This window comes from Burkholderia sp. MSMB1078WGS, from assembly GCF_001528895.1.
Taxonomy (GTDB): Bacteria; Pseudomonadota; Gammaproteobacteria; order Burkholderiales; family Burkholderiaceae; genus Burkholderia.
On sequence record NZ_LPDI01000037.1, the window covers coordinates 1 to 55529 of the forward strand.

Sequence of the window (55529 nt, forward strand, 5' to 3'; positions counted from 1 at the left end):
GCGCCTGCCTTGGCCAGCTCCAGCGCGATTTCCTTGCCGATGCCGCTCGCGGCGCCCGTGACGACTGCGGTCTTGCCATTCAGGTTGCTCATGTTCGAATTCCCGTAGTGAAAGGATTGACAGGGAGAAGGACTGCGGACGGGTTACTGGGCTAGGTAATCGTAGACGACTTCGCCGAGGCCCAGCGTCAAATCCGCGACGAGGTGGCGCGCTTCGACGATCTCGAGCACGGGCAGATCGGCCACCGGCGCGAGCGCGTGCGGCGCCAGCTCGAGCGATGCGGGGCCCGTCCACGCGCCCTTCATCTTGATGTCCTGCATGTAATAGCGCACCAGTTCGCAGACGCGCGCGGTGCCGTCGACGTGCGGGATGATCTTCAGCAGGAAATTGGGGCCGGCGAGCCGCTTCGTCTGCTCGTCGATGTCGAGCTCCTTGTGCTTGTAGCCCATCGTGCCGGTCGCGACGCGCACCTTGCCGTAGTCGAGCGTGCCCAGGATGTGATCGGTGTTCACGTGCAGCGTGGGCGACGCGAGCTTCTTCGGGAAGCCCCACAGCTCGCGGCCGCCGGCGATCGGCGGGTGATCGTCGAGATACATCGCCAGCGTATAGCCGCCCGGCTGGCCGTTGTATTCGACGGGAATCACCTGGCCGCTTTCGGTGTAATCGCCGAAGCCGGTCGAATCGGCCATGCGGATGAATTCGTAATGCACGAGCGGCTCGGTGACCTGCAGCGGCTCGGGGACGATTTCGCGGAGACGGTCCGGATCGGTGCGGTACGTGATGATCAGAAACTCACGATCGACGAAACGGTACGGGCCCATCGGGAACGCAGGGCTGGTCAACGGCATCGCAAACGCTTTCGATCGGACATCGCTGGGTTTCATGCGGACTCCTTGTTGTTGATCGCTTCGTGGATGAGTGGTCGTAATCGTATGCCTGTGCGTTGCCGTTGTGCGATGCCGCATCTGGAATTAATTGTTGCCGATTTCGAATAATTCGACGCGTAAATATTGAGATGAACGATGCAAACGACCTGATGGCACGCCGGCCGGGCGATGGTGGCACGTGTCGGTGACGCCGTCATGTGAAAAAGGTGAGCCTTTACGGGAGGTGTGGTGAGCTTTTACGGGGACGTTCGCGCGGCAATATGACAATTGTGTGAACTTGTGTTGCAGTGCGGGCTCTAAGTGCGTTCGCCGCACGGCCTTGTTCGGCGACTGTCGCATTAAGCACCGCTTAAGCGGCCGCGCCCTAGCATTCGTTCGCATCCGGCCGGGCAACCGGCCGATCTTTTACGCGCCACGCAACCGGATTCATGCAGAACCTCAATTTCGCCCTCTTTTCCGCCGTCAATGCCGGGGGTGCACCGCACCCGAGCGTTGCCCGCCTCGCGATCTTCGCCGCCGACTGGCTCGTCTATGCGCTACCCGCGATGCTGCTGCTGACCTGGATCGTCGGCGCGCGCGCCGCGCGGCGCCAGGCGATCGAAACCGGCGTGGGCGTATGCGTGGCGCTCGTGCTCGCGCAGGTGCTCGGGCATGTGTGGTTCTCGCCGCGCCCGTTCATGGCCGGCGTCGGCACGCAGCTGATTCCGCACGCGCCGGACAGCTCGTTTCCGAGCGATCACATGACGTTCGCGTGGAGCATGGCGGTCGGGCTGCTGCTCGGCGGCACGACGCGGGTCACCGGTTTCGTGATGGCCGCGATGGCCATCGCGATCGCATGGGGGCGCGTCTATGCGGGCGTGCACTGGCCGTTCGACATGGCGGGCGGCGTACTGGTCGGCACGGCGGGCGCGCTGGCCGCGCACCTGTACGGGCAACGCGCGACCGCGCTGCTCGAACGGCTCGGCGATTCGGTGCAGGCGGCCGTGATGGGGCGCCGGCAGGCGCCGTAAGCGGAAGGAAGCGGCAGGACGCCGTCAGCCGGACGAGCCGGCGGTGCGGGCCGATTCGGCCGAGGCGGACGGTCCGCCGCCCGCATCGTGCAGTTCGGGCGTATCGGCCGGATGTCGCGCGGCATCGCGGTCGCGGGCGCTTTCCGTCAGGATCGCGCACATCGCGACGAACAGCGCGAGAACGACTGCGGCAAGGCCGCAATAACCGGCGATCTTCAGGTGGCGAAGGAAAGGCGAAGCGTGGCTTTCTTTTGTCATGACCGGGCGCTCCTGGGCGGGCTGCGGCGGCTGTCGCCCGACAGCGGCGTCGCACACGTACATATATACCAGCCGCGATGCCGATGCCAAGCCCGCCGCTGCGCCGGCGCCACGATTGTTTCAGCGGCCCGGCAGCCGGGCGCCCATCCTCCGGTCAGTCTTCCAGCGTTTCGTGCACGGCCGCCGCGCCGCGCTTCCAGTAGGCCGCCGCGCGGATACGCGACTTGTCGACGCCGCGGTCGCCCGTCAGGTGCTGACGCACCGCGCGCATCGACAGCGCTTCGCCGGCCGCCCATACGTAGCCGTCGCCAGACGACGGCAGCGGCAGGTCGCGCACGGCATTCAGCAGCGCGTCGCCGTTCGCCGCGTCGGCTTCGGCGCGAAAGCGCCAGATTTCATGCACGTCGGCGCGCGTATCGAACGAGATTTGCGCGGTGCGATCCGCGACTTCCAGCACGACCGCCGCGCGCGCACCGGCCGGCAATTCCCCGAGACGCCGCGCGACGGCCGGCAGCGCCGTATCGTCGCCGATCAGCAGATGCCAGTCGAAATCGGTCGGGACGACGAACGAACCGCGCGGGCCGCCGATGCCGAGCCATTGGCCGACGCGTGCCTGTGCGGCCCATTGCGAGGCAGGGCCCGGATGGTTCAACACGAATTCCAGATCGAGTTCGCAGGCGGCGCGGTCGAAGCGGCGCGGCGTGAAGTCGCGCGCGACCGGCTTGGGTTCGCCTTCCGGAAACTCGGGGCCGTTCGCGCCGAGCGTCGGCAGTGCGGGCCGCTCCGCGCCCGGCGGCGGGAAAAAGACCTTCACGTGATCGTCGAACGACGCGGATTCGAAATCGGCGAGGTCGGGGCCGCCGAGCGTGACGCGCAGCAGATGAGGCGTCACGGTATGCACGCGCAGCACCTGCAGCAGGCGGAACTTGAGTGTGTGGCGCACGCGGGTGACGGTGCGCTCGGACGTGTTCTGCATCGATCCGTTCTCCTTGAGTGGTGGCGGGGCGGCGCGGATCACGCGCCGCCGCCTTCGATTTCGGCCGTCGCGCGGCGCATGATGGCCGCGATGCGGCGCTGTTCGTCGGCATCGGCGGCGCTCTTGTGCAGCAGCGCGCGCTTGAGGGCGAGACGCGCCTCGACGAATTCCGGCAGCCAGCCGGCCTGCGACTCGTCCTGCGCTTCGCTGCCCGCCGATTCGCCGGCGAACGCGCGGCGCATGAATTCCATTTTGCGAGCGAGGTGCGTGAGGCGAGCGAACAGTGTGTCGACGCGCTCGCGCTGCGCGTCGAGATGCGCGCGGCCTGCGTCGGTCAGCGCATAGCGCTTGCGGTTGCCTTCCGCTTGCGACGCGACGAAGCCGACTTCCTCGAGATACGTGAGCGCCGGATACACCATGCCGGGGCTCGGGCTGTAAAAGCCGTTCGAGCGCGTGTCGAGCGCCTTGATCAGTTCGTAGCCGTGGCTCGGCTGCTCGGCCACCAGCGCGAGCAGCAGCAGCTGGAGATCGTCGGAGCTGAACTGGCGGCCGCGCGGCATGCCGTCGTCGCCGAAATCGCCAAAGCCGCCGCGCCCGCCCCGGCCGCCGAACGGGCCGCCACCGAACGCATCGTGGCCGCGACGGTGGCGGCCGATCGCGTACCAGAGACCGGCGAACCAGTCGGGGCGGGCATGCGCACCATGACCGTCGCATCGGGCATGGCCGCGGAAGTGGTTGTGTCGCATGATCGTGTCCTATATGTCGTAAAACATATCTAAAGATATATATCGAAAGATAGAGCGTCAAGGGGAATTATTGGGGCGGGATGGGGTGTGGGCGGTGTCGATTGGCGGGTCGTAGGGCCTCAATACCCAAACGGAATCCGAAGTCAATTCGAAGCCGGTTACGGCCACGCGCTATCCCGCGATGCAAGCGTACGAGTGAGAAGGAGGGCGATCTGCCCAACGCGCCGGGCTTGGCGACGTAGCGGTAGCGCCGAGGCGCGCGCCTCGAACGCTTGCAAACGGACGACACGGGCTCGATGCGATGGCCATGTGCGTGGTACGGAGCGATCCGCAACTTCCCGTGGACGCTGCTCACACGCGTCGGCAGCGTGCTTGCCGACTCAACCGCTCCTTTCCACAGACAGCGGGTCGATATTCGCGTTCAGGCGCTCGGCACCGTGCCAGGTTCGGCTGTCGACGATTTCGCCGACCATCCCGACGATCATCCGTTTCCCTTCGAGCACCGCTTGCGAATGCGAGCGCGCCGTATTTTCACAGAGCGCCCAGGTGATGTAGGCGCCCCGGATCGGACTCCACGAGATCGACTCTTCCCAGAACGCATTGCCGCTGACCGCGCAACATGGCGTGACGGTGTCGGCGATGCCGCGCCGGGCGAGTTCCATCGAGAGATGCATCGCATCGAGTTCGAACAGGATGTCGAGTTCGACGTTGCGACGGAGCATCGCGTGCTCGATGGTCGAGCGGATGACGTTCTGTTTTCCCGCCAGCGCGAGTTTGCGATCGCCGAGACGCGACAGCGGCACCGCCTTGTCGGGCCTCAAGCCGGTGTCCCTGGCGCTCACGAGAACGAGGGGCTCACGAACGAGTGGTGTATGGACATAGCCCTGCGGCGGCGACGCTTCGAACGGGACGATAGCGAGGTCCAGCATGCCGGAATGCATGACATCGCGCAGCTCGTGGCTCACGCCCTCGTGAACACGAAGCCTCACGCGCGGATAGTCGGCGACCAGCCGCGCCACGAAGTTCGATGTGAAGAGGTTGCGCCAGGACGGCGCAACGCCTATCGCCAACTGGCCCGCGGCGCGGTCGCCGACCTGCTCGACCAAGGAGGTCAACTGACGAAGAATGGGTCTTGCTCGCTCCACCAGCAGCATGCCGGCCTCGGTCGGCTGAACGCCGCCCCGCGTTCGCGTTAAAAGCTTCGCGCGAAGTTGATGCTCGAGCAGCGCGATGTGGCGCGACAGCGCCGGCTGGGAGAGCCGCAAGTCGATGGCGGCCTTGTTGATACTGCCGAGTTCGGCCACACGCAAGAAGTACTCGATAAGACGGGAGTCCACTGGCGCCTCCGTGAGTTCCGGCTCGATCCATTGCAGCAGTAAAGCAGGCGTAACGCCGTTATTCAATAGATGGATAACGGCGATAGAAACTCCACATTATCGGGATAACGAAGCGCTCGCTAGCATTGAGGCAATCGCATACGAGGTCATCGACAGAAACAGTCCCATGGCAGCCCCTTATATCGAGCATTTCAGGAGCCCGTGCCTCCGCAGCAAGGACGCGACGATCGCCGCATTCGGCAGGCAGAAGGGCAGCCCGTGACGGCCGCAACCACGACCCATGCCAGTTGGAGCGCACGTCGCGGCTGGGTCGCCCTCGCTGTTGGCTATCAATGGTTCTACAACGGAGCCAATTTCCTGGCTTTCAAGGTCGCCGGGAACGCGTTGCATCCGCTGATGGTGGCGACATTGCGCTTCTCGCTTGCGGCGCTGGTCGTTCTGCCTTTCGCGCTGGCTCGCTGGCACCGTTCGCCTGCGTCGGTCCGCGAGACGGGGGGGGCGGCGTTGATCGGCGTCACCATGCTGGTGGCCAGTCAGGCGCTCGCAATCTGGGGCACGCATTTTCTGCCGGCAGGGGTGGCCGCGATATTCGGCTCGTCTTCGCCGCTCTTTCTGGCGTTGTTCGCATGGGCGGTGTTTCATCGGCCGCTGAGCGGCCGTCAGGTCGCCGGGGTCGCCATCGGCTTTGCCGGTCTCGCGCTGATGGGCTGGACCTCTGCTACCGGCGGCGACTTCCGGCCGATGGGCGCCGCACTTGCGCTTGCCGGGACGGCCGCGTGGGCAGCCGGGTCGCTACTTGCGCCGCGACTGGCGTTGCCTCGCGACCCCGTCATCGGCCTGGCGATACAGCTGATATCGGCCGGTGCGGTGCTCGGCGCGATCGTCGCCGTGTCGGGGATCGCTGCGACGACGCACCTTGCGCGCGTATCGCCGGCAGCATGGGCTGCACTCGCGTTTCTCGTCGTGGCGAGCACGCTGATCGGTTACGCCGTGTTCCTGACGCTCAACGCCCAGGTCTCGACGACGCTCGCCAACACCTTCAACTATGCGGCGCCGGTGATCGCGCTGGGTCTCTCGGCGCTCTTGCTGCACGAGCCGTTGACGCGCGTGAAGCTGATTGCCGGCGGCATCGCGTTGGTTGGGGTGGCGCTGATGATCGATCGCAAGTAGCTCGGCGAACGGCAGCCCTTTCACCTTCGGCAAACCGCTGAAATCAACCGGAGCCTCGGATCATGACGGAGACATCTCGACACTCGCTGGTATCGCGCACGCTCGACATGACGGGTCGGCCGACGCACTATCTCGAGAGTGGGCCGGCCGACGGGCCGCCGATATTTTTTCTGCACGGCTGGCCGAGCTTGAGCTTGATGTGGCGCGCCCAGATGGAAGCCTTTGCCGCCGACGGCTGGCACTGCGTCGCGCCGGACCTGCGCGGCTACGGCGGCTCTTTTGCGCCTGAAGCCAACGACGCCTATACCATCGAGGCCGTTGTGACGGACATGACCGAACTCCACGATCATCTCGGCGGCGAGCCCGCGATCTGGGTGGGGCACGACTGGGGTAGCGTCGTGGCCGCCGAGTTGTCCGCACATGAGCGCGAGCGCAGCCGTGGCGTCGTGCTGACGTCGCTGGCATATCAACCCGACGGGCACGCGCTGAGCACCGTCGTTCCACTGATCGACCGGACGATTTATCCTGCCGACGCGTATCCCGATGGCCAGTGGGACTACTACCGCTACTACACGACGCATTTCGACGCGGCGGTGGCCGACCTGGATGCGGACCGGGCAGCATCGCTGGCATCGATTTTTCGACCGGGCGACCCTGACTGCATCGGCAAGGTGTCGCCGAATGCGGGCGTCACGCGCAATGGAGGGCGTTTCGGTGCCGCGCATCGTGCGCCGCCGACTCCCCCCGATCCGGCTCTGTGGCCGCCGGCGGACTTTGAAGCGCTGGTAGCGTCGTTCGATACGCATGGCTTCCGTCCCGCCTGCGCGTGGTATCTGAACGATGAGGCCAACCTCGCTTACGCACGCAGCGCGCCGGATGGCGGCCGTCTGTCGCAGCCGGTGCTGTTCGTCAACGGCGAATTCGATCAGATTTGCAGCATCACCGGAAATCGCCAGGGCGACCCCATGCGTGCGGCATGCGCGGACCTGACCGTGACGACGATGCCGGCCGGGCATTGGTTACCGCTGGAATGCAAGGCCCGCCACATCGAAGCGATCCGCGCCTGGCTTCGGAGCAAAAACCTTTGATGCAGCGAGACATCGCTCGGACCGCGAACCGTAAAATGTCGGGGTGAGCACCGGCCGCTACGGCGGCGTCAGATATGGTCAGCGACACATGGATCCGAAGATGGGCTGGATTGATCGAATCAACGCACGACTGACCCGCTTCGCCCGCCGCCATGAGCCATCCAGGTACATCGAGACCGACGGCGTGCGGCTGGTTTCCCCGAACGGCACGGAAAAGCGGCTGCCCTTCGCTGCGCTCGTCGGCGCGCGGGCCGAACTGCGCGACATCTTCGTGGGCGACATCGTTGTCCTGATGCTGCGCTTCGACGACGGCACGTGCGTCGAGTTCGGGCAGGACGATCCGAACTGGTGGGCGCTGATGGAAGGGCTCGACCGCTCCGGCCGCATCGCCAGGCCCTCCGCCGAATGGCAGCTCGAGGTGATCGCCGCCTCGGGCGATTCTGCCGCCATCGACTTGATGTAGCGAACCTGGCGATATCGGCGTGCTCTGCGCCAACGCGGAGCGCGCCGAGATGGCCGTTCACCGACCGTCATGGACGCACCATTCCCGCCGGCGGCGCGGGATCGAGGCCCTGGGCCTTCAGATGCACCCATACCTTCACCTTGAAAGGATAGACCGGGCTGTCGGGCAAGGTGGCGCCCGGGATCCTGAATGTCTCGACCAGGCCGGCCGCTGCCTTGGGCGTATCGGTACGGGCGCCGAGCTCGATCAGCCGCCATACGACATCCCAGTCCGCGCCCCACGCAGCATCCACCACCATCGGCTGTCCGTCGACCTCTGCATCGATATCAGCGCCGCGCGCGTGCAGATAGGTGATCGCGTCGAGGTTGCGATCGTTGAGGAAACGTACGATCACCGGATCGCCATCCGGGCGCACCGCATTGGGATTGCCGCCGCCATCGAGCACCATCGCGAGCAGCGATGGATCGCGCCGATAGGCATTGACCGCGAGCGAAACCGCGCTGTCCCCGTCGGCATCACGCAGGTTCGGATCGGCATGGTGCGCGATCAGCGCCGCGGCTGCCTTTTTGCGATGGGTAGCGACGGCGAATTCGAGCGGCGTGACGTTGCGGGCGCCGCGCGCATTGACCGAGGCCCCGCCGGCGATCGCGCGCGCGACGGCGGCGGGATCGTCGGCCTCGATCGCTTGCTCCAGCGGGATGTCGGGTCCGCTGAATTGCATGTCCGCACTGCTCGCTGACACGGGAGCGTAACCGGCGACGATCGACAGCGCCAGCAGCCACGCGCGCCACCTTGCCCCGCCGATGCGCTTCAACCGTACATCTGCCAAAACGCCTGCATCTCCGTGCGGATGCGCGTCCCTGGCGGTGATCATCTGGTCGACGGTGTTCATGACGTCCTGGCGCTCGGCTGAAAGGCGATTTTTCCTGGCTGGTATTGCCGATGCTTTCGTACGGTGGCGAATGGCGGCCACGCACGTGGCATCGGCCACGGGTGCCTGCCGGCGGCGGCGAGCAAGCGTGTGACGATCCGCTGGAAACGGATCGCGACGCTTCGTCTTTGCGGCTACCGGTCGGGCCATCCGAGCGTCTGTGCCCGGTCGAGCGAGGCTCGCACGACGAGGCGATGGAAAGGCGCGATCACGCCGAGATAGGCGCGGCCCAGCAAACGATTGTAGAAGACGAGCGTCGTGAGTATCAGTTGCCGGGGCCGATCCTCGGCGGCAGGCTGCACGAGAACCGACACGCGGAAATCGAGATGGGCGTCGTCCTCGCCCAGAATGATCTCGTCTTCGTGCCGTTCGAACACGCGGAAAATACTGAGCCGGTCGTCCTTCGCGGCTTTCAGGTCGATCGTCGTTTTAAGGCCGAAGGGCCGGACGGCCATGTCGCGAACTCCCTGCAGCATGGCGATCCACTGGGGTTGTCCTGCAAAGATGTATCGCGCGAGAGACTCTGCGTCGTTGCAGGCCGTCGCCGGCAACTCCACCGAAAACGCGTCGACAAAATCGGCGGTACCGTACGACCGGCTCAGCCTCGAGGTCGCCGGCGGGCCGACCTGCTTGGCCTTTTTCGGTTGCTTCTGCATGCCCACTCTCCATGCATTCAAGTTGTCCGGCTGCCTCGGTGCGCCCCGAATGCACGCAGTCGAGAGAATGCGCGACGTGTTCCTGCTCGAGCCGAAGCAAACCGATCGTGGTGGTCCGGCAACGAGCATCGGACCGGATCACCGCTCCGGAGCGGCCCACCTTTGGACGCTGACCTCTGCCAGCGCTTCGAATACAGCCGGCGTGCGTTCAAGGCGGGCGATCGTTCGTGCGCCTTCGAGGGCGGCCACCAATGCGGCCGCGGCGGAGGATGCGCGCGCGGGAGTGAAACCGCACCCCCTGAAATGCTCGGCAATAATCGCGGTCGATTCGGCAAATCCACGCGCCACGCGTTGGGTCAGCTCGGCGTCGAGCGCGGGCAGCTCGTTCGCGAGATTCTGCATCAGACATCCATACTGGAAATCGGAGGCGACCATTTCGGCCGCGAACGCGCTGAAAATTCGATGAACGAAATTCAGCGCATTGCCCGCCGTACTCGCCGAGATATCCCGTAATACAGCCATTCGCTTCGCAACATAATTATCGATTGCTTCTTCTGCGAGTTGCGCCTTGCCCCGCGGGAAATGAAAGTAGAACGACCCTTTAGGCGCGCCGCTTTCTTCGAGTATCTGGGTCAAGCCGGTCGCAGTGTAGCCCTGGATGCGGAATAGTCGCTCTGCCGTGGCAATGGCGCGAGCGCGCGCGTCAGTCTTGCGTGTCATGCCGACAACCTACCACGTTCCGCTTGACGCCGCTATGGCGATCACCATAGTATGGTGATCGCCATATATCGGAGATGACCGATGTCCCGTAACTCGATCAAGCCATCGGCATCCCGACGAGCGATGTTGGCGATGGGCGCGGCCGGCCTGGTTGCGGCGTTACTTCGACCGGCCCGCGCAACCCCTCAGGGAGGAACTGATTTGGCCACGTCGACATATGGCGAAGGAACGCTTCCCGGCGGGGTTCGCTCACGCATGATCCATGGGGTCAACGGCCTCGATGTCCATATTCTCGAGGCCGGTTACGAAAGTCCCGGCCGGCCGCTCGCGCTGCTTCTGCACGGCTTTCCGGATCTGGCTTACGGTTGGCGACACCTTCTCCCGATCCTGGCTGACGCCGGATATCACGTCGTTGCGCCCGATCAGCGGGGTTTCGGGCGCACCACCGGTTGGGTGAACGACTATGACGCCCCGCTGGAGCCATTCGGTTTTTCCTGAATATGACGCGCGATGCCCTCGGGCTGGTTTCAGCGTTGGGATATCGGCGCACGACGATGCTCGTCGGGCACGACCTCGGCTCGCCGGTCGCGGCCTATTGCGCGCTGGCGCGACCGGACGTCTTTCCGTCGGTGGTGCTGATGAGCGCACCGTTTCCCGGTCCGCCGGCCTTTCCGTTCGACACCGCGCAAAACGACGCATCGTCGGCTCGTCCGAACACCGAGAACCAGAAGCTGGCGGCCGCGCTGGCATCGCTCGACCCGCCGCGGGAGTATTACCAGCAATACCTGAGCACACGGCAGGCGAACGACGACATGTGGCACCCGCCTCAAGGCCTGCACGCCTTTCTTCGTGCGTTCTTCCATGTCAAGAGCGCGGACTGGCCGGGAAACCAGCCGTATCGGTTGAAGGCGCGGACCGCCACGGAGTTTGCACGAATGCCCACCTATTACGTCATGGATCTCGGCAAGACGATGCCCCAGACCGTCGCGCCATTCCAGCCGTCCGCCGCCGAGGTCCGGGCCTGCAAATGGCTCACCGAACCGGAACTCGCGGTGTACACGGCGGAGTATGGCCGCACGGGATTTCAAGGCGCCCTGCAGGCTTATCGCGTCTTTTCCGATCCTGATCTGAACGCCGAGTTGCGCCTGTTTTCGGGCAAGACGATCGATGTCCCATCGCTCTTTATTGGCGGAAAGAGCGATTGGGGTACTTATTCGGCACCGGGCGCGCTCGAATTGATGAGGACGAAGGCGACGACGAGAATGAGTCGCATCGAGCTGATCGATGGCGCCGGGCACTGGATTCAGCAGGAGCAACCGGGTCGGCTCGGCGAGCTGCTGCTCGCCTTCGCCAAGGATGTCGATGCGGCGGAGCGTGCCGGCGATTAGTTCGAGAGCGGCCGCCGTCATGGCATCGGCTTCCGGCCCCGCGGCCTTCGATCGCCGAGTGAAACGTGAAGGACAACGGACGAACGCAGCGGCCGAACCGGCGGCGCGCATTCGTCCCGGGCCGCGCCGGATGCCGGAACGCCGGCGGCCCGCGCCGGATCAGAACCGCGTACTGAATCCGATCCGCGCGATCGACTGCAATGCGCCGCTCGACGCGCCGTTCGCGTCCATCACGCCGTTGATCTGCGCGTGGCTGCCGCGGCTTGCGCGTTGATGCACGCCCGCGACGTACACCATCGTGCGCTTGGACAGCCAGTACTGCACGGCAGCGAGCAACTGGTGCGCGTGCGCGTTGTCGAGCGTGTCGTTGCCTTTCATGTACGTGTAGCTCGCGCCGATCACCCATATCGGCGATGGCCGCCACGTGGCGCCGGCTTCTGCCGACCACGCGCCCGCGCCATTCTGCGCGTTGTGCACGGTCGTGAAGAGCGCCTTCCCGGTGACCGTGCCGACCGTGTAGTGCACGCCCGCGCCCCAGTTGCGCACGCTGGTGGGCGGCAGTCCGCCGGCCGCGCCGTATTTCTGGTTCGTATAGGCGGCGCCCGCGCCGAACGGGCCGTTGTCGTAGCTGGCGCCCGCGCTGACCGTGTTGTTCGCGCCGATCGATCCCGCGATGTTGCCGAAGCCGTACAGCGCGCCGACGGTCAGGCCCGACAGCGACGGGCTCGTGTACTTGACCGAATTCGCGACGCGATTGCTGCCGGCGACGCGGTCCCAGTCGAATGCGCCGGTCGGGTTGTTCGGCAGCGCGAGCCGGTCGAACGGCCCGTTGCGAAAGCCGTACAGGCCGACGAGGTCCTGCGCGATCTCGTTGCCGCCGGCAGCCAGCGAATCGACCATGAACTCGTACTGGTTGCCGAGTGTCAGCGTGCCGTATCGGTCGTTCTGCAACCCGACATAGGCCGTGCGCGCGAACAGCCCGCCGCCGATGATCGAGCCGTTGCCGAGCGAATACTGGTTGACGAGCCGGAAGATCGCACGCGTGCCCGCGCCGAGATCCTCCTTGCCTTCGAAGCCGAGCAGGTTCGGAAAGAAGATGTTGTCGTCGAATTTCGCGGCGCCGTGGCCGCCTTGATTGCCGACGTAGCTGAGGCCGGCATCCATCAGCCCGAACATCGTCACGCTGCTTTGAGCGAGCGCAGCGGCCGGAAGCGTGCAGGCCGCGAGTGCCAGAAAGGTCTTTTTCGTCATCTCCAGATGCTCCTCACATGGTCCGATCGAGTCGGATATTTTTTGTCGGACTACTGATTGATATGAAGAAAACCGAACCGAGCACCCGGTTCGGCGACAGTCGAAGAGCGCCGCGCAACGTGCATCGGCAGGTTGCTTCGATCCGCCGATGCGCCGCGCGCGGGCGCGCTAGACCGTCGAATACCCGCCGTCCACCGGTACGATCGCGCCGGTGACGAACGACGCGGCGGGCGAGCACAGGAACAGGATGACTTCCGCGACTTCGTCGGCCGTGCCCCAGCGCCCGAGCGGCGTGCGCTCGAGGATGCGGCGCGACGCCTGCGTGTCGGCCATCAGAGCGCTGCTGAGCGGCGTGTCGATCCAGCCGGGTGCGACCGCGTTCACGCGGATGCCGCGATCGGCCCACGCTTGCGCGAGCGAGCGCGTGAGTTGCGCGATGCCGCCCTTGCTCGCGCTGTATGCGGGCCGGTCCTTGCTGCCGAAGTACGTGTACATCGACGCGATATTGACGATGCTGCCGCCGTTCGCCGCCAGCGCGGGCCGCGCGGCGTCGGATGCGCGCATGACCGACGTCAGGTTCACGTTCAGCACGTGCTCGAACTGGTCCAACCGGTACTCGTCCGCGTGGCGGCTGATGCCGACGCCGTTGACGAGCACGTCGAGCAGCGGCAGCGCGGCGATCGTGCGCGTCAGGGCGGCGCCGTCGGCCACGTCGAGTTCGACGCAGCGGATGCCGGCATGCACGGGCGCATGCGGGCCGGCCGCGCCGAGCCCCAGCGCGACGACCGATGCGCCGGCCTGGGCGAAGCGCAGCGCGGTGCGCGCGCCGATGCCCGATGTGCCGCCCGTCACGACGACCGACTGCCCGTCAAACGCCCACTGACGATTCATGCTCGACACTCCCGGTGGTGGAGGCGCGACGGGCCGGCCGCTGCGCGGGTGAAACGAGGATCTTGATCTGTGTGCGGTCGGCGAGCAGTGCGTCGAAGCCGTCGGCGACGGCATTCTCGAGCGAGACGGTGCGCGTGACGATCGACGTGAGGTCGAGCGCGCCCGACGCGACGATGCGCAGGAGGTCTTCGTACGCATGCCGATAGCCGACGCTCGCGGTGAAGGTCAGCTCGTCGTTGACCGCGCGAAACGCGTCGAAACCCGCGTGCGGCATCAGGCCGACCATCACGACGCGACCGCCCTTGCGCAGTGCCCGCATCGCCGATTCGAACGTGGCCTGCAATCCGGCCGCTTCGAAACTCGTATCGACGCCGAGCCCGCCCGTGGCCGTGCGAATCGCGTCCTGCAACGCGGACGCATCGAGCCCGCGCGCATCGAACGCATGCGTCGCACCGAAGCGGGTGGCGGCCGCGAGCCGTTCGGGCGACACGTCGACGGCGACGATCGTCGTCGCGCCCTGCAGCTTCGCGAGCATGATCAGCAGCAGGCCGATCGGCCCGAGCCCGAACACCGCGCAGGTCTCGCCGAGGCGCAGCTCGCCGCGCCGCAGCGCGTGCAGCGCCACGGCGGCCGGCTCCATCACCGCGGCCTGTTCGAGGCTCACGCCGTCGGGCAGGCGGTGCAGCATGTAGGCCGGCACGACCGCGAAGTCGGCCATCCCGCCGTCGCCCATCAGTCCGGCAAAGCCCATCGACACGCACAGGTTGTACGAACCCGAGCGGCAGTACGCGCACTGGCTGCAGCGATACTCGGGCTCGACCGCGACGCGGTCGCCCGTGCGCAGCGTCGTCACGCCTTCGCCGATTTCGACGACGGTGCCGCAGAACTCGTGGCCGAGCGTCAGCGGCGCGGTGCGGCGCGACAGCGGATGCGGCGTGTCGACCGGAATCGCGTGCGGGCCGTCCGCATATTCGTGCAGGTCGCTGCCGCAGATGCCGCAATACGCGACCGCGATGCGCACGTCGCCGGGGCCGACGCGCGGCGTGTCGATTTCCACGAGACGGACGTCGCGCGGGCCATGCCATTGAAGTGCGCGCATGTCAGCGTCCTCCGAGGTTCTGCGCATCGAGGCGGCCGGCGGCGGCGCCTGCGAGCGCGCGCTTGCGCAGCACGGCCGGCGCGGTTTCGACGAGGCCGAACGACAGCACGCACGCGAGGATCGCGCCGGCGGACGACGTCCACATCGCGAACTGCAGGCCGTACCTGTCCGCCGCGAAGCCGGCGACGGTGGGCGCGACGAAGCCGCCAATCAGCTCGCCGGCGCCCATGATCAACCCGAGCGCGCTCGCAATTGCGTGCGGCGGCACCGTTTCGGCCGGGATCGTCGCCATGAACAGCGTGAAGCAGCCGAGGCCCGTGTATGTGACGAACACGAGCGCGCCGAGCGCCCAGACCGAGCCGACGTGGATCAGCACGACGGGGCACACGGCCGCGATCAGCGCGAACACGATCATCGTCGGCTTGCGGCCGATCCGGTCGGAGATTGCCGGCACCGCGAAGCCCCAGAACACCCACGCGGCGCCGAGGCAGGTCATCACGACGCCCATGTCGGACGGCGACAGACGGCGGCTTTCCACGAGGAACACCGGCGCGAACGAGATGATCACGACGAACCACGTGAGGAAGAAGCAACTGATCAGCACGCACAGCAGGATGTTGCGTTCCTTCAGCAGCGCCCAGCGGCTGACCGCCGCGCCGCCGGCGGCCGGTGCCGCGGCGATATCGGCCTGCGCGCGGCGCACGCCGCCCGGCGGTACTTCGCGCACCCAGCGCCAGATGCAGAACGCGATCAGGAAGCCCGGAATGCACGACACGTAGAACGCCTCGCGCCAGCCGTATGCGGTGGCGATGCCGATCACGACTGGCGGGCCAATCATCGCGCCGAGCAGGCCGGCGGCCGAGCCTTGCAGCAGGCCCATGTTCAGCCCGCGGCGAGTCGGCGTCGAACTCTCGACCATCAGCGATTGCGACAACGGCAGCACGGGGCCTTCGGCGATGCCCATCAGCGCGCGAAACGCGATCAGGCTCGCGAAGCCGCCGACGAGGCCCGACAGCGCCGAGCACACGGAAAAGCCGAGCACGGCCGCGATCAGCAGTGGCTTGCGCGTGCCGCGCGCGTCGGACCATGCGCCGGTGGCGGCGCCCGACAGCGCCCACGTGAGCGCCAGCGCGGACGACACCATGCCGAGCTGCGTGTTCGTCAGGTGCAGCTCGGCCGACATGAACGGAAACAGGAACGACAGCGCGAGGCGGTCGAAGAACACGAAGCCGAACGTCATGAACAGGATGAGCAGCAGCCTGTTCTCGTACGTCCATGCGGGGCGGGAGGAGGACGGGGAAATCATCGCGAGCCTCGCTGCGCGTCAACGGAACAGCTTCTCGATCGCTTGCGCGCCGAGGCCGACCTTCTCGTAATGCGCCTTGCACATCGCGATGTACGAATGCACGTCGAAGTAGCCGTCGGGATTGCCGGCGTCGTCGAGCCAGATCAGCGGGCCCTTGACGATGAAGAACGCGCGCATCGGCTCGGGGTGATCGAACGCGACGAGCGTGTGGCCTTCGCCCGGCGTCTCGTACACGAAATCGCCGCGCGTCGCGGTCCATTCGTGTTCGAGGTAGCCCCATTTCCCCGACAGCGTGTACGCGAACACCTCGTGCGGGTGATAGTGCCGGTTCACGAGCCCGGCTTCCTTCGCCATCAGGATGTCGCACCATTTGTTCTGCGACGGCGAGATCCACAGCGGCCGCGACGAAACCGTTTCGGTGAACGGAACGTAATAGCGTTCGTCGTCGGTGGCCGCGTTCGGGACGTAGGCTTCGGGCAGCGCATCGGGCTTGAACGGATTGGCAATCGCAGGGATGTTTTGCCAGAATTCGGATACGGCTTTGTCGACCACGGTGTGTCTCCTGGTGTATGGGTGTCGTGGGCTCGACTTTAGCCAGCCGGTGCGCGCCGCTCTTGACTGGGCTGGACGAATTGCTTGACCGCGCCGGACATTGCATCGCACCAAAAACCAGACGGACCATCCCCCAATCCGTGCCGCTGCGCACGACAGGCGCCAGCAGGAGGCGACGTGACGAATTCGACCGTTTTTTCCCGCACGCGAGGCTCGACGGCCGACGTGCCGGCGCGCGACAGGATGGCGTACTGGGATGCGTTCAACGCGGCGACGCTGGTCGGCCTGCGCTGCTCGTCGCTGTCGCCGGCCGGGCTCGACGTCGAGAAGACCGACATCGCGCTGCCGGGCCTCGGCATTGCCGACATCAGCGGGCAGGATCACGTGATCGAGCGCAGCCCCGCGCTGGTGCGCCAGTTGCCGAAGGAGTCGCTGTTCGCGTGCCAGATCGTGAGCGGGCGCGCATATTTCATCCAGCGCGATCGATGCCTCCTGGCGGAAGCCGGCGATGTCGTCGTCTACGACACGCGCGTGCCGTATCTGTTCGGATTCCTGACGCCGATGCGGCAACTGCTGATCGATATCCCGATCGCGACATTCGACGACCGGCTCGATGCGGAACTCGCCGCGCTGCCGCTGCGGATCGCGCCGAAGCCGGGCGCGGGCGCGATGCTCGGCGCGACGTTGCGCGCGAGCGTCGAGCGATTCATGAAGACGCCGGTCGAGCGCGACGCCGAGCGGTTCGCCGAGCACACGCGCACGCTGATCGCGGAGCTCATCGACGCCGAAGTGAACGGTGCGGGCGCCTCGCGCGCGTCGCTGTCGTATCTGCTGACCGCGAAGCAGTACATCGCGACGCATCTCGGCGAGCCGGAACTTGCGCCGCAGGCCGTCGCCGATGCGGTCGGGCTGTCGCTGCGGCATCTGGGCCGCCTCTTCGCGGCCGAAGGCGAGTCGATCACGCAGCACATCTGGTCGGAACGGCTGTCGCACGCGCATCGCGAGCTGACGGATGCGCGGCTGCGCAAGACGCGCATCGGCGAGATCGCGTTTCGCTGGGGGTTTTCGAGCCAGGCGCACTTCAGCCGCGCGATCCGCGAGCGCTACGGCGCGTCGCCGATGGCGCTGCGCGATGCGGTGCGTGCGGCCGCGGAGTGATGCCGGTTTTCCGAGGGTTCGGCGGCGCGGTCGACGCAAGCGGCCGTGCGAGTCAAGACGTCCGCGCGGCCGCGGGGTAAGCGCTGCCGGTTGACTTCGACGAAGACGACGGCAGCCTGCCTGCCGTCGCCACGGACTTCAGGGCGCGCTGGCTTCGTCGATCCGGCGGATGTCGTCCTGATCGAGCGTGACGCGGATCGCTTCGCCGAGCAGCGCGAGCTGCGCGAGCGACGTCGCGCTCGCGATCGGCGCGGTGATCGTCGGCCGCGCGATCTGCCACGCGAGCGCGATCGCGGCCGGCTGCGTGCCGTGCTTCTCAGACACGGCGTCGAGCGCGGCGAGGATGCGCAGGCCGCGTTCGTTCAGATACCCGGCGACGCGATCGCCGCGCACGCTCTTCTTCAGGTCGGCCTCGCTGCGGTACTTGCCCGACAGGAACCCGCTCGCGAGCGCGTAGTAGTTGACGACGCCGAGTTTCAGGTCGCGCACGACCGGCTCGAGATCGCGTTCGTAGTCGGCGCGGTCGAGCAGGTTGTATTCGGGCTGGATGACCTGGTAGGCGGGCAGCCCGTCGCGCGCGCTGATCGCGGCGGCTTCGCGCAGGCGCGCGCCGCTGTAGTTCGACGCGCCGATGATGCGCACCTTGCCAGCGTCGATCAGCGTCTGATATGCGCCGAGCGTTTCTTCGAGCGGAGCCGTGTCGGCGAGATCGCGGTGCGAGAAATACAGGTCGATGTAGTCGGTCTGCAGGCGGCGCAGCGAATCGTCGACGGCCTTCAGGATGTTGTCTTTCGACAGCCCCGCGCGTGCGTCGAGCAGGCCGACCTTGGTCGCGATCACGACCTGCTCGCGCTTGCCGGAGCGCTTCAGCCACTTGCCGATGATCGTTTCCGATTCGCCGCCGTGGTTGCCAGGAACCCAGGCCGAATAGACGTCGGCCGTGTCGATGAAGTTGATGCCGGTATCGGCGAGCGCGTCGAGCAACGCGAACGATGCGTTTTCGTCGACGGTCCAGCCGAAGACGTTGCCGCCGAACGCGAGCGGCGAAACCTGGATGCTGGAGGTGCCTAGGGTGCGATGTGCCATGTTCTGCTCCGATATCTGCGGGTGACGGGGTGGGACTGCGCGACGTGAAGCCGGTCGCGTTGAGACGGCGAAGCGCGTGGCGAGGTTCCGCCGGCGTCGCTCCAACCTGCAGGTTTTGCGCTCGCGTGCCGGCATGGTGGACGACGCGACGTCATCATGGCGGCGAGAGTCGTTCGAGCGCCGGTCCGGGCACGCACAAAATATTGTATTTATTACCGATTTTCGTGAAGGATTCGGGAAATGACGCAGCGCGCAAGAGGACGATCTGCTCGCCGCCTGCTATCCGTACACGTTGTTCGAGCGGCTGCGTGCCGACAAGCCCGCGATGCTCGCGTCGTTGCCGGCCACGCAGCATGACGGCTTCGTGCGCGATCAACTGGCACACTGCCGGGCGCACGGCACCGAAAGCGGCGTCGCTGCTGATCTATTGCGAACCGCGGTACGGCGTGCGCTTCGACGAGGATCCGGCGATGGCGGCCGTGTTCGACGCGGCTGCGCAGGGGGAGGCATTTCCGGAGACGCTGGCGCGGGTGCCGGCGGAGGATTGGCGGCGGATGCGGGAAGCGGCCGCGTGATGGCGCCTTCGCAACGCGACTCGAATGAAATCGACTGGAAGAAAAGGAAATTCAATATGAACCGCTGCCGGATCACCTTGCTGTTCGTGATGGTTTTTTCCGCGGCTGCGTGTAGCAAGAGCGTGAACGATGCCGAAAAGGACAGTCTTGCGCCCGGCGAAGTGAATAAATGGAACGACCCGAACTACGACATCATCACCGCCGGATCTTTCAACTATACGGATTACGACATCTACGGCGTCTATCTGCTGCCGCCGGACAAGAACAGTCTCGACGATGCGGCAAGCGCCGATGGGGCAAGTGCCACGCCGCGGAGCGCGACACACTGGACAGGCGGCGGTGGGCAAAGGCCGAGCGTCGCATGGGATTTTCGATGGACCACGCCTCGCAAGTTCAAGGTGTGGTGGGAGCGTGTGGTCGACAAGCGCGCATTGGAAGCCTCGTCCCCCGATTACGACGAATACACGCATCGCGAAACCCGACCCGGGATGGCATGGTGTGAAGGCGAGATCACGATCACGCGCGCGCCCGTCAAGGGCAAGAGCGGCGGCATTGTGCTGCACTTCTTCCCCGACGGCCGGGTGGAAGGCGACATGGATTTCGGAGTCGACGGCCCGGACCCGAAGGTGACCCTTTCGAAGCGCGACACGCAGCGCAAGCTGACCGATCGCGCCTGCCTGAAGGAAATTCCCAATCCGTTCTATGGGCGCAAGAAGCCGGCCCAGTGGAATTGACGCTGGACGCCCGACAGGAACAGGAGCGTAACCGCCCTCATTCGACGCATCACCGATATCACGCCGGTCGAGGATTCGATCCGCAGGATACCGCGACGCCCCCTCCCTACCGCAACTGCACGGCCGCGAGAAACAGCACCATGCTGCCGATCGCGCCATCCAGCACGCGCCACGCGACCGCCTTGCGGAACCACGGCGCCAGCAATCGCGCGCCATAGCCGAGCCCGACGAACCACACGACGCTGGCCGTCATCGCGCCGATCGCGAACGCGAGCCGCCCGCCTTCCGGCTCGCGCGCGCCGGCCGTGCCGATCAGCAGGAACGTGTCGAGATATACGTGCGGGTTGAGCCACGTGAACGCGAGCGTCATCAGCACGATCGCGAGCGCGCTCTGCGGCGGCGGTGCGACCGCGTCGCCGCGCACGTCGAGCGTGTCGTGGCCCGGCTTGAACGCCCGGCGCAGCGCGTTGATGCCGAACCATGCGAGATACGCGAGGCCGACGTACAGCACCGCATGGACGAAGGTCGGATAGCGTTCGACGAGCACCGATGCGCCGCCGACGCCCGCGCCGATCAGGATCATGTCGGACAGCGCGCACAGCAGCACGATCTTGCCGACGTGCGAGCGCATGATGCCCTGGCGCAGCACGAACGCATTCTGCGCGCCGATGGTGACGATGAGCGACGCGCACAGTGCGGCGCCGTGGGAAAAAGCGAGCCAGTTCATGATGAGGGGACAGCCGTGGAAGCAGTAGACGAATGAATCGGGTAGCGCTAGTCTGCGAGCAGCACGGAAATAAGAGAAGCTAATTCACCTAATGCAGATTAAGGAAATCTAATGCTGGACTACGCGTTGCTCGACGCGCTCGCGGCCGTGATCCGCCACGGCTCGTTCGAGCGGGCGGCCCAGGAGCTGAATGTCACGCCGTCGGCGGTGTCGCAGCGCGTGAAGCTGCTGGAGGAGCGGGTCGGCAGCGTGCTGGTCAAGCGCGGGCAGCCGTGCGTCGCGACCACGTCGGGCGCGCTGCTGTGCCGGCATACCGAACGCGTGCAGTTGCTGGAAGCCGAACTGAGCGGCCGGATGCCGGCGCTACCGGGCCAGATCGCGAGCGCGTGGCCGACGTTGCGCGTGGCCGTCAACGACGACAGCGTCGCGACGTGGTTCATCGACGCGGTCGGGCCGTTCTGCACGGAACGCGAGACGCTGCTCGACCTCGTGATCGACGATCAGGATTACACGGCCTCGCGCATCCGCGACGGCAGCGTGCAGGGGGCCGTGACCGCGCAGGCTGAGCCGATCCAGGGATGCCGGTCGGAGCGGCTCGGGCGGATCCGCTATCGCGCGGTGTGCTCGCCGGCGTTTTACGCACGTTATTTCGACGCGGGGATCACGCGCGATGCGCTGCGCCGCGCGCCGTGCGTGATGTTCAATCCGAAGGACGGGTTGCAGGCGCGCTTCATCCGGCGCGTGACGCGCGCGGATCTCGATCCGCCGCAGCACTGGATACCGCACGTCGCGGGCTATTTGCGCGCATGCGAAACGGGATTGGGATGGGGGATGTGCCCGGACCGGATGGTCGATCGCCAACTGGCAGCGGGTGAGTTGATCGACATGTCGCGCGGGCGAACCATCGACATCGATCTGTACTGGCAGAGCTGGCGTCTGTCGATCGGCTGGCTCGACGATTTCAGCGCGGCGCTGAAGGCGCGTGCCGCGCTGTTTCTCGATTGACCGGCGACGCGATGCGGGCGGCGCGCGAGGCGCGCGCCGTGCGGTGTCAGAGGTGCTTCAGGCCGTCGAAGTCGACGATCTGCACGTGGCGGCCCTGCATTTCGATCAGGCCGCGCTTCTGGAATTTCGACAGCGTGCGGCTGACCGTTTCGAGCGTCATGCCGAGATAGCTGCCGATGTCTTCACGCGTCATCCGCAGGTTGAATTCCGACGGCGAGTAGCCGCGCTTCAGGTAGCGCGACGAAACGTCGAGCAGGAAAGCGGCGACGCGCTCTTCGGCGTTCAGCGAACCGAGCAGCATCGTCTGCGACGTTTCGCGCACGATCTGTTCGCTCATCAGCTTGTGCATGCGCAACTGCATCGAGCCGGCTTCCGAGCACAGCGCCTTGAGCGCGCTGTACGGAATCACGCAGACCGAGCTGTCCTCCAGCGCGACCGCGGTGCGCGGATGCGTGTCGTCGCAGATGCCGTCGAGGCCGAGCGCTTCGCCGGCGAGGTGCAGGCCCGTGACCTGTTCGCGGCCGTCGTGACGCGTCGCGACGGTTTTCAGCGACCCCGAGCGCACCGCGTACAGGTTGTCGAATGCGTCGCCTTCGCGAAACAGCGCTTCGCCGCGCTTGACCGGGCGTGCCGCGCAGATGACCGACTCGAGGCGGCTGAGCGCTTCGGGCGCCAGGCCCTGCGGCATGCACAGGTGCCGCATCGCGCACGACGAGCAGTGCGGGGCCTGGCGGGGAGCCCAGCTACCGGCATGGGGCGTGGCGGCGGGGCGGGTGGCGACGGGCGTCAGCATGATCGTTTACTCCGGCGTTGAATCGACGAAATCATTGTCCCACCGCAAGTTGCCGCTGTCGGGTGACAAAACGTCGCGACCGGCCACGCCCGCCGAACGCCGCTCAGGCGGCCGGCTCGTCCGCGTTGGCGGCCGCCGGAATCAGCAATACGGGCAGCGTCGCGTGGCGCACGCATTGTTCGGCGATGCTGCCGAGCACGAGGCGGCGGAAGCCGCGGCGGCCGTGCGTGCCGAGCACGAGCAGATCGGCACCGAACGCTTTCGCGCCGTCGAGGATCAGCGACGATACGTCGTTGAGCGACGTCGCTTCATTCAGCCGCGTTTCGCCTTTCACGCCGGCGGCCTGCATCAGCTTCGCGAAATCCTGCGCGAGCGCGTTGCCCTGCGCGACGAGCTGATCGCGCAGCACGGACGGATCGTAGCCAGGCACGTTGTAGTAGATCGCGGCGTTCTCGACGACGTAGAACGGCTGCAGCTCCGCGCCGTGCGCTTTCGCGAGCGCCAGCGCGGCATCGAACGCATGGCGGGACGTGTCGCTGCCGTCGACGGCAACCAGAATACGCTTGTACATAGTGTCTCCGAGTGGCGGGTTGAAACGAAGTCGGCCGGATGGCCGATCGGGCCGGGCAATGCGCAATGCTGCGAGGCAGAGTAAACCAACGCGCACGAACGTGCAGCGAGATGCCCGCCGTGCCGTGCGGCCTCGCCGTTCCTGTTGCTGTCGCGCATGGCCATGCGTGCGATGCATGCTGCACCGCGCGACGCGTGTCGTATGTCTAGCCGCATCGCCGGCGAAAACGCATGCGCACGCATCGACCCGGCACGGCAACCGTGCCGATGCGTCGCACGCATCGCCATTCAATCGCAATCGCGCCGGGGCGCCATGACTTCGGTCAACGCATGTGCGGCGATACGATGCGCGACATGCATGACGCCGAATGCCGATGTCCATGCGCGGCATCGTTCGCGCCGGCGCCGTACGAGCGCGTATCGGCGCGCGGTCGAATCGCACGCGCCGATTCACCGTCATCGATCGATGGCGGTTTCGAAACGAACGGTCGCTTCAAACGCCGCGCCGGCTATTCCGGCACGGCCGTCAACTCGATGACGCGCTCCGGCCGGCGGCCGTGGCCGGGCCAGTACGCGCTGCCGTGCATCCGGTGAACGGGACCGAACGGCGCGTCGCCCGCGGGCGGCGCGTCGAAGCCTTTCTCGATCACCCTGTAGCCGGCGCGCAAGGCGAACGCCGGATGATTGCCGTCGGGGCGACTGTCGAAACCGGCGAAGCCGTCGCCGGCTTCCGGCATCGCGTTGACGAGCGACGCGTTGCTGCGCGTGACCTGGTCGGGCGAGATCGGCCCGGCTCCGGCGAGGCGCGATGCTTCGCGGTTCTTGCCGTCGGTGTCGACCGTGCTGTCGTGCGTGTCGTCGTTGTCGAGTTCGATGCTGCGCGGATGTGCACGCGCTGTTCGAGCGGATGATTCCATCGCGGCTCTCCTGGCGGCGACACGCTCCGGATCAAAGCAAATCCCGTTCCGGGCACGACGGGAAAAGGCGCGCGGGCGATCGCCGCGGTCGCGCGACGCGCACTGATTTGTCATGATTTATTTCAGCTAGAAGACGCGTTTTCTACAGAGTATGATTCTTTTCCTGCGAAGCGGCGACAGGGGATGAAGTCTCGCCGCCTCTGCCCGCGCCGGGGCGCCGCAGCACCCTTAAAGACGGGTAGCGAACAACAAAGCAAGGGACTAGAGGTGGCGGACTCATGCAAGCGACTACTGCCTTCACGCACCGCGGTTATCTGTTGAATTGCGCGCCCGCACGCGCCAGTGACGGTTCGTTCAAGCCCTACGTCGTGATCTCCCGATCGAGCGACGGGGAGCTCGTCGCGAACCGGTTTTTTCCGATCGAGCTCCAGTTCAACGACGAAGGCGACGCGATCGCGCACGCACGCGACTGGGCCGTACGGTGGATCGACGCGAGCAGCATCTCGATGTGACGCCGTCGCGCCGATGCGCGTCGGCCGTCCGGCCGATCCCCGGGGTGCGGCTCCCGGACAAGAAACGCGGTAATCTTGCGGAACCCGTCACTTTATTAGCGGCCGTGCACCCGAGCGCGGCTGCCCGCATTGGCCTATGTCGACATCACCCGCCCGTCAGTGGGGCCTCGAAGAAATCGTCGCCGGCTTGCGCGAGTCGCGCGAGGAACTCCATCGCACGCGCCATCCGCGCGGCATCCGCGAGCTGCCGTCGCGCGATGCGATCTGCAAGATCGTGACCGGCCTGCGCGCGTCGATGTTTCCGACGCACTACGGCGCGGCCGGCCTGACCGACGAAAGCGTCGACTACTACGTCGGCCACACGCTTGAAAGCACGCTGCGGATCCTGTCCGAGCAGATCCGCCGCGCGCTGCCGTTCCTGCCGGAGCATGTCGATACGCCGTTCGCCGAGCTCGACGAACGCGCGTTCGAGATCGCGCGCGAGTTCGGCCGGCAGTTGCCGGCGATCCGCGCGCTGCTCGTCAGCGACATCCAGGCCGCGTACGCAGGCGACCCGGCCGCGCAGCACATCACCGAGATCCTGCTGTGCTACCCCGGCGTGCTCGCGATGATGCACCATCGGCTCGCGCACGCGCTGCACCAGCTCGGCGTGCCGTTGCTCGCGCGATTCATCAATGAAATCGCCCATTCGGCGACCGGCATCGACATTCACCCCGGCGCGCAGATCGGCCCGAGCTTCTTCATCGACCACGGCACCGGTGTCGTGATCGGCGAAACCGCGATCATCGGCGAGCGCGTGCGCGTGTATCAGGCCGTCACGCTCGGCGCGAAGAGTTTCCCGGCCGATGGCGATGGCGCGCTGGTGAAGGGCAATGCGCGGCACCCGATCGTCGAGGATGACGTGGTGATCTATGCGGGCGCGACGATTCTCGGCCGCGTGACGATCGGGCGCGGCTCGGTGATCGGCGGCAACGTGTGGCTCACGCACAGCGTGCCGCCCGGCACGAGCGTCGCGCAGGGCAAGGTCCGCGAAGGCGGCAGCGCCGAGAAGCCGTAACGCGGCGGGCGGCGGGCGGCGGCGCGCTCGTTCGAGCGGGCGCCGCGCGTGCGTCAGTGCTTGCCGTCCGGCGAGCGGTGCTTGTACAGCACGTCCTGGTCCACGCGGATCAGGTTCTGGCCCGCGTCGACGACGAAATCCACGCCGTTGTACGCATTGCCCGTCAGCAGCAGGATCGCGCTCGCGACGTCGTCGGGGCCCGCGATGCGCGCGAGCGGCGTCGATGCGCGGCTCGCGTGTTCGAAGTCGGCCTGCGTCTGGTCGTCGCTCGGCAGCATCAGCCCCGGGAACACCGCATTCACGCGCAGCACCGGCGCGGACGACAGCGCGAGCATCTGCGTCAGGTTGCCGAGCGCGGCCTTCGCGACCGTGTAACTGAAATGGTCGCGATGGAAGTTTTCCTTGATCTTCTGGTCGACCACGTTCACGACGACACCCTGCGTGCCGGCCGCACGGGCCCGCTCGTAGAACGCACGCGTGAGCAGGATCGGCGCGCGGCAGTTGACGGCCCATGCCTGGTCGAACGCCGCGAGATCGAAGCTCGGGAAATGGTCCTGCCAGAACACCGACGCGTTGTTGACCAGCACGTCGAGGCGCCCGAAGCGCGCATAGACCCGATCGATCAGCGCGGCGATCTGCGCGGCATCGGACAGGTCGGCCTGCAGCGCCGCGGAATCGTGCCCGCGTTCGGCAAGCGCGCGGGCGGCGGCCTGTGCGGCATCGGCCGAACGGTCGTAGTGCACCGCGGTGCGATAGCCGTGCGCGGCGAAATACTCGGCGAACGCGCGCCCGGCCCGGCGCGCGGCGCCGGTCACGAGCACGACGGGCGCGTGCGCCGTTTGCTTCGTTTGCTCCATCAGGTATTCGTGAGGTTGACCGAGGAAGGATTCGCGACGATCGACAGGAATTCGCGACGCGTCGACGGATCGGTGCGGAACGTGCCGAGCATGCGCGACGTGACCATCTCGACGCCCGGCTTGTGCACGCCGCGCGTCGAGATGCACTGATGCGCGGCTTCGAGGATCACGCCGACGCCCTTCGGCTGCAGCACGTCGAACAGCGTGTCGGCGATTTGCACGGTCATCTTTTCCTGGATCTGCAGGCGCTTCGCGAATGCGTCGACGAGGCGCGCGAGCTTCGAGATGCCGACGACGCGATGGTTCGGCAGATACGCGACGTGCGCGCGGCCGATGATCGGCACCATGTGGTGCTCGCAATAGCTCTCGAAGCGGATGTCCTTCAGCACGATCATTTCGTCGTAGCCGTCGACTTCGCTGAACGTGCGCGCGAGGATGTCGCGCGGGTCCAGCGCATAGCCGGCGAAGAACTCCTCGTATGCGCGCACGACGCGTGCAGGCGTGTCGAGCAGGCCTTCGCGCGCGGGATCGTCGCCGGCCCAGCGCAACAGCACGCGGACGGCGTCTTCCGCTTCTTCACGGCTCGGCCGCGAGGCGACCGGCTGGGCCTGTGCGGTCTTCTTTCCCTTACCCATGTAGTGGCTCCATCGAAGGCCGCCTGCGGCGGCCGATATCCGGCCATTGTTTCATGCTTTCGCCGGTCGTGCGTGCGGCCGCCGCGCCCGCTTCCTCACTTCGGCCATTCGTCCTGCTCGTCGTTGAACAGCGACGCGACGACGCCGCGCAGCCACGCGGTGCGCGGGTCGTTGTGATACTTGCGATGCCAGTGCTGCTTCAGGTCGAAGCGCGGCAGCGCGAGCGGCGGCTCGACGGGCACGATGAACGCGTGCTCGGCCGCATATGCATAGCCGATCGCGTGCGGCACCGTCGCGATCAGGTCGGTGCGGCTCAGGATGAACGGCAGGCTCATGAAGTGCGGCGTTTCGAGCACCGCGCGGCGCTGCATGCGCTGCTTCGCCAGATATTTCTCGAGCACTTCCTGGCTGCGCCCTTCGGCGCGCACCACCGCATGCCCGCACGCGAGGAACTGCTCGACCGTGAACGGCGGCGCCTGCTCGAACGGATGGCCGCGCCGCATCAGGCAGACGAACCGGTGCGTGAACAGCCGCTGCTGGAAGAAATTGTTGCCGTCGAGATCGGGGAAGTAGCCGACCGCGAGATCGATCGACCCGGCTTCGAGGCCGCGGCCGACTTCGTCGTGCGCGAGCGAGACCGAACGCAGGTTCGCGCGCGGCGCAAGCGTCGCGAACGCCTGCAGCAGCTTCGGCAGGAACACGATCTCGCCGACGTCTGACAGCGCGATCGAGAACGTATGCGTGCTCGCGGCCGGATCGAAATCGTGCGGCGCGACGAGGCCGCGCTCGATCTGCGCGAGCGCGTCGCGGGCGGCCGGCAGCAGCGCGAGCGCGCGCGGCGTCGGCTCCATCCCGCGCGACGTGCGCACGAACAGCGGATCGCCGAAGTACTCGCGCAGCCGGCCGAGCGCCGTGCTCACGCGCGGCTGGCTCACGCCGAGCAGGTCGCCCGCGCGGCTCACGTTGCGCGTGTCGTCGAGGGCGACGAGATAGGGAATCAGGTTCAGATCGAGCGCATCCATCGTCGGACCAGTATCGCAGAAACGTATACAACTTATCTCGGCAATCGCGTTGCCGCATAGTCGGGAAAGCGCTGAAATGCGTTCACTACTCGAACCAATGTTCAATTTCGCATAGGCCCGAAGCGTGCGCGCAAGCGCCGATCGCGGCCGTCAGGAGACAAACATGCGCACCCAGGTCGCCATCATCGGCGCCGGCCCGTCCGGCCTTCTGCTTTCCCATCTGCTGCGCCTGCAAGGCGTCGATTCCATCCTCGTCGAAGCGCGTTCGCGCGAATACTGCGAGAACCGCATCCGCGCCGGCGTGCTCGAGCAAGGCACGGTCGACACGCTGAACGAAGCCGGCCTCGGCGACCGGATGCGCCGCGAAGGGCTCGAACATCACGGCATCGAGCTGCTGTTCGACGGCCAGCGCCATCGCATCGACCTGTCCGGGCTGACTGGCGGGCGCGCGATCACCGTCTACAGCCAGCACGAAGTCGTGCGCGACCTGATCGCGGCCGGCGTCGAGCACGGTCATCAAATGCACTTCGAAGTCAGTGACGTCGCGCTGCACGACGTCGAAAGCGAGCGTCCGTTCGTCACGTTCAAGCACGCGGACGGCCGCGCCGACCGCATCGACTGCGATTACATCGCCGGCTGCGACGGCTTCCACGGCATCGCGCGCCAGACGATTCCGGCCGAGCGGCTGAAGACGTTCGAGCGCGTCTACCCGTTCGCGTGGCTCGGCATCCTCGCCGACGCGGCGCCGTCGCTCGACGAGCTCGTGTACGCGCACCACGACAACGGCTTCGCGCTGTTCTCGATGCGCTCGCCCACGGTCACGCGCCTGTACCTGCAGTGCAAGCCGGATGAAGACCTCGCCCAGTGGTCCGACGCACGGATCTGGGACGAGCTGCACACGCGCTTCTCGAACGACACCGGCTGGACGCCGACCGAGGGCCGGATCACGCAGAAGAGCGTGACGCCGATGCGCAGTTTCGTGTCGGAGACGATGCAGCACGGGCGCCTGTTCCTCGCCGGCGACGCCGCGCACATCGTGCCGCCGACCGGCGCGAAGGGCATGAACCTCGCGGTGGCCGACGTTCGCGCGCTGTCTCGCGCGCTCGGCGCACGCTACCGGACGGGTGACGCGACGCCGCTCGACGCGTATTCGGCGACCTGTCTCGAACGCGTATGGCGCGCCGAGCACTTCTCGTACTTCATGACGAACATGCTGCATGCGTCGCCGGACGATTCGCCGTTCGTCAATCGCCTGAAGTTTGCCGAGCTGAAATACGTGACGCGTTCGCGGGCGGCCGCGCAATCGCTCGCCGAAAACTACGTCGGCCTGCCGTTCGACGACGCGACGGCCCCCGAGGCAACCCGCCTTGACAACGCGCTGTGCGCGCCTCTATGATCGGCTCATCGTTCGCTAATCGAATCTAGGTTCGAATAGCGAACAAAAGCCGGAGTCGACGCAGGCCTCCGGCGCGGCACGCGGCACGCGCGTGTCCCCTCGACAGGCCGCGCACGAGCCGCGGGTTCGCATCAGGAAGAGACATGGTCAACAAGATTTTCGAATCGCTTCAGTCGGCGGTTGCCGACGTCCACGATGGCGCGACGATCATGATCGGCGGCTTCGGCACGGCCGGCATGCCGTCCGAGCTGATCGACGCGCTGATCGAACAGGGCGCGCGCGACCTGACGATCGTCAACAACAACGCGGGCAACGGCGAGACGGGTCTCGCGGCGCTCCTGAAGGCGAAAAAGGTGCGCAAGATCATCTGTTCGTTCCCGCGCCAGAGCGATTCGCAGGTGTTCGACGCGCTGTACCGCGCGGGCGAGATCGAGCTGGAACTCGTGCCGCAGGGCAACCTCGCGGAGCGCATCCGTGCGGCGGGCGCCGGCATCGGCGGTTTCTTCACGCCGACGGGCTACGGCACCAAGCTCGCGGAAGGCAAGGAAACGCGCGTGATCGACGGCAAGCCGTATGTGTTCGAGACGCCGATCCACGCCGATTTCGCGCTCGTGAAGGCGTACAAGGGCGATCGCTGGGGCAATCTCGTGTACCGCAAGACCGCGCGCAACTTCGGGCCGATCATGGCCAGCGCCGCGAAGGTCGCGATCGTCCAGGTGTCGGAAGTCGTGCCGCTCGGCGCGCTGAACCCGGAACACATCGTGACGCCGGGCATTTTCGTCCAGCGTGTCGTCGAGGTGCCGCAGGCCGCGCACGCGGCCGAACTGGCCGCCGAACACGCTGCATCGCAAGCCGCCTGATCGCCTTGAGGAAAACCGACATGAAACGACTGACCCGCGATGAAATGGCCAAGCGCGTCGCCCAGGACATCCCCGAAGGCGCGTACGTGAATCTCGGCATCGGCGTGCCGACGCTGGTGGCGAACCACCTCGATCCGGCCAAGGAAATCTTCCTGCACAGCGAGAACGGCCTGCTCGGCATGGGCCCGGCGCCCGCGCCCGGCGAGGAAGACGACGAACTGATCAACGCCGGCAAGCAGCACGTGACGCTGCTCACCGGCGGCGCCTATTTCCACCACTCGGATTCGTTCGCGATGATGCGCGGCGGCCACCTCGACTACTGCGTGCTAGGCGCGTTCCAGGTGTCGGCGGGCGGCGATCTCGCGAACTGGCATACGGGCGCGCCCGATGCGATTCCGGCCGTCGGCGGCGCGATGGACCTCGCGATCGGCGCGAAGCAGGTGTTCGTGATGATGGAGCACCTGACGAAGCAGGGCGAAAGCAAGATCGTCGCGCAGTGCTCGTACCCGGTCACCGGCGTGCAATGCGTGAGCCGCATCTATACGGATCTCGCGGTGCTCGACGTGACGGCCGACGGCCTCGCGGTGAGCGAGATCTTCACCGACCTGTCGTTCGACGAGCTGCAGAAGCTGACCGGTGTGCCGCTGATCGACGCGACTCAGAAGGCCGCCGCCTGAACGGCAAGCATGCCGGTGCGCGCATTCGAGCGCACGCCGGCACGCTTGGGTAGACAATAGGCGCACGCCGTTTCCCCATTCCGATGCCATGCTCGAAGACAGCGCCCGCCTGACCTCCCTGATCTGCGGCACCGAGCCGCTCAACCGGATCTGGTCGCCCCGCGCGACGATCCAGCGAATGCTCGACGTCGAGGCCGCGCTCGCCCGCGCGCTCGCCGCGCAGCAGGTGATTCCCGCCGCCGCGGTCACGCCGATCGAACGCGCGTGCGACGCCGGCCGGCTCGACGCCGAGGCGCTCGCGCACGGTGCGGCGCTCGGCGGCAATCTCGCGATTCCGCTCGTCAAGCAACTCACCGCGCAAGTGAAGGCCGACGACCCCGAGGCCGCGAAGTTCGTCCACTGGGGCGCGACGAGCCAGGACATCATCGATACCGCGACCGTGCTGCAGTTGCGCGACACGCTCGACGCGCTCGAACCGATGCTCGACGAAGCCTGTGCGTCGCTCGCGGCGCTCGCGCGCGCCCATCGCGCGACGCCGATGATCGGCCGCACGTGGCTGCAGCAGGCGCTGCCCATTACGCTCGGGCTGAAGTTCGCCCAATGGCTCGATGCGCTGCTGCGCCATCGCGCGCGTTTTGCCGAGTTGCGCGAACGTGCGCTCGTGCTGCAGTTCGGCGGCGCCGCCGGCACGCTCGCGAGCCTGCGCGAACACGCGGCCGGCGTGAGCGCCGCGCTCGCGGCCGACCTGAAGCTCGCGTTGCCGGCCGTGCCGTGGCATACGCAGCGGGACCGCATCGCGGAAGCCGCGTCGTGCTTCGGGATGCTGATCGGTACGCTCGGCAAGATCGCACGCGACGTGTCGCTGCAGATGCAGACCGAAGTCGGCGAGCTCGGCGAACCGGCCGCCGCCGGCAAGGGCGGTTCGTCGACGATGCCGCACAAGCGCAACCCGGTCGGCTGCGCAGCCGTGCTGACGGCCGCGGTGCGCGCGCCGAACCTCGTCGCGACCGTGTTCGCGGGGATGGTGCAGGAGCACGAGCGCGCGCTCGGCGGCTGGCAGGCCGAATGGGATGCGCTGCCCGATCTCGCGCGCCTGACGGGCGGCGCGCTTGCGCAGATCGCGCAGATCGTCGCGGGCCTCGACGTGAATACGGAGCGCCTCGCCGCGAACCTCGATCTCACGCACGGGCTGATCCTCGGCGAAGCCGTGATGCTCGCGCTCGGCGACCGCATCGGCCGGCTCGATGCGCACCACGTCGTCGAGCACGCGTCGAAGGAAGCCGTGCGCACCGGGGCGACGCTGTTCGACGTGCTCGCCGCCGATGCGACCGTGTCGGCCCACCTGTCGCGCGACGCGCTCGCGCGGCTGCTCGATCCCGCACATTACGTCGGCGAGGCGCAGGCCTATGTCGATGCCGTGCTCGCGCTGCATGCGGGTGCGAAACAACCAGGAGAACATTGATGCCTTTCGCCACTGTCAACGGCGTGAAACTGCATTACCGGATCGACCGTGCCGCACGCGACGACACGCCGTGGCTCGTCTTCTCGAATTCGCTCGGCGCCGACCTGCAGATGTGGGCGCCGCAGATCCGCCCGCTTGCCCAGCACTTCAACATCCTGCGCTACGACACCCGCGGCCACGGCCACTCCGACGCGCCGCCCGGCTCGTACACGATCGAGCAACTGGCGGGCGACGTGATCGGCCTGCTCGACCACGTCGGCATCGAGTGCGCGCATTTCTGCGGCATTTCGATGGGCGGCCTGACCGGCGCCGCGCTCGCCGCACGCTACCCGTCGCGCATCGTGCGCGCGGTGCTGTCGAATACCGCCGCGAAGATCGGCTCGCCGGAAGTGTGGGCGCCGCGTGCGCAGAAGGCACGCGCCGAAGGCATGGCCGCGCTCGCCGACGCCGTGCTGCCGCGCTGGTTCACCGACGCATTCGTCGAACGCGAGCCGCGCCTGTTCGATGCGATCCGCGACACCTTCGTGCATACCGACAAGGACGGCTACGCGGCCAACTGCGACGCGCTGAACGCGGCCGATCTGCGCGAGGAAGTGAAGGGCATCGCGTTGCCCGTGCTCGTCGTGACCGGCGCGAAGGACATGTCGACGCCGCCCGACCAGGGCCGCGCGCTTGCCGCCGCGATTCCCGGTGCGCTGCACGTCGAATTCGACGCCGCGCACATTTCGAACATCGAATGCACCGGCGGCTTCAACCGCGCGCTGCTCGATTTCCTGATTGCGTGAGGTGCCGGCGATGGATGACCAGGAACGTTATGAAGCAGGGATGAAGGTGCGTCGCGCGGTGCTCGGCGACGCGCACGTCGACCGTTCGATCGAGAACCGCACCGAGGTGACCGACGAATTCCAGAACCTGATCACACGCTATGCATGGGGCGAGATCTGGACCCGCGACGGGCTGCCGCGCCATACGCGCAGCCTGCTGACCATCGCGATGATGGTGGCGCTGAACCGCGGCGAGGAGCTGGCGCTGCACCTGCGCGCCGCGCGCAACAACGGCGTGACGCGCGACGAGATCAAGGAAGTGCTGCTGCAGACCGCGATCTATTGCGGCGTGCCGGCCGCGAATTCCGCGTTCCATCTCGCGGACAAGATCTTCAAGGAGCAAGATGCAGCCGGTTAAAGGCCGGCGGTGATCCGATCGGGCGGCCCGCCGAGGTTGGCGGGCCGTCGTCGATGAAGCGCGCACCGGCAGCGAATCGGTGCGTGAACGAAGGAAAGGCGCGGCCATGAGGCCGCGCTTCTTGCATATATCAACGTTGCATGGGACCGGAAGGCGCTGACGCGCGCGTTTCGGCCGACAAAAGGAGACTAGCGATGAATCGCGCACCCGCGGTCGATGTCCAGACCTTCATCAACGAGCAGCCGTTCGGCGGCTTTCAATGGCTCGTGTTCCTCATGTGTTTCGTGATCGTGCTGCTCGACGGCTTCGATACGGCCGCGATCGGCTTCATCGCGCCGTCGCTGCTCGGCGAATGGAACCTCACCAAGCCCGACCTCGCGCCCGTGCTCAGCGCCGCGCTGTTCGGCCTCGCGTGCGGCGCGCTCGTGTCCGGCCCGCTGTCCGACCGGCTCGGCCGCCGTTCGCTGCTGCTCGGCTCGGTGTTCCTGTTCGGCGCCGCGTGCCTGATGTCCGCGTTCTCGAACACGATCGGACACCTGACGATCCTGCGTTTCGTCACCGGCGTCGGGCTCGGCGCCGCGATGCCGAACGCGGTCACGATGATGGGCGAATTCTGCCCGGACAAGCGCCGCGCGACCGTGATCAATTTGATGTTCTGCGGCTTTCCGCTCGGCGCCGCGTTCGGCGGTTTCCTGGCCGCGTGGATGATTCCGCATTTCGGCTGGCGCAGCGTGCTGATCCTCGGCGGCGTGACGCCGCTGCTGCTCGGCGTGCTGTTGTTGCTGAAGATGCCGGAATCGGTGCGCTTCATGGTTGCGAACGGCCAGGGCATCGACAGGATCCGCGCGACGCTCGCGCGCATCTCGCGGGACGCGCTGAATGCCGGTTCGTTCGCGCTGACCGAAGCCGCGCCGCAGACCGGCGGCAAGGGCCTCGGCGTCGTGCTGTCGCGCTCGTACATCGTCGGCTCGGTGATGCTGTGGCTCGCCTACTTCATGGGGCTCGTGATCTTCTACGCGTCGATCAACTGGATGCCGATCTTGCTGAAGGATGCGGGCCTGACGCCGAAGAGCGCGACGCTGATCTCGGCGCTGTTCCCGCTCGGTGGTGTGGGCGCCGTGCTGTGCGGCGTACTGATGGACCGCTTCAACGCGAATCGCGTGATCGCCGTGTGCTACGCGCTGACGGCGGTGAGCGTGTATGCGATCGGGCAGGCGGCCGGCAACGTCGGGCTGCTGGTGCTGGTCGTGTTCGTGGCCGGCGTGCTGATGAACACCGCGCAATCGTCGATGCCGGCGCTGGCCGCCGCGTTCTATCCGACCGAAGGGCGCGGCACGGGGGTCGCGTGGATGCTCGGCGTCGGCCGGTTCGGCGGGATCGCCGGGTCGTTCCTCGTCGCCGAACTGACGCGCCGGCACTTCTCGTTCGCAGGGGTGTTCGCGACGATCGCCGTCGCGGGCGTGCTCGCGTGCGTTGCGCTGCTGATCAAGCAGATGGCGCGGCCGCATGGCGTTGCGCAGCCGGCAGGCAAGATCGAGTCGCTCGGGCATTGAGCGACGTTCGGGCCGGGCGATACACTGGCCCCAAGCCTGATCGATTCAGGCCGGTCGCACGCAGACCGACCGGCGCGCGACGACAGACCGGGCCGCGTTCGCGGCCCGTCGACATTTCGGCCGTCGCACCGTTACTCCTCCGCGTCATGCTCCTTGACGAAGTTGCGCAGGTACGCGCGCAACGCGGCTTCCCGGCCGCGATGATCGTCGTGGTTCGCGGCGCCCATCCCTTCCTCGTCGCCGAACAGCGTCGGCGGCGCGCAGTACGTGCCGACTTCGATGTTCTCGCGCAGCACGCGGATATCGTGCGTGAGCGGGTGATACTCGGCGACCCAGTGCATTCCTTCGATGTGCTCGCCCGCTTTCAGCATTGGCTTCATCGGCAATCTCCATGCAGAGCAGCGGTGCAACCGCCGAAGCGGTTGCACGCGCCCGTACCGAAAGGGTACGCCTGCATCACGCGAAGCTCAACGGGCGGGCTTGCGAGGGCTCAGCGCGGCAGCAGGTGCGCGATGAGCGGGTAGAGCGACAGGATCAGCAGCACGGCCATCGTCACGTTGAAGATGCGCAGCGCGCGGGGATTCGACAGGAAGCGCCGCAGGCCGAGGCCGAACGCGGCCCACAGGCAGATGCACGGGAAGCCGATCAGGATGAACACGACGGACATCCACGCGGCGTTCATTCCGTAGTCGGCGGACAGGCGGATCGTCGTCGCGGCGGTCAGCACCATCATCCACGCCTTCGGGTTGACCCACTGGAACGCGGCGGCTTCGATGAACGTCATCGGCCGCGGCTTGGCGCCGTGCGCCTTCACTTCGCCGGACGTGCCGATCCGCCAGGCGAGGTACAACAGGTACGCGACGCTCGCGGCTTCGAGGACCGTGTACAGCAGCGGCAGGCGCTTGAACACTTCGCCGAGGCCGAAGCCGACGCAGAGCATCAGGATCGCGACGCCGATGCTGATGCCGAACAGGTGTGGCATCGTGCGGCGGAAACCGAAGTTGACGCCGGACGCGAGCAGCATCGTGTTGTTGGGGCCGGGCGTGATCGTCGTGACGAGCGCGAACAGCATGCCGGCGGGCAACGCGCTGAGGGTGAGGAATTCCATCGCGGATTCTCCATTCGGTTCGAGGCTGGGATAGAGATCAGTTTAGCGACGGTTTTCTGTACAGTACCGGTACAGTTGAGTGGGCGATTGCCGGTACGGGGAGGGAGTTGAATCGCTTGGTGCGTACGAAAGCTGTTGGTTCTCAGAAAAGATGTCCGCAGTCTCAATAAGTTGTCTTTGAATAATTGACTGCCATCCCGTGCGCAAAAGCTGCGACCAGCCTCGACTCGCACAAAGTGATAGCGAATATTTGCCGGCATGGGCTTCTGACGCAAAGTTTGATCAAGCTCGCTGTATCGTTGTTGCCACGTTGGAGGCGCTTACCGCCCGTTCACGGTTGAGGCTCATCCGCGCGAAGGCGCCTGGAAAGTCATTCTCTAACGGTCCACGGAAGAGTGAGGAGGCGTGAACGGTGACTGCGATGTAGGGCCTCGCGAACAAGTTGAAAATGAAGAGGGATGCAGCCCCTGGCCTTTGCCATGGTGCTGGTTGCCTCGGAACCGCGGTCTCAGATCACTCCACTGACGACGAGCGATCGGGCCTGAACAACGGCCTCCAATGAGCGCTTACCATGCAAGGACATCGGAACGTCCGCCGTTGTAACGTCGTTATCGTGAGTGACCCGACCGAAACCCCGGTGTAGTCGAACAACAAGACCGTCATGGAAATGAAGTATCGAACGATCGTCCATGTGAAGGCCCGCGCGGCTTCGCAGTAACGTAAGAGGTATGGCGCGAAATGACCAATTGGGTATCGGCACCCCGCTATTCGCCCCTTCAGACACTTGAACCACAGCCTCACCGCCCCGACCCCGCCCACCACCGGAATCCGCGGCAACAGAAACGGATCGTCGGTCGCGCCTGCGCATCCGCGCCGGGTCGTCGTCGCATTGTCGTAACCGGCGGCGATGACCTGATCGCGCACGCGTGCGTCGAGATCGCCGTACGGATAACAGAACGATTCGACGCATTGGCCGCTCAGCATTTCGAGTTGCCGCTTCGATTCGGTCAACTGAAACGCCGAGACAGGTGCAGACACATGCGACAGCGCGACGTGATCGAGCGTATGCGAGCCGATTTCATGGCCGTGATCGCGCCACGCGAGCATGTCCGCGCACGTCATCAGCGGCGAGCACGCGGTCGGCGCACCCGCGTCCCAGTCGTTCGCGCCGCCGAACCGGCCGGCGACGAAATAGCAGGTCGCGGTGAACCCGAGCGCGTCCAGCACGGGCATCGCATGCGTCAGCACGTTGACAAAGCCGTCGTCGAACGAAATGCCGAAGACCTTGCCCTGCCGCTCCCCGCGCAGGTACGGCTGCAGTTCGCGCACGCTCAGGCCGCGGTAGCCGAGCCGCTTGAACAGCGTCATCTGGCGGCGGAATGCGTCGGGCGCGACGCTCAGGCTGCGCAGCCGGTCGGTCGGCGGCGGCAGCGGGCGGATCTGGTGATACATCAGGATCGGATAGCGTGGGGTGTGCGCAAGCATCGGGCGGATCGCAGGAAAGCGGGGTTACGCGGCCTTGCGGAAAATCCGCAGGGTCTTGAAGTCGCCGACCTCGGTGAAATCGGCACGAGCGGCCCACTGCGCGATGATCGGCTCGGCCTTCCGGTAGGCCGACGAGCCCTTGTAGAACAGCAAGTGGCCATTGGGCGCGGTATGACGTGCGAACAGGTCGAGCACCGCTTCGTCGGTCTTCGCGCCGTAGCGGCTGTTCGTTTCGTCGCGGAACTCGCACAGATGAAACAGCGTGACGGCGTCGAACGTCGGCAGCAGGCTCGAATTGCTCGTATAGATGTCGCCGAAATACGCGAGGTAGGTCTTGCTCACCTCGGGTTGCCGCGTGACGAGATCGACATACGACTTGTATTCCTTCGGCGACGCCGTCACGCCGAAGACGGTGTTGTTCAGATGCGGTCGCGCGCATTCGACGCCGACATGGTGGTGTCCGCCGGTACCGAAGTGATAGATGCGGATGCCCTTGAGGCGCACGGATTCCAGCCATTCGACGAAGTGCACGTCGCACGGACATTCCTGCGTGCGCAGGTCCCAGTACTTCTTCCAGATATTCATTGCCATTTCGTCGATCTCAAGGCGGTCAGCCAGCGGGACGGGTTGTGTCGAATCGATTTGTGATAGACGGACAAGGTCGCGTCGACGAACGCGTCGAACGAGAATTCGCGCTTGCCTTTCAGCCGCGCGCTGCGCCCCATCGCACGCACGCAGCCGGGTTCCTGCACGATTGCGCGCAGGATCGCTTCGATCGCCGCGGGCTCGCGCGGCGGGACGACCCAGCCGTCCACGCCCGGTTCGACGTTCTCGGGCAGCCCGCCCACGCGCGTCACGATTGCGGGACAGCCGAGCGACATCGCTTCGCGGCACGCATACGACAGGCTCTCGTGGTACGACAGCACGAACGACACGTCGATGATCGAGAACGGCACCCGCACATCGTCGAGCCGTCCGGTGAACGCGGTGCGCGACGCCATGCCGTGCCGCGCGAGTTGCTCGCGCTGCTCGCCGGACGGCTCCGCGCCGACCAGCAGCACGCGAAACCGCTCGCGTTCGGTTTCGGGCAGGCGGCCGAGCGCGGCGATCAGGTCCATCCAGCCTTTTTCGGGCGCGGTGCCGGCGCTGCTGCCCAGCACGATCGCATCCGCGCCGGCCGCGCCGAACAGCGCGATCTTGCGGCGGCGGATCTCGTCGGCCGCGAGTCGTTCGGCAGCCGGCCGGCGTACACCGTGCTTGACGACCGTGACGTTGCCGTACGGCGAGCGCAGCGCGAGCATGCTCGCGACGTAGTCGCTGACCGCGATCGTATGGTCGGTCGCCAGCCGCGCGCGCAACTGGTTGCCGAAGCTGTCGGCGCGATAGGTGTTGTGCTTGGTCAGCACGACCGCGGGCCGATACCTGCACGCGAGCAGCGCCAGCATCACCTGCCGGTGATCGGCGGACCCGTTCACGTGGATCACGTCAAAGCGCTCCGCGACGATCAATCGATGCAGCCGCAGGATCTCCCGGCACAGCCGGTTCCAGCGCGGCTTGAATTCCATGTCGAAGATGCGCACGTCGGGGCTGGCCTTCAACAGTCTCGACAGGCGGCTGCCTTGCGGCGACGCCACGGTCACGCGGTGATGGCGGCTCATCGCGACGGCGAGATCGCGAACGTAGGTGTCCTGGCCGCCACCATAATCGCCGTGGAAGTTGGTGTACAGAATGTTCATCACGATGCGGCTGTTTCTCCGACCTTCATTTAAAAGGATTACTGATGAAATGAAGGACTCGACCTGATGGAACGGAAGCAATGACGCGAACGCGATGCCGCGTCTCCGGCTCGAGATTGCGTGTCGACGTCAAGACATGGCGGCAACGCGAATCATTTCCAAATATTACAGATCGTTTACGTGGCGTAGTGTCGAGGTCTGCGCATCTTTGTGCGAATGTGTCGCGATTGCTGGATCGTGTCGCCTGGTGCGTGACGATCTCTTGCGATCGCGACCGGCACGATGATCCCGACCGGCCCTTCCCCGCAACGTGAAATTCCCGGCATCCGGCCGCGCGGAAAGCTGGCCGGACCGCGACACAAGCCCTTTCGCGGCGACACCAGGACGCAAATCAACCGATGTCGCTTTCAGATTTGAAAGCCGGCGCACCATTTGCGTTAGAATGCCCCCCCTGTTCGCCTTGGCGACCGCCCGAAGCGGACAGGTCGCCCGCATGGCGACACGGGTTTCGATTCGCAGCCGGACGCGAATGATTGGCCAGCCGTTGGCAACACATGCTTTGTAATTTGGATCACTAATGAAAAAGAAGCACAACATTACCAAGTACATCGTTGTCGCGATGATTCTTGGTATCGCCGTGGGTTACGCTTGCCATAGCGCGTTTCCTGACCCGAAGATGGCGAAGGAGGTCGCCGGTTACGTGTCGTTGCTGTCCGATGTGTTCCTGCGCCTGATCAAGATGATCATCGCGCCGCTGGTATTCGCGACGCTGACCGTCGGCATCGCGCAGATGGGCGACGGCAGCGCGGTGGGCCGCGTGGGCGTCAAGGCGTTCGGCTGGTTCTTCATCGCGTCGTTCACGTCGCTGCTGCTCGGCCTGCTGACCGCGACGCTCCTGCAGCCGGGCAGCCACCTGAGCCTGCCGCTGCCGCCGTCCGATGCGGCGCTCAACCTGAAGACGGGCGCGTTCACGCTGAAGGATTTCGTGGTGCATCTGGTGCCGAAGTCGATCGCCGAGGCGATGGCGAACAACGAAATCCTGCAGATCGTCGTGTTCTCGATCTTCTTCGGCACCGCGCTGTCCGCGCTCGGCGAAGCGGGCAAGCGCCTGACCGCCGTGATCGACGATCTCGCGCAGGTGATGCTGAAGGTGACGGGTGCGGTGATGGGGTTCGCGCCGGTCGCGGTGTTCGCGGCGCTGGCGTCGACGATCACGACCGAAGGGCTCGGCATCCTGCTCACGTTCGCGAAGTTCATGGCGAGCTTCTATCTGGCGCTCGCGCTGCTGTGGGCCGTGCTGACGCTGGCCGGCGTGACGTTCCTCGGCAAGCGTGCGTTCACGCTGCTGCGGCTGATCCGCGAGCCGTTCCTGCTGTCGTTCGCGACGGCCAGCTCCGAGGCCGCGTATCCGAAGCTGCTGGACGCGCTCGACCGCTTCGGCGTGAACCGCAAGATCTCGAGCTTCGTGCTGCCGATCGGCTATTCGTTCAACCTCGACGGCTCGATGATGTACTGCACGTTCGCGGTGCTGTTCATCGCGCAGGTGTACGGCATCCATCTGCCGCTCGGCACGCAGATCACGATGCTGCTGATGCTGATGGTGACGTCGAAGGGGATGGCGGGCGTGCCGCGCGCGTCGCTGGTCGTGATCGCGGCGACGCTCAACCAGTTCAACCTGCCCGAAGCCGGATTGCTGCTGATCATGGGCGTCGACATGTTCCTCGACATGGGGCGCTCGGCCACCAACGCCGTCGGCAATTCGATCGCGGCGGCGGTGGTCGCGAAGTGGGAAGGGCAGCTTGGCGAGCCGCGCGACGACGCGGATTCGGATGGCGACGCCGGGCTCGAGCAGGCGCAAGTGCGGGAGACGGCGACGTCCGCATGATGTCCTCGCCTGGCAACTGATGTGAGCCGGCCGGGATTCGACATGGATTCCGGCCGGCGCGCGACACGCTCCGCCGGTCATTCCCTCGACCGCATCCGGCGATTTACCCGATTCGCCGAATCAACGCTCCGCTATATCCGTCTTCGCCATATCGATACGTCGCACCTGACTCAGCGGCGTTATTCCCGAAGGCAAAAAGCCGATTTTCCCGATATCGAACCTGACCGTAAGTGAACATTCACTGCATCGGCGACACACGCCTGTTCGGGCGGTCCGCAATTTTTTTCGATTTATATGAAGTTATGCTCGGCGTGGCCGAGTGGCGAATGCGCGCCCCGATGTAATACCGACCGGGCCGGATGATTCAGCGGAAGTATTTACGCGTGACCGGTTTTCAAGCCATCCGGCCGTCCCTTCATGTGCATGACGCCACCATTCAGGAGAGCATCCGCCATGGTCGCCCGAAAACCGATTCAGGCCGCGCTGCTCGCCGCCGCGATTGCCACGATCGCGCCGGCCGGATACGCGGGCAATACCACCGACTGGATCGCCAATACCTACGGCACGCTCGCCGCCCACGTCGGCAACGTCGCACGTTCGATGTGGGTCGCGCCCGAAGGCGTGATCTACACGGCGTCGATGTGGGACGAGGATGAAGGCGGCGTCGCGATCTACCAGAACGGTAAGAGCATCGGCTCGATCGGCGCGCATTCGGAATTCCAGGGCAGCGCGATCACCGGCAACGCGACGTCGCTGTTCGTTGCGCTGCAGCCCGGCAAGACATACGGCAGCGGCGCGGTGGGGCGCTACAACCGCGCGACGAAGTATCGCGACCGCGTGATCCAGATCAGCGCGGCGACCAACCAGCCGCGTATCGATGTCGTCACCGGGCTCGCGACGGCCGGCTCGCTGCTCTATGCGAGCGACTTCTACGGCAATCGGGTGCGCGTGTTCACCACCGATGGCGTTTGGCAGCGGGACATCGGCGTGTCGGCGCCGGGTGCGCTCGCGGTGGACGGCGCAGGCAACGTGTGGGTCGCGCAGAAGAATGCGGGCTCGATCGTCGGCTTCAGCCCGGCCGGCGCGCTCCTGAATACGATCCGGATGCCGGCCGGCTCGCACCCGTCGGCGCTGTATGTCGATGCGGCGGCCGGGCAACTGCTGGTGGGCGACGAAGGCCCCGACCAGAACATCAAGCGTTATTCGATCTCGGGCCGGCCCGCGCTGGCCGGCACGTTCGGCGTACGCGGCGGCTATCTCGACACGACGACGGGCATCAAGGGGCAGGTCGGCCCGCAACGCTTCACGCGCATCGTCGGTATCGGCAAGGACAGCGGCGGCAACCTCTATGTGCTCAACAACCCGTGGGGCGGCAGCTGGGATCTCGGCCGCAACGGCGCGACCGACATTCATGCGTACGGCAGCAGCGGCAACCTGCGCTGGACGCTGCAGTCGCTGAACTTCGAAGGCATCGCCGCGCCGGACCCGGTCACGGACGGCGCGCTGTTCTACGGCAGCACGCACGTATACAGCGGCAGCGCGGGCGGCAAGTTCGTCGCGAACACCGTCGATCCGTTCACGTATCCGTCGGACCCGCGCATCAACATGAGCGATACGCAGCGCGACGAACACTTCGGATTGCTCACGTCGGTCGGCGCGAACCGGATCCTCGTCGCGGCCGGCCAGAATCCGCCGATCTTCTACTTCTATCACTTCGACGCGGCGAACGGTTACATCGCGATTCCGGACGGCTCGATTCCGGGCCCGGCGTTCAACACGACGCAGCGCGTGACGGGCGGCTTCAGCCTCGACAGCCAGGGCGGCGTATGGGCCGGCCTCGACAAGACCGGCGCGATCACGCATTACCCGCTGACCGGCTTCGACGCGAACGGCAAGCCGTCGTGGGGGCCGGGCGTCGCGACCCGCATTCCGGCCAGCATCCAGCCGCTCACGCGCATCGTCTATCTCGCGGACAGCGACACGATGGTGCTCGCGCAGGGCGCGCTCGGCAGCAACGACTGGACGTCGATCGGCACGCGCATCGAGGTGTATCACGGCTGGCGCGCGGGCAATACGACGAAGCCGGACCCGGTGATCACGCTGCCGCACAGCGGCGCGAAGTCGATCGACGCGGCGGGCAACCACCTGTTCGTCGGCTACTGGTTCAGCAGCAGCGGGCCGCTGTGGCCGAACGTCGACGCGTTCAATCTGACCACCGGCAATCTCGATACGACGCTGGTCAACACGAGCCCCGCGACCGTCGACACCAGCAGCGCGATCGATGCGATGTACAGCATCCGGGCATACCGTCGGTCCAACGGCGAGTACGTGGTGATGAAGAACAACGTGAAGGGGAACAGCATCACCGTGTATCGGTGGACGCCTTGACGGGCTGAACGTGCGGCCGCGTCGAGCGGCGGCCGTACACGCGCGAAGTCGCGAATAGATCGACTTTCTTGCGGGATTGTTGCGCAATGCGCATGCAATCGACGGTGCGCGCGATGCGCGCCGCGCCGCGTCGGCCGGCTCAACCTCCCGACGCACCAATGCGGTTCCGTGCACAATGACGGCGGCACCCGCGGATGCTGCGCGGGCGTGTCCGATGAACGGGCGCGGCGGCTGCCTGCCGCGCTTCTTATGCTCGAAGCGACAACCCGATGAAAATGAAAACGACACCGTACCGCCTGTTGACGATCGTCGCGCTGGCCGGCGCACTGGGCGGCCCTGCTCATGCACAGACGGCGGCGACCGTCGCGACCGTCAACGGCACGCCGATCACGCAGACCGACGTCGATACGCTGCTGCGCGCGTCCGGGCAGCCCGATTCGCCGCAGATCCGTCAGGCGATCAAGAACCAGTTGATCACGCGCGTGCTGGTTCAGCAGGCGGCCGAAAAGGCGAACTACGCGGACAAGCCCGAGGTCAAGGCGGCGATGCAGCAGGCGAAGGTGACGGCCGAGGTGCAACTGTACCTGCGCGACAACGTGAAGCCGGAACCGGTGACCGACGAGCAGGTCAAGGCCCGCTACGACGAGCTCGTCGCCGCGCTCGGCAAGAATGAATACAAGCCGCGCGTGATTGTCGTCAAGGATCCGGTCGCGGCGGCGACCGTGCTGAGCGAGCTGAAAGCGGGCAAGTCGTTCGACGGGCTGGCGCGCCAGTACAGCATGGCGCCGAGCCGGGATACCGGCGGCGAGCTGCCGTGGGTGAGCTTCAACACGCCGGCGGCGGAAGGCAGGACGGCCGGGTTGCCGCTGCCGGTCGCGCAGGCGCTCGAGAAATTGACGGTCGGCGCGGTGACGAAGGATTCGATTCCGGTCGATGGCGTGCGGGCGATCGTGAAGCTGGATGCGAAGCGGCCGACGCAGGTGCCGGGTTTCGAAACCGTGAAGCCGACGCTTCGGCAGCAGTTGCAGGCGATCGCGGCCGAGAAGGCGAGTGCGCAGATGATCGGCAATCTGCTGAAGGACGCGAAGATCACGCAATAATGCGACGGCGTCGAAGCACGGGGCGTCACGCGCGCCAGATCATGTTCGCGCTCGTGTCGGTTTCCGATGCGACGCGAAAGCCGAGTCGCTCGTAGAGCCGCCGTGCCGGGTTGCCGTGCAGCACGCTGAGCGATACCGGCACGCGCGCATGCGTGGCGTCGGTCAGCAGCGCGTGCAGTACGGCTTCGCCGATTCCCTGCCGCTGGCGCGCGGGATGGATCTGATGGACGTGCCATTCGCCGGCCGCGCGCGTCACCTTCAGCAGGCCGATGGCGTCGGCGCCTTCGCAGACGATCGCGATCCTGCGGCTCGCGGCGAGTTCGATCAGTCGTACTCGACACGGGATGCGGAGGCCGGATATTGCCGGGCCATGTCCTCCAGGCAGTTGCGCATCAGCTTCGCATCGCGGGGAAAGTGGCGCTCGAATTCCGACCAGCCTTTCAGCCGAAGAACGAGCGGCATATCGACCAGCGCGGTAATGGCGTCCCAGAACGCATTCCAGTTTCGTCCATACCAATCCGGGAAATTCAACATCTTCATCAGTCGTACGTGCAACTGTTCGGTCGATCCGATATCGCCGAGTTCGATTTCTACCCTTTCGTCGCGCGCCATCACATTCTCCGACAGGCAGGTCGCGAAGTATTCATTTCCTGCTCCGCACGAAGCATGACGGCGCGCGCTTCCGGCCGCCGCGCAATCCGCTCCCGGACCTCCGGCGTCGCGAGGCACGTGGCCACGGCTTCATACCCCGGCGCGCCCGGGTAAGGCGCCACGCGCGCAGGCGGGCTGTGATTGGCCGGGCACAACAGGATGGTTTCGTCGGGGCCGACCGCTGACAGATCGAGGATCGCCGTCGAGCGGGTCAGCAGGAACAGCGGCCGCATGCCGGCGGCTGCGCATTCGCGCAGATGCGCGATCAATGCCAGTTGCGTGGCGCGGTCGAGGCCTTGTTCGATCATGTCGACGATCCGCACGCGCGGGCTTTCCGCTTCGAGGCTGACGAGCAGTGCGGTCAGCGCCGCCGACGGCGTCGCGCCGTTGCCGGCGAGCACTGCCGACGTGCGGTCGACGCGCGACTTCAGTTCCGGATCGGCGCGCAATGCGTCGGATGCCGCGGCGCAATCGTCGTCCAGCCGATCGAGGCCGACGAACACGGCGCCGGGCAACGCATCGGCCAGCCGAAGCGCGAGCCGCGTCTTGCCGCTCCCCAGCGAACCGATGATGTAGTTCAACGGCCGGATATCGCGACACTCGAACCGTTCGCCGCCCCACGGCCACGGCAGGCTGAACGCGACCCCCGCGTCCGTTTCGCCGAGCAGCCGCGTCAGGTCGCCATCGGCCGGCATTCGGCCGCGCGTGAGGCCGGCGCGCATCGCGCGCACGCCGTCGAGCTTGCTCACGAGCGCCCGAATCCCGTGATCGAGCGCCGCTTCGTGAGCAGCCAGCGCGGCATCGAGATGGCGCGCGTCGCCGTCGAGGACGCTCGCCACTTGCGCGAGCCCGAGGCCGAGCTTGCGCAGCGCCGCGATGTCGGCGGCACGCGCGAGGTCTTCCGGGCCGTACGTGCGGTATCCGGCCGGCGTGCGTGCCGGCGTGACGAGGCCCTGCCGCTCGTACAGCCGCAGCGCCTTGATCGAGACGCCGAGCCGCGCGGCGGCGGCCGATGCGTTCAAACGGGGTGTGTCCGTACCCATCCGTCACCTCCTTGCCGTCGATTCGTTGCGCTCAGCATAAAGGCGATCCCAAGGGCCGGGTCAAGCGTGCCTGACCGATAAAACGCTCCGAACGGCGAAGCGGTACGTCGCCCGAGCGTTCAGTCGGCGTCCTTGAACTCGTCCCGCAGCGCGCGATACAACCGCCGATAGCGCGCGAGTCGCCCCGTCAGCAGATCGGCCGACGCGGCATCGGGCACGACCGTCTCCGCGACGGGCGGCGCGACACAGACTTCCTCCAGCGTGTCGCCCGTCGCCGCGAGACGCGCAAGCCGCGCCGCGCCGAGCGCCGCACCGACCGCACCGTCCGCATGGCGCTGCATCGCGAGCCCGGTCGCATTCGCGCACAGCCGCGCCCAGAACGCGCTCTTCGAGCCGCCGCCGATGAACGACACCGCGTCGAGCGTCGTGCCGGCCGCGCGCAGCGCGTCGTAGCCGTCGGCCATCGCGAACGCGACGCCTTCCATCACCGCATACGCGAGATCGTCGGCATCGTGTTCGTTCGACAGCCCGAAGAACACGCCGCGCGCATGCGCGTCGTTGTGCGGCGTGCGTTCGCCGCCGAGATACGGCAGGAACAGCGGCGCGCGAGCCGGATCGGCGCGTTCGGCGCGCGCCGCCAGCGCGCCGGCGGTCGTGCCCTGCGCGCGCGCGAGCCAGTCGAGGCTCGCGGCGGCCGACAGGATCACGCTCATCTGGTGCCAGCGCCCGTCGACGCAGTGACAGAACGCGTGCACGGCGGCGTCCGGGTTCGGCGCGAAGCGGTCGTTGCCGGCGAACAGCACGCCCGACGTGCCGAGCGACAGGAAGCCGCTGCCGGCGCCCGTGACGCCCATGCCGATCGCGGACGCCGCGTTGTCGCCGGCGCCGCCGGCGATCGTCACGGGTCCGGCGATGCCCCAATCGCGCCGCAAGGCGTCGCGCAACTGCGCGGCGGCCGCGTTGCCTTCGACGAGGCGCGGCATTTGCGCGCGCGACAGGTCGGTCGCGGCGAGCATCCGGTCGGACCAGTCGCGGCGCGCACAGTCGAGCCACAGCGTGCCCGACGCGTCGGACAGGTCGGACACGAATTCGCCGGACAGGCGCCAGATCAGGTAGTCCTTCGGCAGCAGCACCTTGTGCACCGCACGAAACACCGCCGGCTCGTATTTCGCGAGCCAGAGCAGCTTCGGCGCGGTGAAGCCGGGCATCGCCATGTTGCCGGTGATCGCGCGCGATTCCGGCACCAGCGCCTCGAGCTCGACGCATTCGGTGCCGGCGCGCGTGTCGTTCCACAGGATCGCGGGGCGCAGCACCTGGTCCGCGCGGTCGATCAGCGTCGCGCCGTGCATCTGGCCGGACAGCGCGATGCCGCGCAGCGCGGCGAAGCCGGCCGGGTGCGCGGCGCGCACCGACGCGATCGCGTCGAGCATCGCGTGCCACCACGCTTGCGGGCTTTGTTCGGACCAGTGCGGATGCGGCCGGCTGATCGACAGCGTGGCCGAGCCGGTCGCGAGGGGGACCGATCGGGAATCGGTGAGGAGAACCTTGACCTCGGACGTGCCGAGATCGATGCCGAGATATGTCACGTATGAAGCGTCCTGTCTGGGGCGCGCGGCGGCGCGCGTCGCGGGGGCGGCGCGTCGTCGCGGCCGTGCGGTTCGTTGAGCCGGTGCAGCGCGCGGAACTTCGACGGCGGCACCTGCTTCATCGCGAGAAACTGACGGTTGAAGTTCGACAGGTTGTTGAAGCCAACCCGGTAGCAGATGTCGGTCACCGTCAGGTCGGAAAACATCAGCAGCTCGCAGGCCTCGTTGATGCGCAGCCGGTTCAGGTAGCGCACGAACGACGAGCCGGTGTGACGCCGGAAAAACCGCGTGAAAGTGCTGACGCTCATGCCGGCGAACGCGGCGACGTCGGTTTCGCGCAGCATGCCGGGCAGGTTCTGCTGCAGGTACGACAGCACCTGGTTGATGGTCGACGACATGTAGTGCTGCGCGTCGCTGCGGTAGCCGGGCCCCGCGAGCACGCGCCGCTCGCGGCACGACGACAGCCGGTCGAACAGCGACATCAGGATCTCGACGCGGCGGCAGCCGTGCGCGTTCGCGAGTTCGAGCATCAGCGGCGCGACCTCGATGCCCACGCGGTCGGGAAACTGCACGCCGCGCGCCGCGTCGTCGATCAGGTCGATCACCGGCTGCAATTCGCTGAACGCGCCGACCATCTTCTCGATCGCATCGCGCGAGAACTGCAGCACGACGTCGCGCGACGGCACGCGTTCGCCGTCGGCGAGCTCGCTGACCCAGTTGTGCGGCAGATTCGGCCCGGTGACGATCAGGTTGCCGGGGCCGAAATCGCCGATGTGGTCGCCGACGAATACCTTGCCGCGCGACGCCTGGATCAGGTGAATCTCGTACTCGGGATGAAAGTGCCACTTCGCGACCGAATGTGGATAGTCGTGGACCCACGCGCGGAACGATTCGTCGCGGTGGGTGGGAACGATCTCGAGATCCGGGTTCATCGTATGCTCCGTCGGGGCATGCCGGCGTGCTACGAACGGGACATCGACCAGCCCGTCGCGGCAGGCGGCGTGGCGCGCGTCGCGGCCGCCGGCGCCGCCGCGTGCGCGATCGGGTTCGCCTCCGGCAGCGCGACGTTGCGCTCGGTGCCGGCGTCGAACAGATGCAGGGCTTCTTCGTCGAAGCGCAACGCTACCACGGCGCCCGGCGCCGGAGCCATCGGGGCCGGCACGAGGGTCGCACACGGCTGGCCGTGCCAGTCCAGCGTGACGAGCGCCTCGGCGCCGAGCAATTCGACGAGTTCGACCGTGCCGGTCAGCGTGAGCGCGCCCGGGGTCGGATCGCATTCGGCGACGAGCCGCAGGTGGTTCGGGCGAATCGCGGCCTTCACCTGCTGGCCGTCCTGCAGCCGCGCGAAGCGTGAGGACACGAGCGGCCAGCGCGTGCCGTTGCAGTCGAGCAGCACGTTCGTGCCGACGCGGGCGATCGTGCCGTCCGCGAAGTTCATCGCGGGCGTGCCGACGAACCCGGCCGCGAACACGGTGTGCGGCTGGCCGTACAGCTCGGCCGGCGTGCCGATCTGCTCGATGCGGCCGCCGCGCATCAGCACGACGCGGTCGGCGAGCGTCATCGCTTCGAGCTGGTCGTGCGTGACGTACAGCGTGGTCGTCTTCAACTGCCGATGCAGCCGCTTGATGTCGCCGCGCAACTGCGTGCGCAGCTTCGCGTCGAGATTCGACAACGGCTCGTCGAACAGGAACACGTCGGGCGTCTTGATCATCGCGCGCGCGATCGCCGCGCGCTGCTGCTGGCCGCCCGACATTGCGCGCGGACGGCGCTCGAGCAGCGCGTCGAGGCTCAGGATGCGCGCGACCTCGCGCACGCGGCGGTCGATCTCGTCGGCCGGCACCTTCAGGCGCCGCAGGCCGAACGCGATGTTGTCGTACACCGTCATGTGCGGATACAGCGCGTAGTTCTGGAACACCATCGCGACATTGCGCTCGCGCGGCGGCAGGTCGTTGACGACTGCGTCGCCGATCGCGAGCTCGCCGCCGGTGATCGCCTCGAGGCCCGCGATCATCCGCAACATCGTCGACTTGCCGCAGCCGGACGGGCCGAGCAGCACGATGAATTCGCCGTCGGCGATCTCGAGGTCGAGCGGATGCAGCACGGCGGGGCCACCGTCGTAGTGCTTCGACAAAGCCTTGCAGGTGATCTGGGCCATGGCTCAATCCATTTCGATCTGAATCTTGACGTCGCGCGGGTGCCCGCTCGCCGCTTCCTCGAACGCGCGCACGCCTTCGGAAAACGGGAACGTGCGCGAGATGAACGGCTTCACGTCGATCGCGCCGGACGCGATCAGCGCGAGCGCGCGCGGGAAGATGTTCGCGTAGCGGAACACCGATTCGATGCGGCCTTCCTTCGCCTGCAGCGCGACCACGTCGAGCGGCACCGGCGCGACCGGCATCCCGATCAGCACCGCGCAGCCGCCCGGGCACATCAGATCGACGAGGCCCGCATACGCGTTCGTGCTGCCGCTTGCCTCGAACACGACGTCCGCGCCCCAGCCGCCCGATGCGCCGGCCACCGCGTCGGCGAGCGGCTGCGTGCGCACGTCGACGGTCGTGACGGCCGGGTTGCCGGCGAACAGCGCGAGCTTGTCCGGCACGACGTCGGCGAGGATCACGCGCGCGGCGCCGCCGGCAAGTGCGGCGAGCGCCGTCATCGCGCCGATCGTGCCGGCGCCGATCACGACCGCGAGGTCGCCCGGCTTCATCGCCGCCTTCTTCGCGGCCTGCAGGCCGATCGACAGCGGCTCGACGATCGCGCCTTCGGCGAACGACACGTTGTCGGGCAGCCGGTACGTGAACGCGGCCGGATGCACGACGAACGGCGTCAGGCAGCCGTGGATCGGCGGCGTCGCCCAGAAGCGCACGTCGGGATCGAGGTTGTACAGCCCGCGCAGCGTCGCGGGCGAATCGAGGCGCGGCACGCCGGGCTCCATGCACACGCGGTCGCCGACGCGCAGGTGCGTGACGCCGGCGCCGATCTCGACGACGGTGCCGGACGCTTCGTGACCGAGCACCATCGGCGCATCGACGCGGAACGGGCCGATTCCGCCGTGAACGTAGTAATGCACGTCGCTGCCGCAGACGCCGACCGTATGAACCTTGATCCGGACGTCGCCGGGGCCGACCTCTTGCGGCAGGTCGATGTCGCGCAGCGCGAGCTCGCGCGTGCGTTCGAGTACGAGCGCTTTCAACGTGTTCTCCTCATTTTCCCTTGACGATCGAATTGAGCAGCCGGCTCAGCATGCCGACGAATACGAGCGGCGGCAGCGCGAGCAGCACCGTCGACGCGTTGATCACGCCCCACGGCACTTCCTGACCGAGCGACGTGAACGCGGACGCGACCACCGGCAGCGTCGCGCTGCGCGACGACGTGAGCGCGAGCGCGATCATCAGTTCGTTCCACACCAGCACGAAGCTGAACACGATCCCGCCGAGCAGCGTGCTCGCGCACACCGGCAGCGCGATGTGCCAGAACACCGCGTACGGGCCGTAGCCGTCGAGCGCGGCGGCTTCCTCGATCTCGCGCGGCAGCCGGCGAAATACGGGAATCGACAGCCACGTGATGGTCGACAGCGTGACCAGCAGATACGTGACGATCATCGACAGCTTCGTGTCGTACAGCCCGAGATCGACCCAGATCGCGATCAGCGGCAGCGCGACCGCGACGGGCGGCAAAAAGCGCAGCGACAGCAGGAAGAACTGGATGTCGCGCTTGCCGCGCACCGGGTAGCGTGCGATCGCGTACGCGGCCGGCACGCCGAGCACCGCGCCGATCAGCACGGCCGCGCCGACGATCGCGATGCTGTTGCCGAGCCCGATCAATACTTCGGGGCTCGACAGCACCTGTTCGTAGTTCGCGAGCGTCGGCGTGAAGAAGAAGCGCGGCGTCGGCGTGACGATGTCGAGCAGGTGCTTGAGCGAATTGAGCACGGCCCAGAACAGCGGGAACGCGGCGACGATCAGGATCGCGCCGGCGATCGCGACGGTGGACACGGTGGCGGCGGAGCCGCGGCGAACCATTCGGCGAGCCGTCAGTCGTCCCATTTGTTGACCCTCTTCCAGATGAGCGTGAAGACGAGCGTGGTCGCGACCATCATCAGCACGGCCATGCCCGACGCATACGACACCTTGCCGGCGAGGCCGATGCCCTGCTGGTACGCGTAGAGATCGAGCGTTTCGGTCGCGATGCCGGGGCCGCCCTTGGTCATCACGTAGATCAGGTCGAACGAGCGCAGCGATTCGACCATCTTGATGAACACGAGGCTCACGAGCGGCGCCTTCAGCATCGGCAGCGCGATGTACGCATGCACCTGCCACGTCGTCGCGTAGTCGAGCCGCGCGGCTTCGAGCGGCTCGGGCGGCAGCGTCTCCAGCAGCTTCAGGATCACGACCGCGAAGAACAGCCCCCACTGCCATACGTCGACGAGCGCGACCGCATACAGCGCAAGATGCGGATCGGCGAGGAACGCGGTGTGCTCGACGCCGAGCGTGCCGAGCAGCCAGCTCAGGATCCCGGTGAGCGGCGCGTACATGAACTTCCAGATGAACGCGGCCGACACGCGCGGCAGCAGCACCGGCATGATCAGCACCAGCGACGCGAAGCGGCGCCAGCGACCGTGCACGCGCTCGAACAGGAACACCGCGAGCGCGATGCCGACCAGCACCGCGCCGGCGACCGTGACGACTTCCCACAGCACCGACACTTCGATCGCGTTCAGGAAGCGCCGGTCCGACGCGAGCCGGACGAAATTGCGCAGGCCCACGTATTCGCTGTCCGGGTAGCGCAGCACGCGGTTGCGCAACGCGAGGTTGATCGCGGCGATCGTCGGGACGAGGCTCAGGACCGCGAGCAGCGTGAGCGTCGGCGCGAGGAACACCCACGGCAGGCTCGTGCGGTCGCGGCGCGCGCTGGCGCGCCGGGCCGAAGGCTGGGAAGGGGCCGGGCGGACGCCGAGCGCGCGTCCGCCGGCGCCGTCATTTGCGAGCGACATGTTCGAGCGCGTCCTTCGCGTACTGGTCCGCGTCGTCGAGCGTGCCGCGGATGTCCGTCTGCGTGCCGGTGAACACCTGTTCGAGCGCGATGCCGAGGTTGTCGCCGATATCCGGCCACTGCGGCGTACGCCAGATCGTCACCTGCGTGACGGGGTTGGTGTCGTTCAGCCCGGCCTGAATCTGCGGCGCGACGTGCTGCTTGAAGTACGGACTGCCGATCGTGCTCGTGCGGTTGTAGTCGCTGAATACGCCGTTGCGCAGCCGTGCCTGCTCCTGGTCCTTGCTGGTCGCCCACGCGATGAAGCGGCCGGCGGCCATGCGCGTGCAGTCGTCCTTCGCGCCGACGGCCGAGATCGCGAAGCCGTGGCCGTACGCGGCCGACGGTAGCGGCGCGGGCGGCCGCGTGTAGCCGACCTTGCCGGCCACGCTCGACTTGCTCGCATCTTCCATCCAGTCCGCGAACGGCGTCGATTCGATCATGAACGCGACCTTGCCGGAGCGGAACGCTTCGAGCGCGTTGCTCCAGTCGTAGGTGGCGGCGCCCGGCGGCGCGTACTTGAACAGGTCGCCGTAGAGCTGCGTGGCCTTCACGGCGGCCGGCGAATTGAACGCGGGCTGGCCGCTCTTGTCGGTCCACGCGCCGCCCATGCCGAGCATGAACGGCGACCAGCGCCACACGTTCATCCCCGAGCCGCGCTGGCCGCGCGCGACCCAGCCGTACAGCTTCGGCGGCGCGTTGAGCTTCTTGATCGCGGCGACGAGCTGGTCGAGCGTCTTCGGCACGGGGATGTGCGCGGCGTCGAGCAGATCGCGGCGGTAGAACAGGAAGTCGCCGCCGCCGATCAGCGGCGCGAAGTACGCGACGCCGTTGTAGCTCGCGACCGCGCGGCGGCCGGGCAGGAAGTCGTCGTAGTCGTATTCCTTCGGGTAGTACTTGAGGAGCGGCACGATCCAGTTGGCCGACGCGAATTCGGCGACGTTCGCCTCGTCGACGTAGTAGATCTGGTACGAACCCGCGCCGGTCGACGCGTCGAGCCGCGATTTCGCGCGGCGGTCGTTCTCGCCGAAATAGCTGATCTCGACCTTCGTGCCGCTCTTCTTCTCGTAGTCGGCCAGCGATTTCTCCATCACCGACAAGCCGAGGCTCTTCTGCGCGAGCACCCGAAGGGTCGGCACCTTGCAGACCTGCGCGGTCGCGACGCCCGGCAGACAGGCGCCGAGCAGCACGCCGGCTGCGACGATTCGCATCTTGTTCACCCGTGTCTCCTTGATTCTGCTTGTTCGAATGCCGCCGATGACGGCAGGGACAATGGTGTGACGCGGGCGATGCGATCACCACATCAAAAAAGTTCGCGAACCGATACTTTTTGCTCAGGGTCGGTCGTGCGATGCACAAAATGTGGTGGTCGGGGCGGGCGCGGCGCTCCACCGATGGGGCGGCACGGAGGAAATGCGGCGTTACCCGCGCGCCGGACGCTGCGCTGCATCGTCGAGCGCGATCCGGTACACGCGCAGCGCGTTGTCATGCCAGATCGCGCGGCGCGCGGGGCAGTCGAGGTGCGCGATCGCGCCGGCGAACGTGCGCAGCAGCGCGGGATAGGACACGCGCAGCCCGGCCACCGGGAAATTGCTGGCGAACAGGCAGCGCCGCCAGCCGAAGATCGCGATCGTGTCGCGGATGATTCGCGCGTTGTCCGCGTCGTTCCACACGGCATCGCGCAAGCCGAGTTCGGAAATCTTCACGACCACGCGCGGCAATGCGGCAAGCGCTTCCATGCCGCGGCGCCAGCGCGCGACCCCGGCTTCGGAACGATCCCACGGCAGCCCCGCGTGTTCGAGCACGACGTCGACTTCGGGCGCATCGGCCAGCATCGCGGCCGCGTCGCCGAGATGCCAGAACGGCACGCGCAGATCCCAGCTCAGGCCGTGCGCGGCGAGACGTTCGAGCGCCGCCGGCCAGCGCGGATCGTGCAGAGCGCCCGGTTCGTCGATCGATGCATCGGGCGCTGCCGCGGTGCGCGGCTTGAAACGGACGCCGCGCACGCG

55 protein-coding genes and 3 pseudogenes (1 of these 58 running past the window's edge) are annotated in these 55529 nt (G+C 66.7%); 20 read left to right on the top strand and 38 right to left on the bottom strand.

From position 1 onward, the window contains the following. A partial coding sequence (locus WT24_RS34240) for an SDR family NAD(P)-dependent oxidoreductase (RefSeq protein ID WP_124488979.1) occupies positions 1 to 92 on the bottom strand: 92 nt, incomplete at its 3' end. A 51-nt stretch (positions 93 to 143) separates the two neighbouring features. Then, a complete protein-coding gene (locus WT24_RS07895; RefSeq protein ID WP_009687317.1) occupies positions 144 to 884 on the bottom strand; it encodes an acetoacetate decarboxylase in 741 nt (246 codons plus the stop codon). Positions 885 to 1315: 431 nt separating this feature from the next. Here WT24_RS07895 and WT24_RS07900 point away from each other — a divergent pair, with 431 nt between their 5' ends. Next, positions 1316 to 1897: an undecaprenyl-diphosphatase gene (locus tag WT24_RS07900; protein ID WP_060032431.1), complete on the top strand. Its 582-nt coding sequence runs from the start codon at positions 1316 to 1318 to the stop codon at positions 1895 to 1897. Positions 1898 to 1921: 24 nt separating this feature from the next. Here WT24_RS07900 and WT24_RS07905 read toward each other — a convergent pair whose 3' ends face one another. The 4 genes from WT24_RS07905 to WT24_RS07920 form a co-directional block, all read right to left on the bottom strand. After that, positions 1922 to 2155, bottom strand: coding sequence for a hypothetical protein (locus tag WT24_RS07905; RefSeq protein WP_034205794.1), 234 nt, complete (start codon positions 2153 to 2155; stop codon positions 1922 to 1924). A gap of 154 nt (positions 2156 to 2309) precedes the next feature. Beyond that, complete coding sequence (locus tag WT24_RS07910; protein WP_060032733.1) at positions 2310 to 3131, bottom strand: siderophore-interacting protein; 822 nt, start codon at positions 3129 to 3131, stop codon at positions 2310 to 2312. A gap of 38 nt (positions 3132 to 3169) precedes the next feature. Further along, positions 3170 to 3877 (bottom strand): PadR family transcriptional regulator, encoded by a 708-nt coding sequence (locus WT24_RS07915; RefSeq protein ID WP_060032433.1) that lies wholly within the window; start codon positions 3875 to 3877, stop codon positions 3170 to 3172. 380 nt (positions 3878 to 4257) lie between these two features. Next, positions 4258 to 5214 carry a LysR substrate-binding domain-containing protein gene (locus WT24_RS07920; protein ID WP_060032735.1) on the bottom strand — a complete coding sequence of 319 codons (957 nt, stop codon included), beginning with the start codon at positions 5212 to 5214 and terminating at the stop codon, positions 4258 to 4260. 201 nt (positions 5215 to 5415) lie between these two features. On the opposite strand from WT24_RS07920, the gene WT24_RS07925 reads away from it, so the two are divergent. The 3 genes from WT24_RS07925 (at position 5416) to WT24_RS07935 (ending at position 7935) form a co-directional block, all read left to right on the top strand. Then, positions 5416 to 6384, top strand: a complete 969-nt coding sequence (locus WT24_RS07925; RefSeq protein WP_082742128.1) for a DMT family transporter — start codon at positions 5416 to 5418, stop codon at positions 6382 to 6384. Positions 6385 to 6446: 62 nt separating this feature from the next. Continuing rightward, positions 6447 to 7472: an alpha/beta fold hydrolase gene (locus WT24_RS07930; protein WP_059793194.1), complete on the top strand. Its 1026-nt coding sequence runs from the start codon at positions 6447 to 6449 to the stop codon at positions 7470 to 7472. Positions 7473 to 7560: 88 nt separating this feature from the next. Then, positions 7561 to 7935 carry a hypothetical protein gene (locus WT24_RS07935; protein WP_156441774.1) on the top strand — a complete coding sequence of 125 codons (375 nt, stop codon included), beginning with the start codon at positions 7561 to 7563 and terminating at the stop codon, positions 7933 to 7935. 67 nt (positions 7936 to 8002) lie between these two features. Here WT24_RS07935 and WT24_RS07940 read toward each other — a convergent pair whose 3' ends face one another. The 3 genes from WT24_RS07940 to WT24_RS07950 all read right to left on the bottom strand — a co-directional run bounded on the left by WT24_RS07940 (position 8003) and on the right by WT24_RS07950 (position 10242). Beyond that, positions 8003 to 8827 (bottom strand): ankyrin repeat domain-containing protein, encoded by an 825-nt coding sequence (locus WT24_RS07940; RefSeq protein WP_060032444.1) that lies wholly within the window; start codon positions 8825 to 8827, stop codon positions 8003 to 8005. A gap of 173 nt (positions 8828 to 9000) precedes the next feature. After that, on the bottom strand, positions 9001 to 9522 hold the full coding sequence (locus WT24_RS07945; RefSeq protein ID WP_059503837.1) for a DUF2867 domain-containing protein: 522 nt from the start codon (positions 9520 to 9522) through the stop codon (positions 9001 to 9003). Between the two features lie 138 nt (positions 9523 to 9660). Beyond that, positions 9661 to 10242 carry a TetR/AcrR family transcriptional regulator gene (locus WT24_RS07950; protein ID WP_059503528.1) on the bottom strand — a complete coding sequence of 194 codons (582 nt, stop codon included), beginning with the start codon at positions 10240 to 10242 and terminating at the stop codon, positions 9661 to 9663. 255 nt (positions 10243 to 10497) lie between these two features. Here WT24_RS07950 and WT24_RS07955 point away from each other — a divergent pair. After that, positions 10498 to 11630, top strand: a pseudogene (locus tag WT24_RS07955) (alpha/beta fold hydrolase). A gap of 159 nt (positions 11631 to 11789) precedes the next feature. On the opposite strand, the gene WT24_RS07960 reads toward WT24_RS07955, so the two are convergent. From WT24_RS07960 to WT24_RS07980, 5 genes are all read right to left on the bottom strand, one after another. After that, a complete protein-coding gene (locus tag WT24_RS07960; protein ID WP_060032446.1) occupies positions 11790 to 12881 on the bottom strand; it encodes a porin in 1092 nt (363 codons plus the stop codon). A gap of 168 nt (positions 12882 to 13049) precedes the next feature. Further along, positions 13050 to 13772: an SDR family NAD(P)-dependent oxidoreductase gene (locus tag WT24_RS07965; RefSeq protein WP_060032449.1), complete on the bottom strand. Its 723-nt coding sequence runs from the start codon at positions 13770 to 13772 to the stop codon at positions 13050 to 13052. Next, positions 13750 to 14871: a 2,3-butanediol dehydrogenase gene (locus WT24_RS07970; RefSeq protein ID WP_060032452.1), complete on the bottom strand. Its 1122-nt coding sequence runs from the start codon at positions 14869 to 14871 to the stop codon at positions 13750 to 13752. The genes WT24_RS07965 and WT24_RS07970 overlap by 23 nt, the downstream gene beginning before the upstream one ends. A 1-nt stretch (position 14872) precedes the next feature. After that, a complete protein-coding gene (locus WT24_RS07975; protein ID WP_060032455.1) occupies positions 14873 to 16177 on the bottom strand; it encodes an MFS transporter in 1305 nt (434 codons plus the stop codon). A gap of 18 nt (positions 16178 to 16195) precedes the next feature. Next, a complete protein-coding gene (locus WT24_RS07980; protein WP_060032458.1) occupies positions 16196 to 16729 on the bottom strand; it encodes a 2,4'-dihydroxyacetophenone dioxygenase family protein in 534 nt (177 codons plus the stop codon). Positions 16730 to 16906: 177 nt separating this feature from the next. Here WT24_RS07980 and WT24_RS07985 point away from each other — a divergent pair, with 177 nt between their 5' ends. Next, positions 16907 to 17887, top strand: coding sequence for a helix-turn-helix domain-containing protein (locus WT24_RS07985; protein WP_059793214.1), 981 nt, complete (start codon positions 16907 to 16909; stop codon positions 17885 to 17887). Positions 17888 to 18025: 138 nt separating this feature from the next. On the opposite strand, the gene WT24_RS07990 is transcribed toward WT24_RS07985, so the two are convergent. Beyond that, the gene (locus WT24_RS07990) at positions 18026 to 18973 is read right to left on the bottom strand and encodes an aldo/keto reductase (protein ID WP_059793216.1); all 948 of its coding nucleotides are present in this window, start codon (positions 18971 to 18973) and stop codon (positions 18026 to 18028) included. A gap of 292 nt (positions 18974 to 19265) precedes the next feature. Here WT24_RS07990 and WT24_RS08000 point away from each other — a divergent pair, with 292 nt between their 5' ends. Next, positions 19266 to 20282, top strand: a complete 1017-nt coding sequence (locus WT24_RS08000) for a DUF3304 domain-containing protein (protein WP_257127450.1) — start codon at positions 19266 to 19268, stop codon at positions 20280 to 20282. Positions 20283 to 20388: 106 nt separating this feature from the next. Here WT24_RS08000 and WT24_RS08005 read toward each other — a convergent pair whose 3' ends face one another. Next, positions 20389 to 21009, bottom strand: a complete 621-nt coding sequence (locus WT24_RS08005) for a LysE/ArgO family amino acid transporter (protein WP_034205778.1) — start codon at positions 21007 to 21009, stop codon at positions 20389 to 20391. A gap of 111 nt (positions 21010 to 21120) precedes the next feature. Here WT24_RS08005 and WT24_RS08010 point away from each other — a divergent pair, with 111 nt between their 5' ends. Continuing rightward, complete coding sequence (locus WT24_RS08010; protein ID WP_060032461.1) at positions 21121 to 22014, top strand: LysR family transcriptional regulator ArgP; 894 nt, start codon at positions 21121 to 21123, stop codon at positions 22012 to 22014. A 46-nt stretch (positions 22015 to 22060) separates the two neighbouring features. Here WT24_RS08010 and fnr read toward each other — a convergent pair whose 3' ends face one another. From fnr to WT24_RS08030, 3 genes are all read right to left on the bottom strand, one after another. Continuing rightward, positions 22061 to 22807 (bottom strand): fumarate/nitrate reduction transcriptional regulator Fnr, encoded by a 747-nt coding sequence (gene fnr, locus WT24_RS08015; protein ID WP_059503550.1) that lies wholly within the window; start codon positions 22805 to 22807, stop codon positions 22061 to 22063. Positions 22808 to 22910: 103 nt separating this feature from the next. Then, positions 22911 to 23378 carry a universal stress protein gene (locus WT24_RS08020; RefSeq protein WP_059793221.1) on the bottom strand — a complete coding sequence of 156 codons (468 nt, stop codon included), beginning with the start codon at positions 23376 to 23378 and terminating at the stop codon, positions 22911 to 22913. Positions 23379 to 23886: 508 nt separating this feature from the next. Continuing rightward, positions 23887 to 24294, bottom strand: coding sequence for a DUF3005 domain-containing protein (locus WT24_RS08030; protein WP_059503554.1), 408 nt, complete (start codon positions 24292 to 24294; stop codon positions 23887 to 23889). 278 nt (positions 24295 to 24572) lie between these two features. Here WT24_RS08030 and WT24_RS08035 point away from each other — a divergent pair, with 278 nt between their 5' ends. Next, the gene (locus tag WT24_RS08035) at positions 24573 to 24806 is read left to right on the top strand and encodes a hypothetical protein (protein ID WP_006480138.1); all 234 of its coding nucleotides are present in this window, start codon (positions 24573 to 24575) and stop codon (positions 24804 to 24806) included. A 136-nt stretch (positions 24807 to 24942) separates the two neighbouring features. Continuing rightward, positions 24943 to 25863 (top strand): serine O-acetyltransferase EpsC, encoded by a 921-nt coding sequence (epsC, locus tag WT24_RS08040; protein ID WP_060032469.1) that lies wholly within the window; start codon positions 24943 to 24945, stop codon positions 25861 to 25863. Between the two features lie 53 nt (positions 25864 to 25916). On the opposite strand, the gene WT24_RS08045 is transcribed toward epsC, so the two are convergent. The 3 genes from WT24_RS08045 to WT24_RS08055 form a co-directional block, all read right to left on the bottom strand. After that, positions 25917 to 26720, bottom strand: coding sequence for an SDR family oxidoreductase (locus tag WT24_RS08045; protein ID WP_034205774.1), 804 nt, complete (start codon positions 26718 to 26720; stop codon positions 25917 to 25919). Then, positions 26720 to 27355: a GTP cyclohydrolase I FolE gene (gene folE, locus WT24_RS08050; RefSeq protein ID WP_060032471.1), complete on the bottom strand. Its 636-nt coding sequence runs from the start codon at positions 27353 to 27355 to the stop codon at positions 26720 to 26722. Before folE ends, WT24_RS08045 begins: the two co-directional genes overlap by 1 nt. Positions 27356 to 27450: 95 nt before the next feature. Beyond that, a complete protein-coding gene (locus WT24_RS08055; RefSeq protein WP_034205772.1) occupies positions 27451 to 28377 on the bottom strand; it encodes a LysR family transcriptional regulator in 927 nt (308 codons plus the stop codon). 163 nt (positions 28378 to 28540) lie between these two features. On the opposite strand from WT24_RS08055, the gene pobA reads away from it, so the two are divergent. From pobA to WT24_RS08090, 7 genes are all read left to right on the top strand, one after another. Continuing rightward, positions 28541 to 29773, top strand: a complete 1233-nt coding sequence (gene pobA, locus WT24_RS08060) for a 4-hydroxybenzoate 3-monooxygenase (protein WP_060032474.1) — start codon at positions 28541 to 28543, stop codon at positions 29771 to 29773. 143 nt (positions 29774 to 29916) lie between these two features. Continuing rightward, the gene (locus tag WT24_RS08065) at positions 29917 to 30633 is read left to right on the top strand and encodes a 3-oxoacid CoA-transferase subunit A (RefSeq protein ID WP_034205770.1); all 717 of its coding nucleotides are present in this window, start codon (positions 29917 to 29919) and stop codon (positions 30631 to 30633) included. A 20-nt stretch (positions 30634 to 30653) separates the two neighbouring features. Continuing rightward, the gene (locus WT24_RS08070) at positions 30654 to 31310 is read left to right on the top strand and encodes a CoA transferase subunit B (RefSeq protein ID WP_059503560.1); all 657 of its coding nucleotides are present in this window, start codon (positions 30654 to 30656) and stop codon (positions 31308 to 31310) included. Between the two features lie 88 nt (positions 31311 to 31398). After that, a complete protein-coding gene (locus tag WT24_RS08075; protein ID WP_060032477.1) occupies positions 31399 to 32772 on the top strand; it encodes a 3-carboxy-cis,cis-muconate cycloisomerase in 1374 nt (457 codons plus the stop codon). Further along, on the top strand, positions 32772 to 33557 hold the full coding sequence (gene pcaD, locus WT24_RS08080; RefSeq protein ID WP_060032480.1) for a 3-oxoadipate enol-lactonase: 786 nt from the start codon (positions 32772 to 32774) through the stop codon (positions 33555 to 33557). The genes WT24_RS08075 and pcaD overlap by 1 nt, the downstream gene beginning before the upstream one ends. 10 nt (positions 33558 to 33567) lie before the next feature. Next, positions 33568 to 33954, top strand: a complete 387-nt coding sequence (pcaC, locus tag WT24_RS08085) for a 4-carboxymuconolactone decarboxylase (protein ID WP_006480129.1) — start codon at positions 33568 to 33570, stop codon at positions 33952 to 33954. Positions 33955 to 34148: 194 nt separating this feature from the next. Further along, positions 34149 to 35507, top strand: coding sequence for an MFS transporter (locus tag WT24_RS08090; protein WP_060032483.1), 1359 nt, complete (start codon positions 34149 to 34151; stop codon positions 35505 to 35507). A gap of 131 nt (positions 35508 to 35638) precedes the next feature. Here the strand turns inward: WT24_RS08090 and WT24_RS08095 are convergent, their stop codons facing one another. The 5 genes and pseudogenes from WT24_RS08095 to WT24_RS08115 form a co-directional block, all read right to left on the bottom strand. Further along, a complete protein-coding gene (locus tag WT24_RS08095) occupies positions 35639 to 35887 on the bottom strand; it encodes a hypothetical protein (RefSeq protein ID WP_059503567.1) in 249 nt (82 codons plus the stop codon). A 110-nt stretch (positions 35888 to 35997) separates the two neighbouring features. Further along, positions 35998 to 36615, bottom strand: coding sequence for a LysE family translocator (locus tag WT24_RS08100; RefSeq protein WP_060032486.1), 618 nt, complete (start codon positions 36613 to 36615; stop codon positions 35998 to 36000). Positions 36616 to 37368: 753 nt separating this feature from the next. Then, positions 37369 to 38100, bottom strand: a pseudogene (locus WT24_RS08105) (polysaccharide deacetylase family protein); the annotation flags it as partial. A gap of 24 nt (positions 38101 to 38124) precedes the next feature. Continuing rightward, positions 38125 to 38685, bottom strand: a complete 561-nt coding sequence (locus tag WT24_RS08110; protein ID WP_059503585.1) for a hypothetical protein — start codon at positions 38683 to 38685, stop codon at positions 38125 to 38127. Continuing rightward, positions 38682 to 39836, bottom strand: coding sequence for a glycosyltransferase (locus tag WT24_RS08115; protein WP_060032489.1), 1155 nt, complete (start codon positions 39834 to 39836; stop codon positions 38682 to 38684). Before WT24_RS08115 ends, WT24_RS08110 begins: the two co-directional genes overlap by 4 nt. Before the next feature lie 577 nt (positions 39837 to 40413). Between WT24_RS08115 and WT24_RS08120 the strand changes: the two genes are divergently transcribed. The 3 genes from WT24_RS08120 to WT24_RS08130 all read left to right on the top strand — a co-directional run bounded on the left by WT24_RS08120 (position 40414) and on the right by WT24_RS08130 (position 45209). Then, positions 40414 to 41721 (top strand): dicarboxylate/amino acid:cation symporter, encoded by a 1308-nt coding sequence (locus WT24_RS08120; RefSeq protein ID WP_059503589.1) that lies wholly within the window; start codon positions 40414 to 40416, stop codon positions 41719 to 41721. 453 nt (positions 41722 to 42174) lie between these two features. Next, the gene (locus WT24_RS08125) at positions 42175 to 44109 is read left to right on the top strand and encodes an SMP-30/gluconolactonase/LRE family protein (RefSeq protein ID WP_060032492.1); all 1935 of its coding nucleotides are present in this window, start codon (positions 42175 to 42177) and stop codon (positions 44107 to 44109) included. 269 nt (positions 44110 to 44378) lie between these two features. After that, on the top strand, positions 44379 to 45209 hold the full coding sequence (locus tag WT24_RS08130) for a peptidyl-prolyl cis-trans isomerase (protein WP_059793275.1): 831 nt from the start codon (positions 44379 to 44381) through the stop codon (positions 45207 to 45209). Between the two features lie 25 nt (positions 45210 to 45234). Here the strand turns inward: WT24_RS08130 and WT24_RS08135 are convergent. The 11 genes and pseudogenes from WT24_RS08135 to WT24_RS08185 all read right to left on the bottom strand — a co-directional run. After that, positions 45235 to 45504: pseudogene (locus WT24_RS08135) on the bottom strand (GNAT family N-acetyltransferase); the annotation flags it as partial. A 29-nt stretch (positions 45505 to 45533) separates the two neighbouring features. Further along, complete coding sequence (locus WT24_RS08140) at positions 45534 to 45821, bottom strand: barstar family protein (protein ID WP_060032495.1); 288 nt, start codon at positions 45819 to 45821, stop codon at positions 45534 to 45536. Then, positions 45821 to 46903: a MerR family transcriptional regulator gene (locus tag WT24_RS08145; RefSeq protein ID WP_060032498.1), complete on the bottom strand. Its 1083-nt coding sequence runs from the start codon at positions 46901 to 46903 to the stop codon at positions 45821 to 45823. The genes WT24_RS08140 and WT24_RS08145 overlap by 1 nt, the downstream gene beginning before the upstream one ends. A 119-nt stretch (positions 46904 to 47022) precedes the next feature. Continuing rightward, on the bottom strand, positions 47023 to 48489 hold the full coding sequence (gene xylB / locus WT24_RS08150) for a xylulokinase (protein WP_060032501.1): 1467 nt from the start codon (positions 48487 to 48489) through the stop codon (positions 47023 to 47025). After that, positions 48486 to 49421: an AraC family transcriptional regulator gene (locus WT24_RS08155; RefSeq protein WP_034205746.1), complete on the bottom strand. Its 936-nt coding sequence runs from the start codon at positions 49419 to 49421 to the stop codon at positions 48486 to 48488. The genes xylB and WT24_RS08155 overlap by 4 nt, the downstream gene beginning before the upstream one ends. A gap of 29 nt (positions 49422 to 49450) precedes the next feature. Then, positions 49451 to 50644, bottom strand: a complete 1194-nt coding sequence (locus WT24_RS08160) for an ABC transporter ATP-binding protein (protein ID WP_060032504.1) — start codon at positions 50642 to 50644, stop codon at positions 49451 to 49453. Between the two features lie 3 nt (positions 50645 to 50647). After that, positions 50648 to 51682, bottom strand: a complete 1035-nt coding sequence (locus tag WT24_RS08165; RefSeq protein ID WP_060032506.1) for an NAD(P)-dependent alcohol dehydrogenase — start codon at positions 51680 to 51682, stop codon at positions 50648 to 50650. A 10-nt stretch (positions 51683 to 51692) separates the two neighbouring features. After that, positions 51693 to 52535 (bottom strand): carbohydrate ABC transporter permease, encoded by an 843-nt coding sequence (locus WT24_RS08170; RefSeq protein WP_059503609.1) that lies wholly within the window; start codon positions 52533 to 52535, stop codon positions 51693 to 51695. Next, complete coding sequence (locus WT24_RS08175; protein ID WP_257127452.1) at positions 52523 to 53482, bottom strand: carbohydrate ABC transporter permease; 960 nt, start codon at positions 53480 to 53482, stop codon at positions 52523 to 52525. Before WT24_RS08175 ends, WT24_RS08170 begins: the two co-directional genes overlap by 13 nt. After that, positions 53466 to 54731, bottom strand: a complete 1266-nt coding sequence (locus WT24_RS08180; RefSeq protein ID WP_373557132.1) for a sugar ABC transporter substrate-binding protein — start codon at positions 54729 to 54731, stop codon at positions 53466 to 53468. Before WT24_RS08180 ends, WT24_RS08175 begins: the two co-directional genes overlap by 17 nt. 210 nt (positions 54732 to 54941) lie before the next feature. Beyond that, positions 54942 to 55529 carry the 3' portion of an amidohydrolase gene (locus tag WT24_RS08185; protein ID WP_060032509.1) on the bottom strand. The gene runs 375 nt beyond the window's last position, so 588 of the gene's 963 nt are visible here — the last part of the coding sequence; the start codon falls outside the window, past its right edge; the stop codon is at positions 54942 to 54944.

Excerpts from the sequence above, each read along its gene's own strand:
- WT24_RS07895 (WP_009687317.1), bottom strand. The coding sequence starts at position 884 with ATGAAACCCAGCGATGTCCGATCGAAAGCGTTTGCGATGCCGTTGACC.
- WT24_RS07900 (WP_060032431.1), top strand. The coding sequence starts at position 1,316 with ATGCAGAACCTCAATTTCGCCCTCTTTTCCGCCGTCAATGCCGGGGGT.
- WT24_RS07905 (WP_034205794.1), bottom strand. The coding sequence starts at position 2,155 with ATGACAAAAGAAAGCCACGCTTCGCCTTTCCTTCGCCACCTGAAGATC.
- WT24_RS07910 (WP_060032733.1), bottom strand. The coding sequence starts at position 3,131 with ATGCAGAACACGTCCGAGCGCACCGTCACCCGCGTGCGCCACACACTC.
- WT24_RS07915 (WP_060032433.1), bottom strand. The coding sequence starts at position 3,877 with ATGCGACACAACCACTTCCGCGGCCATGCCCGATGCGACGGTCATGGT.
- WT24_RS07930 (WP_059793194.1), top strand. The coding sequence starts at position 6,447 with ATGACGGAGACATCTCGACACTCGCTGGTATCGCGCACGCTCGACATG.
- WT24_RS07935 (WP_156441774.1), top strand. The coding sequence starts at position 7,561 with ATGGATCCGAAGATGGGCTGGATTGATCGAATCAACGCACGACTGACC.
- WT24_RS07940 (WP_060032444.1), bottom strand. The coding sequence starts at position 8,827 with ATGAACACCGTCGACCAGATGATCACCGCCAGGGACGCGCATCCGCAC.
- WT24_RS07945 (WP_059503837.1), bottom strand. The coding sequence starts at position 9,522 with ATGCAGAAGCAACCGAAAAAGGCCAAGCAGGTCGGCCCGCCGGCGACC.
- WT24_RS07950 (WP_059503528.1), bottom strand. The coding sequence starts at position 10,242 with ATGACACGCAAGACTGACGCGCGCGCTCGCGCCATTGCCACGGCAGAG.
- WT24_RS07960 (WP_060032446.1), bottom strand. The coding sequence starts at position 12,881 with ATGACGAAAAAGACCTTTCTGGCACTCGCGGCCTGCACGCTTCCGGCC.
- WT24_RS07965 (WP_060032449.1), bottom strand. The coding sequence starts at position 13,772 with ATGAATCGTCAGTGGGCGTTTGACGGGCAGTCGGTCGTCGTGACGGGC.
- WT24_RS07970 (WP_060032452.1), bottom strand. The coding sequence starts at position 14,871 with ATGCGCGCACTTCAATGGCATGGCCCGCGCGACGTCCGTCTCGTGGAA.
- WT24_RS07975 (WP_060032455.1), bottom strand. The coding sequence starts at position 16,177 with ATGATTTCCCCGTCCTCCTCCCGCCCCGCATGGACGTACGAGAACAGG.
- WT24_RS07990 (WP_059793216.1), bottom strand. The coding sequence starts at position 18,973 with ATGGCACATCGCACCCTAGGCACCTCCAGCATCCAGGTTTCGCCGCTC.
- WT24_RS08005 (WP_034205778.1), bottom strand. The coding sequence starts at position 21,009 with ATGAACTGGCTCGCTTTTTCCCACGGCGCCGCACTGTGCGCGTCGCTC.
- WT24_RS08010 (WP_060032461.1), top strand. The coding sequence starts at position 21,121 with ATGCTGGACTACGCGTTGCTCGACGCGCTCGCGGCCGTGATCCGCCAC.
- fnr (WP_059503550.1), bottom strand. The coding sequence starts at position 22,807 with ATGCTGACGCCCGTCGCCACCCGCCCCGCCGCCACGCCCCATGCCGGT.
- WT24_RS08020 (WP_059793221.1), bottom strand. The coding sequence starts at position 23,378 with ATGTACAAGCGTATTCTGGTTGCCGTCGACGGCAGCGACACGTCCCGC.
- WT24_RS08030 (WP_059503554.1), bottom strand. The coding sequence starts at position 24,294 with ATGGAATCATCCGCTCGAACAGCGCGTGCACATCCGCGCAGCATCGAA.
- WT24_RS08035 (WP_006480138.1), top strand. The coding sequence starts at position 24,573 with ATGCAAGCGACTACTGCCTTCACGCACCGCGGTTATCTGTTGAATTGC.
- epsC (WP_060032469.1), top strand. The coding sequence starts at position 24,943 with ATGTCGACATCACCCGCCCGTCAGTGGGGCCTCGAAGAAATCGTCGCC.
- WT24_RS08045 (WP_034205774.1), bottom strand. The coding sequence starts at position 26,720 with ATGGAGCAAACGAAGCAAACGGCGCACGCGCCCGTCGTGCTCGTGACC.
- folE (WP_060032471.1), bottom strand. The coding sequence starts at position 27,355 with ATGGGTAAGGGAAAGAAGACCGCACAGGCCCAGCCGGTCGCCTCGCGG.
- WT24_RS08055 (WP_034205772.1), bottom strand. The coding sequence starts at position 28,377 with ATGGATGCGCTCGATCTGAACCTGATTCCCTATCTCGTCGCCCTCGAC.
- pobA (WP_060032474.1), top strand. The coding sequence starts at position 28,541 with ATGCGCACCCAGGTCGCCATCATCGGCGCCGGCCCGTCCGGCCTTCTG.
- WT24_RS08065 (WP_034205770.1), top strand. The coding sequence starts at position 29,917 with ATGGTCAACAAGATTTTCGAATCGCTTCAGTCGGCGGTTGCCGACGTC.
- WT24_RS08070 (WP_059503560.1), top strand. The coding sequence starts at position 30,654 with ATGAAACGACTGACCCGCGATGAAATGGCCAAGCGCGTCGCCCAGGAC.
- WT24_RS08075 (WP_060032477.1), top strand. The coding sequence starts at position 31,399 with ATGCTCGAAGACAGCGCCCGCCTGACCTCCCTGATCTGCGGCACCGAG.
- pcaD (WP_060032480.1), top strand. The coding sequence starts at position 32,772 with ATGCCTTTCGCCACTGTCAACGGCGTGAAACTGCATTACCGGATCGAC.
- pcaC (WP_006480129.1), top strand. The coding sequence starts at position 33,568 with ATGGATGACCAGGAACGTTATGAAGCAGGGATGAAGGTGCGTCGCGCG.
- WT24_RS08090 (WP_060032483.1), top strand. The coding sequence starts at position 34,149 with ATGAATCGCGCACCCGCGGTCGATGTCCAGACCTTCATCAACGAGCAG.
- WT24_RS08095 (WP_059503567.1), bottom strand. The coding sequence starts at position 35,887 with ATGAAGCCAATGCTGAAAGCGGGCGAGCACATCGAAGGAATGCACTGG.
- WT24_RS08100 (WP_060032486.1), bottom strand. The coding sequence starts at position 36,615 with ATGGAATTCCTCACCCTCAGCGCGTTGCCCGCCGGCATGCTGTTCGCG.
- WT24_RS08110 (WP_059503585.1), bottom strand. The coding sequence starts at position 38,685 with ATGAATATCTGGAAGAAGTACTGGGACCTGCGCACGCAGGAATGTCCG.
- WT24_RS08115 (WP_060032489.1), bottom strand. The coding sequence starts at position 39,836 with ATGAACATTCTGTACACCAACTTCCACGGCGATTATGGTGGCGGCCAG.
- WT24_RS08120 (WP_059503589.1), top strand. The coding sequence starts at position 40,414 with ATGAAAAAGAAGCACAACATTACCAAGTACATCGTTGTCGCGATGATT.
- WT24_RS08125 (WP_060032492.1), top strand. The coding sequence starts at position 42,175 with ATGGTCGCCCGAAAACCGATTCAGGCCGCGCTGCTCGCCGCCGCGATT.
- WT24_RS08130 (WP_059793275.1), top strand. The coding sequence starts at position 44,379 with ATGAAAATGAAAACGACACCGTACCGCCTGTTGACGATCGTCGCGCTG.
- WT24_RS08140 (WP_060032495.1), bottom strand. The coding sequence starts at position 45,821 with ATGGCGCGCGACGAAAGGGTAGAAATCGAACTCGGCGATATCGGATCG.
- WT24_RS08145 (WP_060032498.1), bottom strand. The coding sequence starts at position 46,903 with ATGGGTACGGACACACCCCGTTTGAACGCATCGGCCGCCGCCGCGCGG.
- WT24_RS08155 (WP_034205746.1), bottom strand. The coding sequence starts at position 49,421 with ATGAACCCGGATCTCGAGATCGTTCCCACCCACCGCGACGAATCGTTC.
- WT24_RS08160 (WP_060032504.1), bottom strand. The coding sequence starts at position 50,644 with ATGGCCCAGATCACCTGCAAGGCTTTGTCGAAGCACTACGACGGTGGC.
- WT24_RS08170 (WP_059503609.1), bottom strand. The coding sequence starts at position 52,535 with ATGGGACGACTGACGGCTCGCCGAATGGTTCGCCGCGGCTCCGCCGCC.
- WT24_RS08175 (WP_257127452.1), bottom strand. The coding sequence starts at position 53,482 with ATGTCGCTCGCAAATGACGGCGCCGGCGGACGCGCGCTCGGCGTCCGC.
- WT24_RS08180 (WP_373557132.1), bottom strand. The coding sequence starts at position 54,731 with ATGCGAATCGTCGCAGCCGGCGTGCTGCTCGGCGCCTGTCTGCCGGGC.